The organism is Streptomyces sp. S6, assembly GCF_054880855.1.
Window position 1 is genome coordinate 1 of record NZ_JBTYMC010000016.1, and the last position, 48,972, is coordinate 48,972.

A 48,972-nucleotide genomic window follows, 5' to 3' on the forward strand; every position below is an offset into this window, starting at 1 on the left:
GCGTGGGCCGACAAGGACCCCGCGGCGGCGGCACGGCTGAGCGCCGCCCGCGCGCGGATCGCCGCGGTGGCCGAGCGGCTGAACATGCCTCAGGAGAACCTGATCACTCCGGACACCGTGCGGAGGGTGTGCTGGGAGCCGCCGGCTGCCGCCGATGCGGAGGGGGTCGCGGAGGTGCTGGTCGCGCTCGGGGCTCGGGCCTGGCAGGTGGAGCTGGTGACGCCGGTGCTGGTGGAGGCGCTGGGGGTTGAACCCGCCTAACTGTCACCTCGTCGCGCCTCTCGTGAAGCCGTTGTAGATGAACCTCTGCAACGCCAGAAAGACGATCAAGGTCGGGAGGATCACCAGGATCGCCCCGGCCGAGATCGTCTCCCAGTGCGCGCCGAACGGCCCCTTGAAGCGGAACAGTGACGTCGAGACGGTGCCCAGGTCCTGGGACGGCATGTACAGGAACGGGATGTAGAAGTCGTTGTAGACGGTGATGCCTTTCACGATGACGACCGTCGCTGTCGCCGGTTTCAGCAGCGGGAAGATGATCCGGCGATAGATCGTGAAGGCGTTCGCGCCGTCCAGGCGGGCCGATTCGTCCAGGGAGACCGGGATCGAGCGGACGAATTGCAGAAAGATGTAGATGGAGACGATGTCGGTGCCCATGTAGAGGGCGACGGGGGCCCAGAGGGTGTCGAAGAGGCCGAAGCCGTTGACGATCTGGAAGGTCGCGACCTGGGTGGTGACGCCGGGGACCAGGGCGGCCAGCAGGAACAGGGCGACGACCAGTTTCCGTAAGGGGAACGTGAAGCGGTCGATCGCGTAGGCCGTCATCGAACCGATCAGGACGGTCCCGGTGATGGAGAGCAGCAGGATGATCGCGGTGTTGCCGAGGGCGGACAGCATGTGGCCGTCCTGGAACGCCGTGACGTAGTTGTGGAAGTCGAGGAAGTCGTCGGGCAGGGCCAGCGCCTCGTCGCCGCGCGCGAGTTCGTCGTCCGTCTTGAGGGACGTCAGGAGGACGACGGCGAGCGGCAGGAGGACGACGAGGGTGGCGAGGATCAGGGTGGCGTAGATGAGGGCGCGGGCCAGTGCGCGACGCGTCATGTCAGGTCCACCCTGTCGTCCGGGACGAGCCTGCGCTGGAGCCAGGTGACGGCGAGGACGATCAGCAGGAGGACCACCGCGCAGGCCGAGGCGAGGCCGGTCTTGTTGAACTGGAAGGCGAGTTTCACGGTCTGGATGACGAACGTCTCCGTGCCGGTCGCGCCGCCGGTCATGATGTACGGGATCTCGAACGCCGCGAGGGACCCGGAGACGGACAGGACGACCGTCAGCGTCAGGACCGGTTTGATGCCGGGGGCGATGATGTGGCGGAACTGGTGCCAGCGGTTGGCGCCGTCCAGTTCGGCCGCCTCGTACAGCTCGCCCGGCACGGACTGGATCGCCCCGAGGAACAGCACGAAGTTCAGCCCGAGGTAGCGCCAGACGGAGACGCCCGCGAGGGACACGTTCGCGGAGACCGGCGTGCCGAGCCAGGCGTGGTCGGTGTGGACGCCGAACAGGGCGAGGACGGAGTCGAGGGTGCCGCCGTCCTGGAAGAAGTACAGGAAGACGAACCCGATGGCGACCCCGTTGATCAGGTACGGGAAGAAGAGCACCCCCTTGAAGAAGTTCCGGAACCGCACGTCGAAGCTCAGGATCGTCGCGAAGTAGAGCGCGGCGACGATCTGGACGGCGGACGCGGCGAGGTAGTAGCCGCTGACGAAGAACACCTCGAACAGGTCGGGCCGGGTGGCGAGTTCGCGGTAGTTGTCGGCGCCCGTGTAGTGCAGTTCGGGGCTCACGCCGTCCCAGTCGGTGAAGCTGTAGCCGACCATGTTGACGATCGGCACGTACGTGAAGGTGATCAGCAGGGCGAGGGGCGCGAGGAGGAACAGCCAGGGGGTGAGCCCGCGCAGGAGGCGGGCGCGGCGCGGGGGCGGCGCCACGGTGTCCGCCGTCAAGGCTTCACGTTCTTCTGTGCCGCCGCCCACTTCTCGCTCAGGCCGTCGAAGAACCCGTCCAGCGTGCCCTTGCGGGCGCCGCGTGCGAGGTCGACGAGGTCGAGGCGGTAGTCGGGGGCGTAGATGCCGACCTCGGACTCGCTGTCGACGAGTTTGACCCGGGCACCCTGGGTGTCGTCGAGTTCGATGAGCTTGACGCCGGCGTCCTCGTAGGGCTTGAGGACGGCGGGCAGGGGGGCGCTGCGGAGCGGGGAGATCGCGAGGTTGTCCTTGTCGTAGCCGGACTTCTCGGTGAACCAGTCGATCCAGGCGCGCGCGGCCTCCTTGTGCTTGGAGTGGACGTTGACGGCCTGGTTGTAGTCGGGGCTGACGGTGGAGCAGAACCTGCCGCCGGTCTGGGAGGGGAACGGCATGAAGCCGATGTCGTCGGGGTTGACGCCGGCCTGTTCGGCGGCGTCCCGGAACTGGACGATCGCCCAGGTGCCGAGCCACTGGGTGGCGATCTGTCCCTTGGCCAACTGGGGTTTGGACAGTTCCCAGTTGGTGGTGGTCGGATCCTTCTCCGCGAGGCCCTGCTTCACGATGTCGTGGAGGAGGGTGTCGCCGACGCGCAGGTCGGCGTCAGGCGCCCACGGGTCGCCCACGGCGAGTTTGCCGGTGGCCTCGGGGTCGCAGTGGACGGCGCCGTCGACGTACGTCCAGGAGGTGAGCGTCCACTGGGCGGCGAAGTTCGTGTAGTACGGCGTCGCGTCGGTCTTGTCCTTGATCGCCTTGAGGGCGGCGAGGAACGCCTCGGGGGTGGTGGGCCAGTCGGCGTGGCCGGCCTCGCGCCAGATCCGCTTGTTGTAGACGAAGCCGGGCATCACGCCGATCGGGGTCTGTCCGTAGACCTTGCCGTCGACGGCGGTGAAACCGGTGAAGCGGAATCTCTTGGCGCGCTCCTGGACGGTGCCGAGGGAGGCGAAGAACTTCGGATAGTCGGACTTCTTGATGACGCCGGGGATCATCAGGACGTCGCCGTAGTTCTCCGTGTTCATGCGGATCTTGACTTCGGACTCGTAGTTGGTGAGCGCCTGGAACTCGACCTTCACCTTCGGGTACGTCTTGTTGAAGGCTGCGGCGTACTGCTTCATCCTCCCGTTCTGCACCAGGTCGGTGCGCTGGGTGAGGACGGTGATGGTGCCGGAGACCTTCGCGGGGTCGTCGGGGGCCTTCGCGTCGGCGCCTTTCGAGGTGCCCGCGGTGGAGGTGCAGCCGGCGGCGAGGACGGCGGCTGACACGGCGACGGCCAGGGCGGTACGGCGGTTCATGTGCATCGACTCCGTTCGGTGGGACGGAAGAGCACGTGCGGGTTGGCTGATTCGGCACTCTGACAGCGCTTTCTCAACCGGTAAAGTCCCATTCCCGCCAAGGATGTGAAACTCGTCGTCCTCCTCTGAGGTGGACCGGTTTAGGGAGAGCACATGCTTCAGGTCGCACCGCTGCACGACGGCTGGACCCTGCGGCACGACGGCGAGGCGCTCCCGGCGGTCGTGCCGGGCTGCGTGCACACCGACCTGCTGGCCGCCGGGGTGATCCCGGACCCGTTCCTCGGCCGGAACGAGACCGAGGTGGCGTGGGTGGGGAAGCGGGAGTGGGTCTACGAGCGGGACCTCGCGGCGGAGCCCGACGGGCACGAGCAGACCGACCTGGTCTTCGAGGGCCTCGACACGGCCGCCGAGATCCTGATCGACGGTCAACTCCTGGGCCGGGTGCGGAACATGCACCGCTCGTACCGGTTCGACGTGACCGGCATGAGCGGGCGGCTGACCGTGCGGTTCGCGTCCGCCTACGCGGAGGCGGCGGCGGTGCGCGGGAAGGTGGGCGAGCGGCCCGGCGCGTACGCGGAGCCGTATCAGTACATCCGCAAGATGGCCTGCTCGTTCGGCTGGGACTGGGGTCCGACGCTGGTAACCGCCGGGATCTGGCGCCCGGTGCGGCTGGAGCGCTGGGGGACGGCCCGGATCTCCCGGGTCCGGCCCCTCGTGACCGTCGAACAGGGCGCCGGCGTCGTCGAGTTGCACGTCGAGGTGGAGCGCTCCCGCGTCGAGGCGGCCCTCCACGTCGAGGCGGAGGTGGCCGGCCGCCGGGTGCGCGCCGCGCTCGACGGCACCAGCGGCACCGTCCGCCTCCACGTCCCGGACGCCGCGCTGTGGTGGCCTCGCGGGTACGGTGAACAGCCGCTGTACGACGTGGAGTTGACGTTGCTGCACGGTACGGATCCGCTGGACGTGTGGCGGCGCCGGGTCGGTTTCCGCACCGTCACGCTGGACACCTCGCCGGACGAGCACGGCACCGGGTTCACGCTGGCCGTGAACGGTGAGCGGCTCTTCGCGCGCGGCGTCAACTGGATCCCGGACGACGTGTTCCCGTCCCGGGTCACCCGGGAGCGGTACCGCCGGCGCCTCGCGCAGGCCGCCGACGCGGGGGTGGACCTCGTCAGGGTCTGGGGTGGCGGGATCTACGAGAGCGCCGAATTCTATGACGCGTGCGACGAGTTGGGGCTGCTGGTGTGGCAGGACTTTCCGTTCGCGTGCGCCGCGTATCCGGAGGAGCAGCCGCTGCGGGGGGAGGTGGAGGCGGAGGCGCGGGAGAACGTCGTCCGGCTGATGCCGCACCCCTCGCTGGTGCTGTGGAACGGCAACAACGAAAACCTGTGGGGGTTTCGGGACTGGGGCTGGGAGGAGCGGCTCGCCGGGGACTCGTGGGGTGAGGGGTACTACCTGGGCGTACTGCCGCGCGTCGTCGCGGAGTTGGACCCGACACGGCCGTACACGGCGGGCAGCCCCTGGTCCGGTTCGTGGGAGCGGCATCCGAACGACCCGGCGCACGGCACGCACCACTCGTGGGAGGTGTGGAACCGGCTGGACTTCTCCGCGTACCTCGCCGAAGTCCCGCGTTTCGTGGCCGAGTTCGGCTGGCAGGCGCCCCCGGCGTACGCGACGCTGCGGCGGGCGCTGCCGGGTGAGGAGCTGGCGCCGGACTCCCCCGGTGTCCTGCACCACCAGAAGGCACAGGACGGGAACGGCAAGCTGGAGCGGGGTCTTGCGCACCGGTTCGCGCTGCCCGGCGGGGACTTCGACCGGTGGCACTACCTGACGCAGGTCAACCAGGCGCGGGCGGTCGCGACCGGCGTCGAGCACTGGCGGTCGCACTGGCCGGTGTGTGCGGGGGCGGTGGTGTGGCAGCTCAACGACTGCTGGCCGGTGACGAGTTGGGCGGCGATCGACGGGGACGGGCGGGCGAAGCCGCTCTATCACGAGCTGCGGCGGCTGTACGCGGACCGGTTGCCGACGTTCCAGCTCCGGGGGGAGCGGCTGGTGTTGGCGTGTGTGAACCAGGGGGCCGGGGAGTGGGGCGGGGTGGTGGAGCTGCGGCGGATGACGGTGGACGGGGTGGTGGTCGCGCGGGCGGAGGTGCCGTTCACCGTCGGGCGCAGGGCCGTTGAGGAGGTGGCGGTGGAGCGGGAGTTGGTGCCGGACGGGGCCAAGGAGTTCCTGGTCGCCGATCTGGACGGGCTGCGGGCCTGGTGGTTCCCGGCCGCCGACCGCGAAATCCCTTACCCCCGGCCCGAGTTCGAGGTGGCGGTGGCGCCGGGTCAGGTGACCGTGACGGCTCGGACGCTCGTCCGGGATCTGCTGCTCCAGGCGGACCGGCTCGGGCCTCAAGTGCGTGCGGACCGGGGGCTGGTGACGTTGCTTCCCGGGGAACGGGTGACCATGGGGGTGAGCGGCTGGGAGAGTCCCGACGCCGCCGCCGCGCGCGCCGCGTTGTACTGCCAGGAGCCTCCTCGATGACGAGTACCAGTCCCCGCGTCACCATCAAGGACGTCGCCGCGCGCGCCGGCGTGTCGAAGGGGGCGGTGTCACTCGCGTTCAACCACAAGCCGGGGCTGTCCGAGGCGACACGGGACCGGATATTCGCCGCGGCACGGGAGCTCGGGTGGGCGCCGAACCTGACCGCGCGTTCGCTGGCGGGGGCGCGGGTGGACGTCGTCGGGCTCGCGATCTGCCGTCCCGCGCGGATGCTGGGACTTGAGCCGTTCTACATGGAGTTCGTGTCCGGGGTGGAGAGCGTGATCGTCGAGCACTCCTGTTCGTTGCTGCTGCGGCTCGTGAAGTCGCCGCAGGAGGAGGCGGGGCTGCTGGAGGAGTGGTGGCGGGGGCGGCAGATCGGGGGGTCGATCCTCGTGGACTTCCGGGCGGACGATCCGCGGGTCGCCGTCGCCGAACGCCTCGGGATGCCGGTGGTGGCCGTCGGGGATCCCTCGCTGACCGGGGCGCTGACGGCCGTGTGGACCGATGACGCGGCGGCGATGCGGGAGGCGGTGCGGTATCTCGCGGCGCTCGGGCACCGGCGGATCGCCCGGGTGGGGGGTGCGGCGGAGCTGGGGCACACGGCGGTGCGGGCCGCCGCCTTCGACGCCGCCGCCCGTGAGCTGGGGCTCGCGGGGGCCCGGCAGGTGGCGACGGACTACTCCGGGGAGGCGGGGGCGCGGGCGACGCGGTCCATGCTGACGGCCGCCGACCGGCCAACGGCCATCGTCTACGACAACGACATCATGGCCGTCGCCGGGCTGTCGGTGGCCCAGGAGATGGGGGTGCGGGTGCCGGCCGACGTGTCGTTGCTGGCCTGGGACGACTCCCAGCTGTGCCGGCTGACGCATCCGACGCTGTCGGCGATGAGCCATGACGTGCACGGGTTCGGGGCGGAGGTGGCCCGGACGTTGTTCGGGGTGATCCTGGGGGCGGGCGGGCAGTCGCATCCGGTGGCCACGCCGGTGCTGACGCCTCGGGGGTCGACGGCGCCGCCACGACCGTAGGGTGTGACCTTCGCCGCTCCCGCCCACAGGACTGGGCAGTCACGTTACCGATAAGTAGCATGGGGCTGAGCGCCCGCTCAGCGACTGTGTGGGGCGGCGCGTCGCAGCTGTGCCATCCCGCACCCTGGAGGAGCCATCGTGCCTCGTACCGTCAGGGATGTCGTCTTCGTCGACGGCGTCCGTACCCCGTTCGGCAAGGCGGGCCCGAAGGGCATCTACCACGAGACCCGGGCCGACGACCTCGTCGTCAAGGCGATCCGGGAGCTGCTGCGCCGCAACCCCAATCTGGACCCCGCGAAGATCGACGAGGTCGCGATCGCGGCGACCACGCAGATCGGCGACCAGGGCCTGACGATCGGCCGCACGGCCGGCATCCTCGCGGGCCTCCCCCAGTCCGTGCCGGGCTACTCCATCGACCGCATGTGCGCGGGCGCCCTGACGGCCGTCACCACGGTCGCCGGCTCCGTCGCGTTCGGCGCCTACGACATCGCCGTCGCCGGTGGTGTCGAGCACATGGGCCGCCACCCGATGGGCGAGGGCGTCGACCCGAACCCGCGGTTCGTCAGCGAGAAGCTGGTGGACGAGTCGGCGCTGTTCATGGGCATGACCGCCGAGAACCTGCACGACCGCTACCCGCAGATCACCAAGGTGCGCGCGGACGAATACGCGGTGCGCTCCCAGGAGAAGGCCGCCAAGGCGTACGCGGACGGCAAGATCCAGGCCGACCTCGTCCCGATCTCGGTCCGCCGCACGAACGAAGAGGCCGGTGAGACGGGCTGGGGCCTGGTCACCGCCGACGAGCCGATGCGCCCGGGGACGACGCTGGAGAACCTCTCCGGCCTCAAGACCCCCTTCCGCGTGCACGGCCGGGTCACCGCGGGCAACGCGGCCGGTCTGAACGACGGCGCGACCGCCTCCCTCATCGCGTCCGAGGACTTCGCCCGCGAGAACAACCTCCCGGTGAAGATGCGCCTCGTCTCCTACTCCTTCGTGGGTGTGGAGCCGGAGGTCATGGGCTACGGCCCGATCCCGGCCACGGAGAAGGCCCTCGCGCAGACGGGCCTGTCCATCGAGGACATCGGCCTCTTCGAGATCAACGAGGCGTTCGCCGTCCAGGTGCTCGCCTTCCTCGACCACTACGGCATCGCGGACGACGACGAGCGCGTCAACCAGTACGGCGGCGCGATCGCCTTCGGTCACCCGCTGGCCTCCTCCGGCGTCCGGCTGATGACCCAGCTGGCCCGGCAGTTCGAGGACCAGCCGCACGTCCGCTACGGCCTGACCACCATGTGCGTCGGCTTCGGCATGGGCGCGACGGTCATCTGGGAGAACCCGCACTTCGAGGGGGACAAGTGAGCACCACCACCGAGCTGTTGAAGGGCGCGGCCGAGCTGTTCCCCGACGAGGTCGTCACGTCGGCGCACGTCCGCCACCTCGACCTCCCCTCCGGCGCGGGCCGCTTCGCGCTGATCACCCTGGACAACGGCCTGGACCACACCAAGCCGACCACCTTCGGCCCGGCGTCCCTCGCGAAGCTGGACGCGGCGCTCGACCAGGTCGAGGCGGAGGCCGCGGCCGGCGAGATCGTCGGCGTCGGCGTCACCGGCAAGCCGTTCATCTTCGCCGTCGGCGCCGACCTCAAGGGCGTCGAGCGGGTCAAGCAGTGGGACCACGCCTACGCGAGCGCCAAGGGCGGCCACGACGTCTTCAAGCGCCTGGCGACCCTCGCCGTCCCCACCTTCGCGTACTACAACGGCGCGGCCATGGGCGGTGGCGTCGAGATCGGTCTGCACTGCGAGTACCGGACCGTCTCGAAGGTGATCCCGGCGTTCTCGCTGTCCGAGGTCTTCCTCGGCCTCGTCCCCGGCTGGGGCGGCTGCACGCTGCTGCCGAACCTGATCGGCGCCGAGAAGGCCATCTCGGTCATCGTCGAGAACACCCTCAACCAGAACAAGCAGCTCAAGGGCCAGCAGGTCTTCGACCTCGGGATCGCCGACGCGCTCTTCGAGGGCGCGGACTTCCTGGAGCAGTCGCTGATCTGGACGGCGTCCGTCCTGAAGGGCGACATCAAGGTCGAGCGGCCCGCCGTCGACCGCGGTGAGGCGTGGGACCAGGCCGTCGCCAAGGGCCGCGCGTTCGCCGACTCCAAGGTGCACGGCGCCGCCCCCGCCGCCTACCGGGCGCTGGACATCGTCGCCGCCGCGAAGGACGGCGACCTCCAGGCCGGGTTCGACGCCGAGAACCAGGCGCTCGCCGACCTGATCATGGGCGGGGAACTGCGCGCCGGGATCTACTCGTTCAACCTCGTGCAGAAGCGCGGCAAGCGGCCCGCCGGGGCGCCGGACAAGTCCCTCGCGCGTCCGGTCACCAAGGTCGGTGTCGTCGGCGCCGGTCTGATGGCCTCGCAGCTCGCGCTGCTGTTCCTGCGCCGCCTGGAGGTGCCGGTCGTGCTGACCGACATCGACCAGGAGCGCATCGACAAGGGTGTGGGCTACGTCCACGCCGAGATCGACAAGCTGCTCGGCAAGGGCCGCATCAACCAGGACAAGGCCAACCGCCTCAAGGCCCTGGTCACGGGCGTCCTCGACAAGGCCGAGGGCTTCTCCGACGCCGACTTCGTCATCGAGGCCGTCTTCGAGGAGATCGGCGTCAAGCAGCAGGTGTTCGCCGAGGTGGAGGCGGTCGCCCCGGCGCACGCGATCCTCGCGACCAACACCTCCTCGCTGTCGGTCACCGAGATGGCGTCGAAGCTGAAGCACCCCGAGCGGGTCGTCGGCTTCCACTTCTTCAACCCCGTCGCCGTGCTGCCGCTCCTGGAGATCGTGCGCGGGGAGCAGACGGACGACGCCTCGCTGGCCACGGCGTTCGGCGTCGCCAAGAAGCTGAAGAAGACGGCCGTCCTGGTGAAGGACGCGCCCGCGTTCGTCGTCAACCGCGTCCTGACCCGCTTCATGGGCGAGGTGCAGAACGTGATCGACGAGGGGACGTCCGTCGAGGTCGCCGAGAAGGCCGTCGAGCCGCTCGGGCTGCCGATGTCGCCGCTGGTCCTGCTGGAACTGGTCGGCCCCGCGATCGGTCTGCACGTCTCCGAGACGCTCCACCACGCGTTCCCGGACCGCTTCACCGTCTCCCCGAACCTCAAGGCGGTCGTCGAGGCGGGCAAGCGCGGCTTCTACGTGTACCGCGCGGAGAACGGCTTCAAGCCGGAGCTGGACCCCGAGGTCGCCGCCCTCCTCAAGCAGGGCACCGAGGCCCTCACCGAGGAGCAGGTGCGGGCGCGGGTCCTGGAGGCCGTCGCGCAGGAGATCGGGCTCATGCTGGAGGAGGGTGTCGTCGCCGAGGCGCAGGACATCGACCTCTGCCTGATCACCGGCGCCGGCTGGCCCTTCCACCTGGGCGGCATCACGCCGTACCTGGACCGTGAGGGCGTCTCCGAGAAGGTGAACGGCAAGAAGTTCCTGGCGGACGGCGTGGCCTCGGTCCCGGCGTAACCGCTCGCGGTACCGAACGGAAAGAGGGCCTCGGCGGAGGCCCTCTTTTTCGTACCCGGCTACCGGCCGACCTGCCCCAGCCTGCTGTTCTTCCTCCCGTACAGGAAGTACACCGCGAACCCGATCGCCATCCAGATCCCGAACCTCAGCCACGTCTCGGCCGGCAGGTTCAGCATCAGCCACAGGGACGCGGCGACCGACAGGACCGGGATCAGCGGGACCCACGGGGTGCGGAACGCGCGCGGGAGGTCGGGGCGGCTGCCGCGCAGGAGGACGACGCCGATCGCGACGACCACGAACGCGAACAGGGTGCCGATGTTGACCAGTTCGGCCAGTTCGCTGAGCGGGGTGAAACCGGCGACGATCGCGATGATCACGCCGAGGAGGATCGTCGGCCGGTGCGGGGTGCGGTAGCGGGGGTGGACGTGGGAGAAGAACGTCGGGAGCAGGCCGTCGCGGCTCATCGCGAAGAAGACCCGGGTCTGGCCGAGCAGCAGGATCATGCAGACCGTCGTCAGGCCGACCGCCGCGCCGAAGCTGATGAACCCCGCGAACCAGGGGTGCCCGGTGGCCTTGAAGGCGTCCGCGAGGGGCGCGGTGACCGAGAGGTCCGTGTAGTGCTGCATGCCGGTGACGACGACGGAGACGGCCACGTAGAGCGTCGTGCAGATCAGGAGTGAGCCGAGGATGCCCCGGGGCATGTCGCGCTGCGGGTTGCGCGTCTCCTCGGCGGCCGTCGCGACCACGTCGAAGCCGATGAACGCGAAGAACACGACGGACGCCGCCGTGAAGATCCCCATGACACCGAAGTTGGCGGGGGCCCAGCCGAACATCAGCTGCACCAGCGGGGACTTGAGGTCACCGCCCGCCTCCACGGTCTGGGACTTCGGGATGAACGGGTGGTAGTTGTCGCCCTTGATGAAGAAGGCGCCCGCGACGATGACGACGAGGACGACGGTCACCTTGATCGCGACGACCACCGACGTCACGCGCGCGGAGAGCTTCGTCCCGAGGACGAGGATCCCGGTGAGGACGAGGACGAGGGCGGCGGCGAGGATGTCGAACCCGAAGCCGTCCGCGCCGTCCCGCCCGCTCAGCGCCGCCGGCAGATGCCAGCCCGCGTTGTCCAGCAGCGAGGCGATGTACCCCGACCAGCCGACGGCCACCACCGCCGTGCCCAGCGCGAACTCCAGGACCAGGTCCCAGCCGATGATCCAGGCGGGCAACTCCCCCAGCGACGCGTAACTGAACGTGTACGCGGACCCCGCCACCGGGACCGTCGACGCGAACTCGGCGTAGCAGAGCGCGGCGAGCGCGCACACGACACCCGCGACGACGAAGGCGAGGGCGGTGGCCGGGCCCGCGTTGTTCTTCGCGACCGTACCCGTCAGGACGAAGATGCCGGTCCCGATGATGACCCCGACGCCGAAGACCGTCAGGTCCAGGGCCGACAGAGACTTCTTGAGGGCGTGCTCGGGCTCCTCGGTGTCCTGGATCGACTGCTCGACCTGTTTCGTGCGGAAGACGCTGCTGCTCATGGGGATGACCTCCCACGCCTGGTCGAGAAGGGGTACAGGTCGTATGCCCGTACGACACCCCGTTGACGCGAACGGGCCGCACCCGTCACTCCAAGCAGTGAAGAATCCGGCCCGTCCAGGCGTGTCGTGTGGTCAGTCGCGGGCGGGTTCCACCGACTCCACGGCGCTGCCGTACTTCCCGTCGATCTTCGCGACCAGGCCGGTGACCTGGCGCGCGATGTCCGGCGCGGTCAGCCCGATCTCCGCCATGACCTCCGCGCGGGAGGCGTGGTCGAGGAAGCGCGGCGGGATGCCGAAGTCACGCAGAGGCACATCCACACCCGCGTCCCGCAGCGCCTGCGCGACCGCCGAGCCGACGCCGCCGACCCGCGAGTTGTCCTCGACGGTGACGACCACGCGGTGCCGCTCCGCGAGCGGGGCCATCGACTCGTCGACCGGCTTGACCCAGCGCGGGTCGACGACGGTGGTGGTGATGCCCTGCTTGTCCAGCAGCGAGGCGATCTCCAGGCACATCGGCGCCAGCGCGCCCACAGAGACCAGCAGGACGTCCGGAGAGTCCGTCCCCGGCTCCCGCAGCACGTCCATGCCGCCCACGCGCCCCACGGCCGGTACAGCGGGCCCCACGGCCCCCTTGGAGAAGCGCACGACCGTCGGCGCGTCGTCCACCGCGACGGCCTCGCGCAGTTGCGCGCGGACCTGCTCCGCGTCACGCGGGGCGGCGAGGCGCAGACCCGGGACGACCTGGAGGATCGACATGTCCCACATGCCGTTGTGGGAGGCGCCGTCCGTGCCGGTGACTCCCGCGCGGTCCAGGACGAACGTCACGCCGCACTTGTGCAGGGCGACGTCCATCAGGACCTGGTCGAAGGCACGGTTCAGGAACGTCGCGTACACGGCGAACACGGGGTGCACACCCGCGTGCGCGAGGCCCGCGGCGGAGACGGCGCCGTGCTGCTCGGCGATGCCGACGTCGTACACGCGCTCCGGGAACGCCTTCGCGAACTTGTCCAGGCCGACGGGCTGGAGCATCGCGGCGGTGATGGCGACGATGTCCGCGCGCTCGTTGCCGAGCTTGACCATCTCCTCGCCGAAGACGGACGTCCAGTCGGCACCGGACGAGCTGATCGGCAGGCCCGTGTCCGGGTGGATCTTGCCGACGGCGTGGAAGCGGTCCGCCTCGTCCTGGAGGGCGGGCTGGTAGCCGCGGCCCTTCTCGGTGATGACGTGGACGATGACCGGGCCGCCGAACCGCTTGGCGCGCGACAGAGCCGACTCCAGGGCCTCGATGTCGTGGCCGTCGATCGGGCCGAGGTACTTCAGGCCGAGGTCCTCGAACATGCCCTGCGGGGCGATGAAGTCCTTGAGGCCCTTCTTCGCGCCGTGCAGCGTGTCGAAGAGGGGCTTGCCGACGACCGGGGTGCGCTCCAGGAGGTCCTTGCCGCGCGCCAGGAAGCGCTCGTAGCCGTCCGTGGTGCGCAGGGTCGCCAGGTGGTTGGCGAGGCCGCCGATGGTCGGCGCGTAGGAGCGCTCGTTGTCGTTGACGACGATGACGAGCGGGCGGTCCTTGGCGTCGGCGATGTTGTTGAGCGCCTCCCAGGCCATGCCGCCGGTGAGGGCGCCGTCCCCGATGACCGCGGCGACGTGCGCGTCCCGGCCGAGGATCTCGTTGCCCTTGGCGATGCCGTCGGCCCAGCCGAGGACCGTGGAGGCGTGGCTGTTCTCGATGACGTCGTGCTCGGACTCGCCCTGCGAGGGGTAGCCGGAGAGGCCGCCCTTCTGTTTGAGCTTCGAGAAGTCCTGGCGGCCCGTGAGGAGTTTGTGGACGTAGGACTGGTGGCCGGTGTCCCACAGCACCTTGTCCCGGGGGGACTCGAACACGCGGTGCAGGGCGATGGTCAGCTCGACCACGCCGAGGTTCGGTCCGAGGTGGCCGCCGGTCTTGGAGACGGCCTCCACGAGGAAGGTCCTGATCTCCCCGGCCAGCTGGTCCAGCTCCTCCAGGCTGAGCCGGTCCAGATCGCGCGGTCCCGTGATGCGGGTCAGCAGCGGCACCCGTGCCTCCTTGCAGTAGAGCTGTTCGAGCTGTTGCCGGGCTTGTCGAGTCTAATGTTCCGTCCCGGTGGCCGGACTCCGGCCCATGCGTCGTACGTCACGCGTTCGGCCGTACCCACGATCCGCTGACCCTATGACATGACTGTGCCCGGCACTCGTGTGCGAGCGCCGGGCGCGGTCATCTCATGGGGCCGGCCGTCAGCCGCGTCCGGACGCCTTCTGGCTCCGGCGGGACACCGAGTCGATGACGACGGCGCCCAGGAGCACGCCGCCGGTGATCATGTACTGGATCGACGTGTTCATGTTGAGCAGGTCGAGACCGGTCTGGATGGACTGGATGACCAGCATGCCGAGGAGCGCGGACCACACTGTGCCACGGCCGCCGAAGAGCGACGTACCGCCGATGACCGCGGCGGCGATCGCCAGCATCAGGGTGTTGCCGCCGCCCGCGTTCAGCGTCGCGGACGCCGTCTGGCCGGCGAAGAACATGCCGCCGACCGCCGCGAAGCCGCCGGAGATGGCGAAGACGGTGATGCGGATCATGGACACGTTGATACCGGCGCGGCGGGCCGCCTCGATGCCGCCGCCGACCGCGAAGACCTTGCGGCCGTACGTCGTGCGGCGCAGCACGAAGTCCACGATCACCAGGGACACGAGGAAGATCACCAACGCGTTGGAGACGCCGTTGGCGCTGTTCAGGACGGCCGCCGCGACGAACGAGGCGACGGCCAGCAGGCCGACGCGGATCAGGATCTCGGCGGTGGGCCGGAACGGGACGCCGGCTGCCTTGCGGCGGCTCTGCTCACCGAAGTTGCCGATCAGCGAGAGGACGACGGCGAGACCGGCGAGCAGGTAGGCGCCGATGATCTGCTGGTCCAGGAAGAAGGAGCTCTGGCCCAGGATGTGCACGGGCCCGGAGTCCGAGGGGATGTTGATCGTGCCGGAGGAGCCCAGCAGCCACAGCATCAGACCGTTCCAGCCGAGGAAGCCGGCCAGGGTGACGACGAACGCGGGTACGCCGATCTTCGCGAAGAACCAGCCGTGCAGCGCGCCGATCGCGGCGCCCGTGAGGATCGTCAGGAACAGCGACAGCCACGGGTTCATGGTGTGGTCCACCACGAACACCGCGAACAGGGTCGAGGCGAGGCCGCTGACCGAGCCGACGGACAGGTCGATCTCGCCGAGCAGCAGCACGAACACCAGGCCGATGGCGAGCATGCCGGTGGCCGAGAGGAAGTAGCTGATGTTGGAGAGGTTGTCGGCGCTCAGGAAGCGGTCGTTCTTCACCTGGAAGATCGTCCAGATGATGATCAGGCCGAGGACGACCGGGATCGAGCCCAGCTCACCGCCCTTGACCTTGCGGACGAACTCCGTCCAGTAGCCCTTGAAGCCCTCTTCGCGCACGAGGAGGCGCGGGTCGACGACGGTGACCGGCGCGGCGGTCGGGTCGTCGGCGGGGGCGACGGTGTCCTGGCCGGCGGCGGCCTTGGTGACGTCCGTCTTCGCCGCCTCCTCGGCGGTGGCCTGCTCGGCCTTCGCTTCGTTGGTGGTCTTGTCGCTCACTTCGCCGCCTCCGTGGTGCGACGCCCGGCACGGCGGGTCACGGCGTTGTCCGTGGCACCCGTGATCGCGGCGATGATCTCTTCGTGGCTGGTGTCCTTCACCGGGAAGGAGCCGTTGTTCTTGCCCAGGCGCAGCACGTGGACGGTGTCGGCGACCGCCTTGACGTCCGCCATGTTGTGGCTGATGAGGATGACGCCGAGGCCGCGCTCGCGCAGCCGCTCGACGAGGTCGAGGACCTGCGCGGTCTGCTCGACACCGAGGGCCGCGGTGGGCTCGTCGAGGATGACGACCTTGGGGTCGCCGATGAGGGCGCGGGCGATCGCGACGACCTGGCGCTGGCCGCCGGAGAGGCTCGCGATCGGGATGCGGACGCTCGGGATGCGGATGGAGAGCGTCGAGAGCAGCTCGCGCGCGTTCTTCTCCATCGTGACCTCGTCGATCGTGCCGCGGCGCAGCAGCTCACGGCCGAGGTAGAGGTTGCCGACGACGTCGAGGTTGTCGCACAGCGCGAGGTCCTGGTAGACGGTCGCGACACCGAGGCCCTGGGCGTCGTGCGGCTTGTTGATGCTGACCGGCTGCCCTTCCCACTCGATGACGCCCTCGTCGATCGGGTGGACCCCCGCGATCGTCTTGACCAGCGTGGACTTTCCTGCGCCGTTGTCGCCGACCAGGGCGACCACTTCTCCGGCGTGGACCTCCAGATCGACGTCGGTGAGGGCCTGGACCGCACCGAATCGCTTGGAGACTCCGCGCAACGCCAGCACGGGCGTAGCGGACACGTGAACCATCTCCTTCGCCGCCTGACCGGCGGGGTACCGCGCTGGGGTTATCAGGCGCGGAGGGGTTTTACAGAATGAACATGCGCGCGTCCGTCGCCGTTGGCAACAACTGCGCGTCCCCGGTACGTCCGGCGTCCGTCCCGGTAGCGGGACGTAGAGGTGGGGCGGACACCGGACGAGCTCTCGGGGAGGGCGGGGGTGTACGGGGTGCGGGAGGCCGGGGAGGCCGGGCAGGCCGTGGAGGAGCGAGGGGTGCGGGGCCGGTGTGCCGGTCCGTGTGTTCCGCTCGCTCCTCCGGGGCCCGTTCGTCCTCGGAGCCCGTGGGCCCGGGTGCCGGGCCCCGTCACCTTCGCCTTACTGGAGGCCGGCGGCCTTGCAGGGGGCCGCGAACTCGCCCGTGCAGATCTGGGCGGCGGTGTAGAGGCCGTCCTTGATGACCGTGTCCTTGATGTTGGCCTTGGTCACGGAGACCGGGGTCAGCAGCTGGGACGGGACCTTGTCGCCGGAACCGCTGGTCAGGGTGGTGGTGGCGAGGGAGGCGATGTCCTTGCCCTGGAGGAGGTCGACCGCCATGGTCGCGGCGGCGTCGGCCTCGGGACGGAACGCCTTGTAGACGGTGGAGGACTGGGTGCCGGCGACGATGCGCTGGATACCCGCGAGCTCCGCGTCCTGGCCGGTCAGCGGGATGCCGCTGATGCCGGCGCCCTTGAGGGTGTTGGCGATGCCGCCGGCCATGCCGTCGTTGGCGGAGTAGACACCGGCGATGTTCTTCGCGCCGAGCTGCGTGATCGCGGCGGACATCTTCTGCGCGGCGACCGTGTCCTTCCACAGGCCCGACTGCTCGTAGGCGATGGTGACCTTGCCGTCGAGGGCCTGGTGGGCGCCCTTCTTGAACTCCGCGGCGTTCGGGTCGCCGTCGTCGCCGTTGATCATGACGATCTTGGAGTCCTTGGTGGCCTTCGCGCCGAGCGCGGAGAGCAGGGCCTGGCCCTGGAGCTCGCCGACCTTGACGTTGTCGAAGGAGACGTAGCCGGAGACCGGACCCTGGGCGAGGCGGTCGTACGCGACGACCTTGACGCCCTTGGAGACCGCGGCCTGGATCGAGGACTTGATCGCGGCGGAGTCCTGGGCGGAGATCACGATGACCTTGACGCCCTTGGTGATCATGGTGCTGACCTGCTGCGCCTGGGTGGTGGCGTTGGCCGCGGCGTTCGCGTACTCGACCGTGCAGTCGGAGCAGAGGGCCTTGACCTTCTCCTCGAAGTACGGCTTGTCGAACTTCTCGTACCGCGCGGTCACGGTGTCGGGAAGGAGCAGACCGATGGACTTGCCGCCACCGCCGGAGCTGGTGCCCGGCGAGGAGGAGTCGCTGCCGCTGCCCTTGTCGTCGCCGGCCTTGCCACACGCGGCCAGTGCGATCGCCATGGTGACGGCGGTGGCGCCGATGGCGGCTCTACGCATCGTTGCGTTCATTGGGGGTGCCTCCCTGACAGGGCCGCAACGCTGCGGCCGAGGTGGCTGGAAGTCAACTCGGCCGTACGTTCGGCGTCAAGAAGTAAATACTTAACGAGATGGCAACGGCGCTATGCGTTCTCTAAGTGAACGCGGGTGCCGAAGCGGTCAGCGTGCCGTCCAAAAGTGTCGAATCGCCCATCTCGCTCAGGGCCAGCGCGAGGGCCCCGAGCACCTCGGCACGACCCCCCAACGCCCCGGGGAGCACGGTGAGTTGACGCGCCGCGCTGGGGATGGCGTACCGCCCGACGGACTCCCGGATCGGCCCCAGTACCAGTTCTCCGGCCTCCGCGAGATCCCCGCCGAGCACCACCCGGGTGGGATTGAGCAGGTTGCAGAGGTTGGCGACACCACTGCCGATGTGCCGCCCGACATCCGCGATCACCCTGCGGCAGCCGGGATCCCCGTCCCTCGCGAGCCGCACGACGCCCTCCATCGTGAGATCCGGGCCGTGACTGGGCTGAAGGAGTGGCAGGACGTACCGCGCGGCGGTGAAGGTCTCCAGGCAGCCCCGGTTCCCGCACCGGCAGACGGGCCCCGACTCGTCCAGCGTGATGTGCCCGATCTCGCCCGCGGTACCGCCCGGACCCCGGTAGATCCGTCCGCTGATGACGAGACCCGCGCCGACCCCGCTGGCGACCTTGATGTAAGCAAGATCACGAACACCCCGGCCGCTGCCCCAGACCATCTCGCCGAGCGCGCCGAGGTTGGCGTCGTTGTCGACGTGGACCGGGACGCCGAGTCTGCCGCGCAGCTCCTCGGCGGGCCGGGTGCCGATCCAGCCGGGCAGGATCGCGGAGGAACCGAGGGTGCCGGACTCCAGGTCGATCGGGCCGGGGACGCCGAGGCCGACGCCGGCGATCTTCGAGCGGTCCACGCCGGTCGCCTCGATCAGCCGGCTGACCAGCTGTTCCGCCCGGTCGAACCCTTGCGCGGAGGAGGCGTCGACGTCGAGCGGCTCGGCCTCCTCGGCGAGGACCTGGTGCGCGAGGTTGCCGACGGCGACCCGCAGATGCGTATGGCCGAAGTCGACGCCTATGACGATGCCCGCGTCGCCGCTGAGGCTCACGCTGCGCGCCCGGCGTCCCCCCGCCGAGGTGGGCGTGACCTCGACGGTCCCGCCTTCCTTCAGCTCCCGGACGATGTTGGAGACGGTCGCGGCGGACAGGCCGGTCGTGCGGGCGATCTCCGCCTGGGTGAGCGATCCGGCCATCCGCACGGCTCGTACGACCCGCTCCAGGTTGGCTCGGTGCAGTGACGACTGCGACCCCGGAGTCTCCACGACGACCTCCCGCGTGCGAGGCCGCATCGACGAGGCCCCGACTATGTCCAACTAGTGAACTCTAAGCTGAGCCGTTCCGGTCGCCTCCCGTCAAGAGGTTGAACAGTTTCCGGGGATATGGACGGCGAGGGGCCGGCCCCTCGCCGCGCGGCGCCTTGTGCAAGCGTTTTCCGCCGCTTTCACCAGGTGTACGGGGGATCGCTTCGAGACATGGCCGGACTCATTTCAGGGCACCGGCCGTGAGTCCGGCGACCACCTGCCGCTGGAAGACGACGTACGCCGCGAGCACCGGCAGCATCGCCATGACCAGGCCCGCGAACAGGCCGGACCAGTCGCCCTTGTACCCCTGGCTGACGGCGAGCTGGACGAGGCCCTGGGTGAGGACGCGTTTGTCGGGGTCCGTGTTGAGCACCGTGGGCAGCAGGTACTGGTTCCACTGGCCGAGGAAGTTGAAGATACCGACGCTGACCAGAGCGGGCCGGGCCATCGGCAGCATGATCTGGAAGAACGTCCGCGCGTGCGAGGCGCCGTCGACGAACGCGGCCTCCGCGACCGAGGTGGGCAGGGTGCGGAAGAACGCCGTCAGGAAGAAGACGGTGAACGGCAGCGAGTAGGCGATGTAGACGAGGATCAGGCCGTGGATGGTGTTGAGCAGGCCCATGTTGTTCACGACGTAGAACAGCGGGACCAGGGCGAGGATCACCGGGAAGCTCATGCCGCCGACGAACAAGTAGTAGATGAAACGGTTTCCCGGGAACTCGAAGCGGGCCAGGACATAGGCCGCCATGGAGCCGAGGACCAGCGTCCCGACGAGTGAACCGCCCACCACCACCAGGGTGTTGAAGAAGTACTCACCCATGTGGGCCTCGGTCCAGGCCCGCCCCCAGTTGCCGAAGTGCAGCCGGTCGGGCAGCGACCAGGGCGAGTTGAAGATCGCCGAGTCGGTCTTGAAGGACGTCATCACCGCCCAGACCAACGGCAGTACGACCATCACCGCCCAGAGGACCAGCACCCCGTGGGAGAAGACGTTCAGCACGCCTTTCGTACGGGGTGCCGCGTGCTGCTCCTCAGAGGTCTTCGCCACCGGCGTCTCGGTCGTCGTCATTCAGTACTCCAGCCGCTCCCGCCGCCCGAGCCGCATCACGACCGCGGCGAACGCGAGCGTGACGACGAGCAGGGCGACCCCGATGGTGGTGGCGTAGGCGGCCTGGCCGTCCCGGAACGCCGTCTGGTACACGTACAGCGTCATGACCGTCGTCGAGTAGTCCGGCCCGCCGGGGCCGACGGTCATGATCTGGACGACGGCGAAGGACTCGGCGCCGAGGGCGAGGATGCCCATGTAGACCCAGCCGGACTGCACGGTGTCCCACAGCAGCGGCAGGGTGATGCGGAAGAACGTCGTACCCCGGCCGGCGCCGTCGAGCAGCGCCGCCTCGTACAGGTCGGCCGGGATCGACGCCATGCCGGCGGAGAACAGGACGACGAAGAACCCGACGGTCGACCAGACCAGCACCGCCATCACGCACCACAGCGCGAGATCCGGGTCACCGAGCCACAGCGGCTGCACGTCGCCGAGGCCCACGCCCCGCAGGATCGAGTTGATCGCGCCGCTGTCCGGGTTGTAGGCGAAGGCGAACAGGAGGGCGACGATCGCGATCGACAGGACCTGCGGGAAGAAATAAACAATCTTGTAGAAAGCCGATCCCCGCACGCCCCTGATCACCGGGCCGCCCTTTTTCCCCTTCCCCCCTCCACCGCCCACATTGATCATGAAGGAGAGGAAGAGGGCGAGCCCGATCGTCACCAGCGGCAGCACGACCGCGAAGAGCAGGCTGTGCTGCAACGATTTCCAGAACACGTCGTCCTGGAACATCCGCCGGTAATTGGCGAATCCGACCATCTTGAATTCGGGGCTCAGGCCGGTCCAGTCGGTGAACGAGTAGTAGATCGACTGGACGAACGGCCACAGGACGAACAGGGCGTACAGCCCGAGGGGCAGCGCGAGAAACCCGGCGGCGAACCGGTACTGGCCGTGCCTCATCGCTCCACCGCTTCCTTCATTGGTGCTTGTAGTGCTTGATGGACGTGTCCTTCGCGGCGGCGTCGGCGAAGCCCTGGATCTTGTTGATCGCCTCGACCGGGGTGAGCCGGCCCGCCATCATCTCGCCGAGGGCGGAGACGCCGATCTGCTCCTTCTGGAGCTTGACGTACCAGTCCTGGAGCCGCGGGTTCAGAACGTTGGAGCCGGCCTTCGCCAGGGCCGCAACGCCCGACTTGAGGCCGGGGGTAAGGGTGATGCCGTCGGTGCCACCGTTGAACGCGGTCAGTGACTTGACCTTCGAGGTGAAGTTCCGCGACGACGCCTCGCTCAGCATGATCCGCAACTGCTCCATGCCGCCGAGGGCGTTGGCCGCCTTCGCGGGGACGATGAACGGCTCACCGCCGGACGCCCAGATCGTGCCGAACGGCATCTTGTCGGCGGAGTCGATGCCGGTCGGCGCCGAGACCGCGAGGTTGAAGTCGGCCGGGATGACGCTCGCCGACTCGTTCTCCACCCAGGAGCCGTTGGGGATGAACAGCGCCTTGCCCTGCGCCCACGCCGTCTGCGACTGGATGTGGTCCAGACCGGGGGTGCCCTTGAGGACGTACCCCTTCTTGTACAGCTCGTAGTACGCCTCGAAACAGGCCTTGACGGCCGGGTGTTTCCAGGCGTTCGGCTCCAGGTTGTCGATCGCGTCGAGGACCTCCCGGCCGCCGACCTTGCCGATCATCGGGTAGAGCGAGAACGGCAGGTAGTACGGGTACTTGCCCGCGTACGTCCAGCCCGCCATGCCCTTCTTCTTGGCCTTCTCGCAGACCGCGAGCATCTGGTCCCAGGTCTCGGGGTACGCCGAGTCGAGGGCGTCCAGCGCCTTCTGGGAGTACCAGACGCCGTACACCGTGTAGGCGTAGTACATGATCCACACCGGCGCCCCGTCGAGCTGCCCCATCTCGACGATGCCGGGGCGCAGGGTGTCGCGGACCTTCTTCTTCGGGTCGTCGAGGGACGGCGCGTCCAGCAGCGGGGTGAGGTCCGTGAGCTGGTTCTTGCCGGCCAGGACGCCCATGTCCATCTGTTCGGCGCCGGAGTTGTCGATGAGGTCCGGCGGGGTGCCCTGGTTGAAGCGGGGCTGGAGAACGCTCTGGATCTTCTGGGTGGACGAGAACTTCACCTCGGCCTTGGGGAACGCCTTCTTGTACTGGGCGACGGCGTCCTTCGCGTACTGGGTGCCGAAACCGCCGTCGAACAGGACGAACTCCATGGTCGCCGTGTCGTTCACGCCGAGCGGGTTCGCGGCCGACTTCGTTCCGGTCTTCGGCTTCTCACCGCTGTCGCCGCCGCTGCTGGCGCAGGAGGTGAGGAACGACAGGGCGGGCACGGAGAGTCCGAGCGCCGCGGTCGTCCTGATCATCGTCCGGCGGCCGACACCTGCCGGTCCCCGGCTTTCTGCGGATGTGGATCCCATGCTCAAGTCCTCGCCTTCTCCAGGACTCAGGGCGGTACCGGACCAGCGCCGGCACCGCGTCGGGTCAAGCAGAGTCGTGCAGGAAACGCCGACAGGTATAGTCCATTTCCCGGCGGCGGAGCAAGATCGAATGCAAGGTTGGCCGTGGCTGTTACCCAAGTTGAGACCTCGCGGAAATCCGGACAGCCCCTTTCCGTCCCAGGCGCCGAATTCGCGACACCACAAGCGCTTTCCCCAGTGAACGTCCTTGACATCACAGGTCACTTGACCACCTACTGATTCCCGCACCGGCAGTGGGAAAACGTTGTCCGATCCGGTTCGTGCGAGCGGTGCGGGAGGGTGCGGCACGCATACGGCAGCGGCGGGAACGGCTTCGGTGGTGCAAGCGGTTTCACCCGATCGTGGCACTGTGTGCGATGGCCTCGGCGGTCGGTTCGCCGGGGGCGGTGGCAGCTGTGCCACGTGCGGAAACGGCTTCCTTCACGTCAGGCTTCGAGTCCGGCGATCCCGCACCCGACCGGACGAACACCGTCGACGAGGCGCGGGGGTCCTTCGGCGTGGACGGCGAACCGGGCTCCAAGTGGCTGACGTTCGCGGCGACGGGGTGGGGGGAGTTCGCGTTCCCCCGGCCGGTGGGGCTCGCGTCGTACGCGGTCTCGGGGGCGGCTTTCAGTCGATTCCGGCTGGAGGTCACCGCGAATCGGGGTGCCGGGCTGCTTCAGATCGCCGATGTGCGGTTCGGGGTGGGTGGGGGTGCGGGGCCGGTGCCGGTGCCGGTGCCGGTGCCGCCCAGCATGCTGACCGGGGTCGATCGGGGGCAGGGGCGAGTGCGGGGGCGGGAGCGAGGGCGGGGGCGACGACCTCCCCGTTCCTCGGCTACACGTCCACCGACACCCACGAGGGCTGTCCTGGGCGCTGGAGGGCTACGTCAACGGCTACGGCATCGCGCGGATGGGCCAGGAGCTGTACCGGCGCACGGGTGAGGAGCGGTACCGCGAGGAGTCCGCCTACTTCCTCAACAGGGCCCAGGGATATGTGCACTTGTTCGACGCCGAGGCCGGTTTCTTCCGAGGCCGTGATCGTGACGGTCACTGGCGGGTTACCGGGGAGTCGTTCGCGTGGGGCGGGCAGACGCGGGCGTTCTCCGTGGGGTCTGCGGGTACGTACGGGAAGTACCGTCTGCCGCTCGACGGCGATGCGGTGCCGTCCGAGGTCGAACTGCTCGCCTGAGCCGCCGAGTTGGGGGATCCATGCCGTCCACAGAAGTCCTCGACCCCGCCTGGCTGCCCACGGAGGCGTTCCGGGCGCTGGGATCCCGGCGGGTGCTGGTGCGGGGTGTCGGGGCCCTGGTGGAGACCGTGCGGGAGGAAGTGCGGGACGCCTGCGGGCGGTTCGGCGGGGAGGTGGCCTCCGACACGGCGTACGACTTGCTGTTGGAGGTGTCCGAGGGGGAACTCGGCGCCGAGGGCTTCGAGTTCGCCTTCGACGGTTCCCGCGCCTCGGTCACCGCCTCGGTCGGGGCGGGCCTGCTCCATGGGCTCTTCCACGTCGTCCGGCTCGGCGAGGACGCGTTCCGGGGGCCGGTGCGGACCGAGGTCCACTCCCCCGCACTGGCGTCGAGGATGGTGGACCACTGGGACAACGTGGCCGTGCACCCGGTGATGGGTCAGGTCGAGCGGGGCTATGCGGGCGGGTCGTTGTTCTGGGCGGACGGTCAGGCGCGGCGGGATCTCGGGCGGGTGCGGGCGTACGCCCGGCTGCTCGCGGCGTGCGGGGTGAACGCGGTCTGCGTCAACAACGTCAACGTGCACGCGGCGGAGGCACGCCTGCTGACCGACCGGCTCGGTGAAGTCGCCGAGATCGCCGAGGTGTTGAGGGTGTACGGAATCCGTACGCATCTGTCGGTGACGTTCGCGGCGCCGATGGTGCTGGGCGGGCTCGGGACGTCGGACCCGTTGGACGCGGGGGTGCGGGAGTGGTGGGCAGCCGTGGTGCGGGGGGTGTACGCGGCGGTCCCGGACTTCGGGGGGTTCGTGGTGAAGGCCGACTCCGAGGGGCAGCCGGGGCCGTTCGCCTACGGGCGCTCGCACGCGGACGGGGCGAACATGCTGGCCGCCGCGCTCGCGCCGTTCGGCGGGACGGTCCACTGGCGGGCGTTCGTCTACGACCACCGGCAGGACTGGCGGGACCGCTCGACGGACCGGGCGCGGGCCGCGTACGACCATTTCACCCCGCTGGACGGGGAGTTCGCGGCGAACGCGGTGCTCCAGGTGAAGCACGGACCAATGGACTTCCAGGTGCGGGAGCCGGTGTCGCCGGTGCTGGGAGCGCTGCCCCGGACCCGGTTCGCGGTGGAGGTGCAGGCCACGCAGGAGTACACCGGGCAGCAGCGGCACGCCTGTTGGCTGGGTCCGATGTGGAGTCAGGTGCTGCGGTTCCGGCCCGGTGGTGAACAGGGGCCGTCCGTCGGGGAGTTGGCGTCGGAGCTGGTCGCGGTGTCGAACGTCGGGGACGATCCGTTCTGGACCGGGCATCCGCTGGCGCAGGCGAATCTGTACACGTTCGGGCGGCTGGCGTGGGAGCCGGGTGCGGAACCCCTCGACGTGCTCGACGAATGGCTCCGACTCACCTTCGGGGAACGGGAGTTGGATGGGCTGCGGGCCCTTCTCGCCGGGTCCTGGGCGATGTACGAGAAGTACACGGCGCCGCTCGGGGTGGGGTTCATGGTGCAGCCGGGGCATCACTACGGGCCGAGTGTGGACGGGTACGAGTACAGCCCTTGGGGGACTTACCACTTCGCCGACCGGGACGGGGTGGGTGTCGACCGGAGCGTGGCGACCGGGACGGGGTACGCGGGGCAGTACGGGGAGCCGTGGGCGTCGGTGTACGGGGCGGTGGAGAGCTGCCCGGACGAGCTCCTGCTGTTCTTCCACCATGTGCCGTACGGGCATGTGCTGAAGAGCGGGAAGACGGTGATCCAGCACATCTACGACACGCACTTCGAGGGGGTCGAGGAGGCGGAGGAGGCCCGCCGGGTGTGGGCGGGCCTCAAGGGGGTGGTGGAGCCGGAGCGGTTCGCGCGGGGGGCGGAGCGGTTCGAGGAGCAGGTGCGTAGTGCGCGGGAGTGGCGGGATCAGGTGAACAGCTACTTCTTCCGCAAGTCGGGGGTGCCGGACGAGCGGGGCCGGGTCATTCACTGAAAGCGGCTGCTGCGGGGCTTCTCCTGGGGGTTGTCCGCTTTGAGCACCACGACGCCGAGCGGGTCGAGCACGAGCGGGGTACCTGTCTGGACCCGTTTGCCGGTGAGGAGGTCGGTCGTCGTGGTGTGGGCGGTCAGCCGGACCGGCTCGCGGGCGTGGTTGAGGAGGAAGAGCAGGGGTGTGCCGTCCTCGGTGACCCGGGTCGCGGTCTCGACGGTGGGGTGGTCGGCGTAGGGCCCGATCAGGTGGTGGCGGGCCAGGACGAGGCGGACGACGTGGTCGACGCCGGGCTGGTCGAGGGCGGTGGCGACGTACCAGCCCTCGCCGTCGCGGTCGCCGAAGCGGTTGCGGGTGACGGCGGGGGTGCCGGCGTAGAAGTCCGTCCCGTAGGGGGCTACGGGCCGCGCGCCGCGCAACTGCACGATCTCGAAGACCAGCCGGGCCTGCGCCTCGGGGCCGTCCGGGAGTACTACGGGTTGTACGACCTCCGGGGGACGGGAGTCCCACTCGTCGATCCGGATGCCGAGGAGCGGGGCGAGGGGGCCGGGGAGGTCGGTGAGGAAGGCGCGGTCGTGTTCGTCGGAGCGGGCCGACAGAAACGTGGTGAGAACGGTTCCGCCGGCTTTCGCGACGCCTTCGAGGCGCTGCGCCAGGTCGCCCTTGATGAGGTGGAGGGCGGGGGCGATGACGACGTCGTAGGGGGTGAGGTCGGCGGTGACGGGGACGACGTCGACGTCGGCGCCCGCCTCGCGGGCCGCGCGGTAGTAGGTGTGGACGACGTCCAGGTAGCGGACGAGGCGGGAGGGGCCGTCGGAGATCTCCAGGGCCCACCAGCTGTCCCAGTCGAAGAGGAGCGCGGTGCGGGCGGGGGTGCGGGCGCCCAGGGTGAGGTCGCCGAGGTCGGCCAACTCGCGGCCCAGGGCGGCGACTTCGCGGAACGTGCGGGTGTCGTCGCGGCCGGCGTGGCCGATGACCGCGCCGTGGTACTTCTCGCTGGCGCCGCGTGCGGCGCGCATCTGGAAGTACAGGGCCGCGTCGGCGCCGTGCGCGACGGCCTGCCAGGTGGCGAGGCGGAGTTCGCCGGGGCGGTGCAGCGGGTTGACGTCGCGGCACGCCGTCGTCGACGGGGTCTGTTCCATCAGCCAGAAGGGGGCGCCGTCCTTGAGGCCGCGCATCAGGTCGTGGGCGAGGGCCGGGCGGGTCGGCGGGGCGTCCAGGGGCGGGTAGTTGTCCCACGACGCGAAGTCCAGGTGCGGGGCCCAGCGGTGGTAGTCCAGGGGCTGGTAGGCGCCCATCATGTTCGTCGTCACCGGGGTCTCCGGGTCGTGCTCGCGGATCGCCGCCTTCTCCGCCGTGAAGCAGCCGAGGAGGGCGTCCGTCATGAACCGCCGGTAGTCCAGGGTGATGCCCTGGAACGCGGTGTGGTCGGGGCCCTTCCAGTGTTCGGTGAGCGCGTTCGGCGGTTCTATCTCCGCCCAGTCCGTGTACCGGTGTGACCAGAACGTCGTCCACCAGGCGTCGTTGAGGGCGTCGAGCGTGCCGTGCCGGGTCCGCAGCCACTGCCGGAACGCCTCCGCGCACAGGTCGCAGTAACAGGCGCCGCCGTACTCGTTGTTGACGTGCCAGGCCAGCAACGCCGGGTGGGTGCCGTAGCGTTCGGCGAGGCGGGCCGCCATCGCCGTCGACAGGCGCCGGTACGCCGGGGAGTTGGGGCAGAAGTTGTGCCGCCGGCCGTAGCGGTGGCGGCGGCCTTCGAAGTCCGTGCGGTTCACCTCCGGGTACCGCTTGGCCAGCCACGGCGGCAGCGCGGCCGTCCCGGTCGCCAGACAGATGCTTCTGCCCTCGGCCGCCGCCCGGTCCAGGATGTCGTCCAGGACCGTGAAGTCGTAGGTGTCCTCCGCCGGTTGGGTCAGCGACCAGATGAACACGCCCACCGTGAGCGTGTCGACGCCCGCCTCGCCGAACAGCCGGTGGTCCTCCGTCCACACCTCCCTCGGCCATTGCTCGGGGTTGTAGTCGCCGCCGTACCGGATCTTGTCGGTCATACGGTGAAGTTCTCCTTCGTCTCGGCGATCACCGGGCGGGCGGTGTGCAGCAGGGAGAGGAGCAGGGGGGCCGACAGGAGGGCGGGGAGGGCCTCGGTGAGGAGGGCTGTCGCCGTGGCGGTGAGGACGAGGAGGGAGAGGGCGCCGAGGGTGGCTCTGCCGTGGCGGAGCAGGAAGTAGGCGGCGAGGCGGGCGGTGTCCCTCGCGCGGAACGTGAACAGGGAGGTGAGGATCAGGGCGTGGGCGCCCCACAGCAACGCGATGAGAGCGGTTGCCGCGAGGATCGCCGCCCACCAGGCGGGGAGGCCGGTGGCGGAGAAGTGGGTGAGGGTGAAGGCGATCACCGTCAGCCAGGTGAGGAGCGGGGTCCAGAGTCTGAGCGCGGGGAGGGTGTTGATGCGCAGGCCGTGGCGGTAGGTGCGGGCCGGGTGGAGGTCGGTGAGGTCGGTGCCGCGGTGGTGGAGGGCGTAGAGGGCGGCGGAGGCGGCGGGGCCGAGGGGGAGGAGGAAGAGGGCGGTGAGGGGGGTGGGGCCGATGAGGAGGAGGGGGATGAGGCCGGGGGACGCGGTGAGCAGGAGGAGCGCGGTTGTGGTGAGGAGGGTGTGGACGAGGACGGCGGCGCGGGAGAGGGGGCCCGTGCCGAACGACGTGACGGCGCTGTCGGCGCTCATCGCGGCTCCCTGCCGAGCAGCCGTCCCTCGTCCCACCACTCCGACGCCTCGTCCACCACCGGCGTCAGCTCCACCAGCGTGATCTCGTTGCGGGCCAGCGTCAGCCGGACGTCCGCCCTGCCGTCCGCCAGCGGGAGGCGGCAGTGGCTGCGGGCCGGCTCCGACGCCTCGTGCAGCACGTCCAGTTGGGCCTGTTTCGGGGAACGGGGGCTGCCCATCTCGCGCCAGGCGGTGTACGCGTTGCCGTGGTCCTCGTCGACGGTGGAGCGGCGGACGAACGCCTCGCCGGCTGCGGTGAGCGGTACGGAGAGGCGGAGTTCGTGGTGGGTGGGGCCCGGCGTCTCGCCCGAAGGGTCGACCGGGGCCCAGGCGAGGAGAGTTACCCGGCCGTCCCGGTGCCTCGTCACCAAGTGGTTCTCGCCCCTCGACAGCAGCTCCTCACCCATCCGGGACATGAACGCGTACAGGTGGAACGTGGGCTTCCTGACCTGACGGTGCGTCAACAGCCCGAAGCCGCCGTGGAAGAGGGACGTGGGGACGCCCGCCTCCTCGAACGTGTCGCTGAACGTCCAGTAGGAGAAGGAGTCGGCCAGCTCACCGCCCTCCGCGAGGACCGGCGCCAGGTAGGCGGCGTTGAAGGCGGTGTCGTGGATCGGGTTGTCCGGGCAGTAGGAGGAGTTGAACTCCGTGATGTGGACGGGGAGTCCGGCGAACCGCGTGCCCTTGAGCCGGCGGCGGGGAAGCGCGAACTGGTCGAGGAGGTCCCTTGCCGGAGCGAGGGTCTGGTAGCTGGCGAAGGGGACGCGCTGGGCGGGGCCCGAGCTGTAGGCATGCCGGGAGACGAAGTCGAGGGGGACGTCGTTCCGTTCGGTGAACTCCGTGAAACGGGGCAGCCATTCGTCGGCGCCGGGGGAGATCGAGGGGCCGCCGACCTGGAGAGAGCCGTCCACCTCCTTCACGGCGTGCGCGGTCACCTCGTACAGCTGGTGGTACGCCTTCTCGTCGGCGCCCTGCCAGAAGTCCGCGAGGTTGGGTTCGTTCCACACCTCGATCGGCCAGGTGCGGACCTCGTCGAGGCCGTGCCGGTCGATGAGGTGGACGAGGGTGGCGCGGACGAGGTCGGCCCACTCCTGGTGCGAGCGGGGCGGGGTGACATTGCCCTTCCACCAGAACACCGTCTGCGTCCCGGACGCCAACTCCTCGGGCATGAAACCGAGTTCGAGGAACGGGCGGATCCCGATTTCGAGGTAGGCGTCGATGACCTGGTCGACGTACGTGAAGCTGCGGCGCAGCCCCCGGGTGCCGTCGTGCTCATAGGGGCGGACGACTCCCATGCCGTCGCTGAACAGTCCGTGGCCCCGGATGTGCCGGAAGCCGATCTCCTGCTGGACGAGGCGCAGGGAGTCCTGGTGGTCGCGGCGCAGAGCGAGGTCGGCCCGCCCGGTGCCGACGCACTGGCGCCAGGCGCCGGAGAAGGGGCCCAGGGGTTCGGCGGGGACGCGGATCATCGGGGTTCCTTCATGGATGCTCCCGGCTTCAGCCGGGAGAGGAAACGAAGCTCCTGCGGAGCAGGGCAGGGAGAGCCGGTTCGCGGTCAGGGCGGACCGGCGTACGCCCGACTGCCGCGCCTGCTCACAAACTGATGCATTAACATGTGAACTGTGAGGACCACCTACGTGAAGCGGGCTTTCAAGTACCGCTTCCATCCGACCGATGCGCAGGCAGCCGAACTGTCGCGCACATTCGGGTGTGTACGGAAGGTCTACAACTTGGCGCTCGCGGCGCGCACGGAAGCGTGGACTCGGCAGGAGCGGGTGAACTACAACCAGACGTCGGCGATGCTGACCGTCTGGAAGAAGACCGAGGAGCTCGCGTACCTCAACGAGGTCTCCTCCGTCCCTCTGCAACAGGCCCTGCGGCACCTCCAGGTGGCGTTCACCAACTTCTTCGGCAAACGCGCGAAGTACCCGCGCTTCAAGTCGCGGAAGAAGTCGCGGAAGTCGGCGGAGTACACCACCAGCGCGTTCCGGTTCCGGGACGGGAAGCTGACCCTGGCGAAGATGGCGGAGTCGCTCGACATCGTGTGGTCCCGTGCCCTCCCTGAAGGTGCGACGCCGTCCACGGTGACCGTGTCGCAGGACGCGGCCGGACGCTGGTACGTGTCCATGCTGGTCGAGGACCCGACGGTTCAACCGCTTCCGGTCACCGGTACGGCCGTCGGCGTGGACGTCGGACTCGACCACCTCCTGACACTCTCGACCGGCGAAAAGATCTCCAACCCCCGGCACGAGCGCCGCGACCGTGCCCGTCTCGCCAAGGCCCAGCGGCAGCTTGCCCGCAAAGCAGAGGGTGATGGCGCCAACCGCCGCAAGGCCCGCCGGAAGACCGCCAGGATCTACGCCCGGATTGCCGACCGGCGCCGGGACAACCTGCACAAGCTGACCACTCGGCTCGTTCGTGAGAACCAAACGATCGTGATCGAGGACCTCACCGTTCGGAACATGGTGAAGAACGGCAGACTGGCCCGCGCCATCTCTGACGCGGCGTGGGCCGACTTCCGGAACATGCTGGAGTACAAGGCCCACTGGTACGGGCGCGAAGTGATCGCGGTCGACCGCTGGTTCCCCTCGTCCAAGCTGTGCTCCACCTGCGGCACCTTGCAGGACAAGATGCCGCTGAGCGTCCGCACCTGGACGTGCGGCTGCGGGACGACCCACGACCGGGACGTGAACGCAGCGAAGAACCTTTTGGCCGCCGGACTGGCGGTGTCTGTCTGTGGAGCCGGTGTAAGACCTCAACGGAGTTCTCCGGGCGGGCAGTCGGCGACGAAGCAGAAAACCCCACGGCGCGAGCCGTAGGAATCCCCTCCCGCCAGGGAGGGGAGGATGTCAACCGTGGTCCTTCCGGTACCGCTCGTACGCCTTGTTGTGCAGGGCGACGAGCTGGTCCATGTTCTTGGCCTTCAACTCCGAGACGTAGGAGCCCCATTCGGACAGGGGGCGCTTGCCGAGGGCGAACTGGAGGGCGTTCTGGCCGACATGGTCCTTGAGGGGGGTGTCCCAGAGGGTGGCCTGCTCCTGCTCGAAGGATTCGAGGGGGTGGGCCGGGTCCACGGGGAGTTCCTTGCGCTGGGCCATCGCGTCCTGGAACTTCTTCTCGTCGGGGCTGAAGTTGGAGGAGACCAGCGCCCAGCTGCCGCCGTAGGTGAACACGCCGTCGAAGAAGCCGAAGTCCTTCTGGAGGTCCTTCGGGGCGTCCGGGACCGACCCCATCAGGGAGATGCCGGGCTCCAGTTTGTACTGGCCGCCGCTGTAGGTGTAAGTGGTGCCCTGGACACCCCACTTGCAGAACCGCTGGCCTTCGTCGGAGTACCAGAGCCAGTCCACGAACTGCATCATCGCGACGAAGTCGGCGCTCTTGAGGGCCTTGCTCGCGATCATGACGCCGTTCTCCAGCCGGTTTCCGCCGAGCACGACGGGGCCTGCCGGGCCGAGTGGCACCGGGACCATTTCGATGGTGGCGCCCTTGACCTGCTTGGCCAGGTTGTAGCGGTACTCCTGCACCAGGACCTGCGGGTTGGCGCTGATCGCGAAGGACTTCTCGGCGAGGAGCTTCTGCTGCGCGTCGTCGTCGGTCTGGGTGAAGCTCTCGGGGTCCATGAGCTTCTCGGAGACCAACTTGGCGACGAACTCGATCATTTGGCGGAACTCGTCACGGGCGCCGGTGAAGACGAACTTCTTCTTGGTGCCGTCCCAGCTGATGTTGTCGTAGGACCAGCCGGCCTTGATGCCGTACGCCTGGCCGAGGTAGCCGAAGAACGCCCCTGGCGGGAAAGGGGTGTTGACGTTCCAGCGGTCGGAGAACGGGTAGCGGTCCGGGTACTGCGTCTTCAGCGCCTTGAGGACGTTGTAGACCTCGTCCCAGGTGGTGGGCAGGGCGAGGCCGTGCTTCTTGAGGACGTCGGTGCGGAAGGCCATGGAGTAGCCGGACTTGAGCTTCTCGTGCAGGCCGGGCAGCAGGTAGTAGTTGCCGTCGGACTGGCGGATCGAGTCGATCTCCGGCTCCAGCTTCCATCTCTTCACCTTGTCCTGGAAGTTGGGCATGAGATGGACGTACTCGCTGACCGGGAGGATCGCCCCGGAGGAGACGAACGCGACCTCCGAGGGGTGGTACGTCTTCGGGATGAGGAAGGGTGCGTCACCCGCGCCGATGAGCAGGCTGCGCTTCTTCTCGTAGTCGCTGAGCGGCACGGAGATCGGCTTGAGGGTGACCCCCGTCAGGCGGGTGACCTCCTTCCAGAACAGCCAGCCGCTCTTCATCGGGTAGGCCGGGTTGTCGTTGTGCAGGACGTCGAAGGAGAGCGGTTTCGCCGCCTTGAACTGCCGGCCGACGCGGTAGTCGTCCATCGCGCCGTTCCGCTTCTTCGTGAGGTCCTTCGAGTCGCCGCCGTCGTCACCGCCGCCGCAGCCGGTGAGGGTGGCGAGGCCGGCGAACCCGGCGGCGGCCAGGATCTGACGGCGCGACAACTGGCCTGCGTTGTGGCGGGAGTTCTGGCGGGAGTTCTTCTTCACCGGTGCTCCTCCTTGAGGTTGCGCACGTTGCAGCGGTCAGCCCTTGACCGCGCCGAGCATCACGCCCGAGACGAAGTAGCGCTGGACGAACGGGTACACGCACAGGATCGGCAGCGAGGTGAGCACGATTGTCACGGCCTGGATGCTCGCCGCGACCTGCGTGCCCTGCTCCGTGCTCGCGCCGGCGTTGTTGGCCCCGGTGGCGCCCGCGATGATGTTGCGCAGGTAGACCGTGACCGGCATCAGATCCGTCCGGTCCAGGTAGAGGAACGCCTGGAACCAGGAGTTCCAGAACGACACCGAGTAGAACAGGATCATCGTCGCGACGACGGCCTTGGACAGCGGCAGCACGATCCGCAGCAGGATGCCGTACGTACTGAGCCCGTCGATCTCGGCGGCCTCCTCCAGTTCGCTCGGCAGGGATTCGAAGAACGCCTTCATCACCAGCAGGTTGAACACGCTGATCGCGTTCGGCAGGGCGATCGCCCACACCGAGTTCTTCAGGCCGAGGCTGGTGATCAGGACGTAGTTCGGGATCAGGCCGCCGGAGAAGAACATCGTGAACACGGCGACACCGACGAGGAATCCGCGCCCCTTGAGGTTCTTCTTCGACAGGACGTAGGCGTAACAGGTCGTCAGAACCATGGCCACGGCGGTCGCGACGACCGTGTAGAGCACGGTGTTGCCGTAACTCCGCCAGAACGTGCCGTCGTTGACGACGATCCGGTACGTCGTGAGGTCGAACCCCTTGGGCCACAGGGTGACTTCACCCGCGCGGATCTCCCGCTCGCCGCTGAAGGAGCGGGCGACGATGTTGAGGAACGGGTACAGCGTCAGCACGACCACACCCGTGAGGATCACGCCGTTGACGCCCTGGAAGACGCGGTAGCCGCGCGTCGGCCGGCTCACTGAGGTACGTACGGTCTTCACCACAGGCTGGTCCCCACTGCGCGGCGCGAGATCTGGTTCGCGGAGGTGATGAGGACGAGCCCGATGACCGCCTCGAACAGGCCGATCGCCGCCGCGTAGCTGAAGCTGTTGGACTCGACACCGGCCCGGTAGAGGTACGTCGAGACGACGTCGGCGGTCGGGTACGTCAACGGGTTGTACAGCAGCAGGATCTTCTCGAAGCCGACCGCCATGAACGTGCCGATGTTCAGGATCAGCAGCGTGATCATCGTGGGCCGGATACCGGGCAGCGTGACGTGCCAGATCTGCTGCCAGCGGTTCGCGCCGTCGATGCGGGCGGCCTCGTACAGGTCGTCGTCGATCGTCGTCAGCGCGGCGAGGTAGAGGATCGTGCCCCAGCCGGCCGTCTGCCAGATCTCCGAGCCGACGTACACCGTCCTGAACCACTCCGCTTCCTGGATGAAGCGGACCGGGTCGTGGCCGAACCAGCCGAGGACGTGGTTGACGGGGCCGTCCGTCGCGAGCATCTGCATCGTGATGCCGGCGACGATCACGATCGACAGGAAGTGCGGCAGGTAGGAAACCGATTGCACGAACCGTTTCACGGCCGTGCGGCGCACCTCGTTGAGGAGCAGGGCCAGCACGATCGGGATCGGGAAGCAGAAGACGAGGGTCAGCAGGCCGAGCCACAGCGTGTTGCGGAAGACCTGCCAGAAGGTGGGGTCGGTGAGGAACATGCGCACATAGCGCAGGCCCACCCAGTGCTCGCCCAGGATCGAGCCGCCCGGTTCGAACCGGCGGAACGCGATGACGTTCCCGATCATCGGCAGATAGCGGAAGACCAGGAAGAACAGCAGCGGCAGGATCACCAGCGAGTACAACTGCCAGTCCCTGCGCAGGGCTCGGCGCCAACTGCGGCGCGCGGACGGGTACTTGGGGTTGCCCGGGGTGGTGGGGGGCGGTGGGTCCTGGGTGCCCGGCGGGGGCGCCGAGGTGGTGGGGGTGCTCATGCTCGGGCCTCCCGGAGCGGGGACGCGGAACCGAAACTTTCGAGCTCTTACCGGTAACTTCGCGGCAACTTATGGGTACCCAGAAAGCGCTGTCAATGGGTCATGCGGGAGATTCCTCAGGAACCGGTGGTGCGTTGGAAGCGTCGGCAGGGGGGTAGAACAGGGGGGTCCGACCCTTCCCAGCTCCGCAAGTTTCCCTTTCGTTACCGAATCCTGCGAGGTGTCGCCGTGGGCGCGTTCGATCTGCCGCTGATTGAGCTGGAGTCCTTCCGGCCGCCGCTCGACGAGCCGGACGACTTCGACGCGTTCTGGCACGAGACGCTGAAGGCGGCTGCCGAGAGTCCGCTGCGCGTGCGGAGTGAGCCGGTGCGCAGCGGGCTGAAGCTGACGGAGACCTGGGACGTGACGTTCCCCGGGTTCGGGGGGCATCCCGTGCGGGCCTGGTACAGCCGGCCGGCCGGGGTGCGGGAGGCGCTGCCGACGGTCGTCGAGTACGCCGGGTACGGGCGGGGGCGCGGGCTGCCCCACGAGCGGCTCACCTGGGTCAACGCCGGGTACGCGCACCTGCTCATGGACAACCGGGCGCAGGGGGACAGTTACGGGAGCGGTGGGGGTGGCACGCTCGATCTCGGGCCCGCGGTGGCCGGGGGGCCGGGGGTGGCCGTCCGGGGGCTGCTGGATCCGTACCAGTACCACTACCGGCGGCTGATCGTGGACGCGGTGCGGGCGGTGGAGGCGGTGCGGAGCCTTCCAGGGGTGGACGGGGCCCGGGTCGCCGTCGTCGGGAACAGTCAGGGCGGGGGGCTGGCGCTGGCCGTTGCCGGGCTGGTGCCCGATGTCGTCGCCGCGTTGGTGACGGCGCCGTTGCTGTGCGGGATCCGGCGGGCCCTGGATCTCACGGACGCGGGGCCCTATGGGGAGATCGCCGCGTATCTCTCTGTGCATCGGGGAGTTGAGGAGGCCGCCTGTCGGACGTTGTCCTATGTGGAGGGGGTGTCGTTCGCCCGGCGGGCTCGGGCTCATGCGCACTTCGGGACGGGGCTGCGGGATCGGGTGTGTCCGCCGAGTGGGGCGTTCGCGGCGTTCAATCGGTACGGGGAGGTGGGTGGGGGGTCGCCTCGGCGGGAAATTCACACGTACCCGTTCAACGGGCATGAGGGTGGGGATGCGGTTCATGTGGCGTTGCAGTTGGAGTGGCTGGCGGGGGTGTTCGAGGGGGTGAATTGAGTGGTTGGGTGAGGGGATGCGTATCCGTCTGGAGCATGATGGGCGGATCACTGAGGGGGTGCGGTGCAGGGTTGGTGGGCGGGTGCGGCTTGGGTGTGGCTGGTCGCGCCCCGCGGCGGAGCCGCAAATCGATACAGCCCCGCGCCCCTGAAGGGCGCTGACGCGCCCATACCTGTGGTCCGGGCCGTCGTGTTTGCTGCGGTGGGGACTACCCTTGGTGCCACCGCTCATCATCTTGTCGCCGAAGAGCCACCGCACTTGCAGCGAATCTCCACCGGCGCCATCACACTGTTCCTGCTCGGGCTCCTCGGGGTGCGGCGACCCCGGTCACTCCCCGTGGTCGCCTTCACCTGCGTCCTCGCCCAAAGCGCCTTGCATCAGTGGCTCTCGGTCGGCCACATGCACCACACCCACCACTCCCCCACCATGCTCCTCGCCCACGCCCTCGCCGCCCTCCTCGTCGCCGTGCTGCTCCAGCGTGCCGACTCGGTGTTCTGGCGTCTCGCACAGGAGCTGCGGGAACGGACCAGTGCTGTCGGGGCGTTGGTGGGATTCACCCCGAACTCACCCTCGACACCCACCTGTTCACTTCGCACCACCGAACTCCCCCGCCGCGCCGGTGGAGTTGTGCTCGCCCACACCCTCAGCCGTCGGGGGCCTCCAGGAAACCGGTCGGTGTACGCCAACTGATCGTGTGCAACTCTGCCTGGAGAAAGTCATGTTGAAGAAGTCACTCACCGTGCTCGCGGCCGGTGCGCTCGTCGTGCTGGGGGCCCAGTCCGCCGCCGCGCACGTGGAGGTCAAGGCCGACAAGGCGCAGGCTCTCGCGCAGAACGTCGAGGTGACGGTGTTCGCGGAGTCGGAGTCGGCGTCGGCGGGGATCAAGGAGGTGCGGGTGGTGCTGCCGGCCGGGATCGCGCCGGGGGACGTCAGCCTGGCCGGTGGGCCCAAGGGGTGGAAGCTGGCGGCGACTTCGGACGGGTTCGCGGTGCAGGGGGCGCCGCTGCCGGTCGGGGAGGACGCCGAAGTGAGCGTTCTCGTCAAGCAGTTGCCGGACGCGAAGGAGCTGGTGTTCAAGACGCTCCAGACGTACGGCGACGGGAAGGTCGACCGCTGGATCGAGCTGGAGGAGCCGGGCAAGTCCGAGGAGGAGGACCACAGTCACAGCGGGAACCCGGCGCCGGTACTGAAGTTGAAGCCGGCGGCGCTCACCCCACCCCCCGCCCCCACGCCGAGCGCTCCCGCGAGCAGCGTTCCCGTGAGTCCGGCCGCTTCGACGCCGTCCGCCTCGCCGGTGTCGTCCGCGGCGGAGAAGGACGACGACGGCGGTGTGTCCGGCGGGACTTGGGCCGCGATCGGCGCCGGGGTGGTCGTTCTGGCGGGCGCCGGCTACTTCGCCGTCCGGCGTCGGGGGCAGGCGGCGGGCTGAGCTGAAACGGTGCTCATCGGGGCCGGGCGGCGTATGTGCCGTCCGGCCCTCGCCGTTCCCTCACGGTGCGTCAACTCATTTGACTTCAGCGGCTGTTGACGCTGTACAGTACACATACAGAATCAACGACAACGTTATCCGCACGATGGCGAAGTCACCCCGAACTCCCCCTCGTCCGTGTAGTCGTCCGGGCAACGGGGGACCTCCCCGGACGGCCCCCTCCCCCCCTGGGGCCGTCCGGCTCGCGGACCCGGTGGCACACGGCTCGATGTCACCGGGTCCGCCCGGAGCAGCCCGTTTCCCTTACGGTTCCCAGCAGTTGATCAGCCGACGCGACAGGGCAGAGTCGTCGTACTGTCGCTGGTCGCCCCGGTGACCACGTACCCGAAGGTCGAACTCTGGCCCGGACTCAGTGAGCCGTTCCAGCCGGCGTTGTGGACCATCACGTCCTGGCCGGTGTAGGTGGCGGCGCCGTTCCAGAGGCTGTCCACCTTCTGTCCCGAGGGCAGTGTCCAGTTGACCATCCAGCCGAGCATCGGGACGTTGCCGGAGTTGGTGACGGTCACCTCGGACTGGTAGCCGTTCGCCCAACTGCCGGTCGTGCGGCGGGTGGCGGTGCAGGTGCCGGGGACGGGCTCGTTCGGGTTGCCCGGCTCGTGGATGCCGGTCACCTCGCCGTTGCCGCCGTCGAAGACGACGTCCGAGCAGGAGTAGAAGGTCTCCGAGCTGTCCGAGCGCTGCCAGACCATGTAGATGATGTGGCGGCCGGACTTGTTCGCCGGAAGCCGCGCGGTCCAGGAGTAGTTGGCCTCGACCGTGCCCGGGGAACCGTGCAGCGCCGGGTGGTCGGCGCTCGCGAACGGCGTGGACTCGATGTCGTCCCAGGTGAGGGTCTTGGTGGGGTCGAAGCCGTCCTTCGTGACGTACACGTAGAACCAACCCGGGTGCGCGGCCCAGGCGTTGTAGGAGAAGTCCATCGTCGCGCCGGACGTCAGGTGGGTGAGCGGCCAGTCGTTACGGGCCGCGTTGAAGCCGGTGAAGTTCGGGTTGCCGCCGCTGCACAGTTGACCGTCCGGGACGAAGCCGCGGGTGCGGCCGGCGCCGTCCGAGCGCAGGACCGAGAACCAGTTGTAGAACGGCGTGGTGCCGCTGACCTGTTGGGCGTTCTTGCAGGCCGGGTTGACCGGCTTGATCTCACCCGTGGTGGTGAGGGCGTCCTGCCAGCACAGGAAGGTGCGGCTGCCCGGCTTCATGGGGGTGCCGTGTGCTTCCGCCTTGCCGCCGGTCGTGACGATCAGGCCGATCGCCGGGATGACGGCGAGCACGGAGACGAGGACGAGGAAGAGGGCCCGGGTCCGGAGGAATCCCGATAATCTTGTCGTGATCATGCCAGATCTGAGAGTGGGCGACATGGGTATGGAGCCGTCCTTTCCAGTACAGGCGCGCGGGTATGGGGCGGGGCGGTCCCGTCCGCGGGTTCCGGTCCACGGATGGGAGCGCTCCCACCCCACCTGTGCGGGAAGGTAGCGCCGTATGACGCGGTTGTAAACGGGCGCGGACGCTGTTGGCGGAAACAGCGAAGGGCCGCACCCCCTGAATCCGGGGATACGGCCCTCAACCGCCTTGCGGTGACCCTTAGTTGCGGATCAGGTTGCGCAGCACGTACTGCATGATGCCGCCGTTGCGGTAGTAGTCCGCCTCGCCGGGGGTGTCGATGCGGACGACCGCGTCGAACTCGACACCGGTGTCGGTGGTGACCTTGACGGTGCTCGGCGTGGTGCCGTCGTTCAACTCGGTCACGCCGGCGATGGAGAAGGTCTCCTCACCGGTGAGGCCGAGGGAGTCGGCGTTCTGGCCGGCCGGGAACTGGAGCGGGAGGACGCCCATGCCGATGAGGTTCGAGCGGTGGATGCGCTCGTACGACTCGGTGATGACGGCCTTGACGCCGAGGAGCGCGGTGCCCTTGGCGGCCCAGTCGCGGGACGAGCCGGAGCCGTACTCCTTGCCGCCCAGGATGACCAGCGGGGTGCCGGCGGCCTGGTAGTTCTGCGAGGCGTCGTAGATGAACGACACCGGGCCGTCCGCCTGCGTGAAGTCGCGGGTGTAGCCGCCCTCGGTGCCCGGCGCGATCTGGTTGCGCAGGCGGATGTTGGCGAACGTGCCGCGGATCATGACCTCGTGGTTGCCTCGGCGGGAGCCGTAGGAGTTGAAGTCGCGGCGCTCGACGCCGTGCTCCGTGAGGTACTTGCCGGCCGGGGTGTCGGCCTTGATGGCGCCGGCCGGGGAGATGTGGTCGGTGGTGACCGAGTCGCCCAGCTTGGCGAGGACGCGGGCGCCCGTGATGTCGGAGACCGGGGTGGTCTCCATCGTCATGCCCTCGAAGTACGGGGGCTTCCTGACGTAGGTGGACTGCGGGTCCCACTCGAAGGTGTTGCCCTCGGGGATCGACAGCGCCTGCCACTGGGCGTCGCCCGCGAAGACGTCCTGGTAGGACTTGGCGAACATGTCCTCGCCGATCGCGTTCGCGACGACGTCGTTGACCTCGGTCTCGGAGGGCCAGATGTCCGCCAGGTAGACCGGCTTGCCCTCGGTGTCGGTGCCGAGGACGTCCTTCGTGATGTCCACCTTCATCGAACCGGCGATGGCGTACGCGACGACCAGCGGCGGGGAGGCGAGGTAGTTCATCTTGACGTCGGGGTTGATGCGGCCCTCGAAGTTCCGGTTGCCGGAGAGGACCGAAGTCACGGCCAGGTCATGGTCGTTGACGGCCTTGGAGACCTCCTCCGGCAGCGGGCCGGAGTTGCCGATGCAGGTGGTGCAGCCGTAACCGACCAGGTTGAAGCCGACCTTGTCGAGGTACGGCGTGAGGCCGGCCTTGTCGAAGTAGTCGGTGACGACCTTGGAGCCCGGCGCGAGGGTGGTCTTGACCCACGGCTTGCGGGTCAGGCCCTTCTCCACGGCCTTCTTCGCGACGAGCGCGGCGGCGACCATGACGTACGGGTTGGAGGTGTTGGTGCAGGAGGTGATGGCCGCGACCGTCACCGCGCCGTGGTCGATCTCGTACGTCGAGCCGTCGGCGGCGGTCACCGTGACCGGGTTGGACGGGACACCGTTCGCGGCGGCCGGGGAGTCGGAGGCCGGGAAGGACTCCTTGCCCGCCTCGTCCGCGGTGTCGACGTAGTTGAGGACGTCGGAGGCGAACTGCTGGGCGGCGTTCGCGAGGACGATGCGGTCCTGCGGGCGCTTCGGACCGGCGATCGACGGGACGACCGTCGAGAGGTCCAGCTCCAGCTTCTCGGAGAAGTCGGGCTCGGCCTTCGGGTCCAGCCAGAGGCCCTGCTCCTTGGCGTACGCCTCGACGAGCGCCAGCTGCTGGGCCGAACGGCCGGTCAGGCGCAGGTAGTTGATCGTCTCGTCGTCGATCGGGAAGATCGCGGCCGTCGAGCCGAACTCCGGCGACATGTTGCCGATGGTGGCGCGGTTGGCGAGGCTCGTGGCGGCGACGCCCTCGCCGTAGAACTCGACGAACTTGCCGACGACGCCGTGCTTGCGGAGCATCTCGGTGATCGTGAGCACGAGGTCGGTGGCGGTGGTGCCGGTGGGCAGCTCGCCGGTGAGCTTGAAGCCGACGACGCGCGGGATGAGCATCGAGACCGGCTGGCCCAGCATCGCAGCCTCGGCCTCGATGCCGCCGACGCCCCAGCCCAGCACACCGAGGCCGTTGACCATCGTGGTGTGCGAGTCGGTGCCGACGAGGGTGTCGGGGTACGCCTGGCCGCCTCGGACCATCACCGTGCGGGCGAGGTGCTCGATGTTGACCTGGTGGACGATGCCGGTGCCCGGGGGGACGACCTTGAAGTCGTCGAACGCGGTCTGACCCCAGCGCAGGAACTGGTAGCGCTCCTTGTTGCGGCCGTACTCCAGGTCGACGTTCTGCTTGAACGCGTCGTGGGTGCCGAACTTGTCGGCGATGACGGAGTGGTCGATGACCATCTCGGCCGGGGAGAGCGGGTTGACCTTCGACGGGTCGCCGCCGAGCGCCTCGACGGCCTCACGCATGGTGGCGAGGTCGACGACACAGGGAACGCCGGTGAAGTCCTGCATGATCACGCGGGCCGGCGTGAACTGGATCTCCTGGCTGGGCTGCGCCTGCGAGTCCCACTCGCCGAGGGCGCGGATGTGGTCGGCGGTGATGTTCGCGCCGTCCTCCGTGCGGAGCAGGTTCTCCAGCAGGACCTTCAGGCTGTACGGAAGGCGAGCCGAGCCTTCCACCTTGTCCAGCCGGAAGATCTCGTACGACTCGTCGCCCACGCTGAGCGTGGCGCGGGCGTCGAAGCTGTTCGCCGACACGACAGTCTCCTTCATTGATGTGCGCGTACCACCGCATCCTGCCGCCATGCCTACTCGGCCGATCCGCTAAGGTAGGGCTAAGTTAGGTAACCCTTACCAAGGGGGCGGCTCCGGTACGCCTTCGGCAGATATCTCGATGTCGAGATAACCCTAATGCATGGGGGCTGGTTGGTCATGCCCGGGGGCGGTCGACCCCTGTCTCAGTGAACCTGGTCGTACGGGTCCTCGCCGCCGCGCCTGATCGCGCCGACGTGGAGCGGGTGGTGCCACCCGGCCCGCCGGAAGCGGTGCGAGTTCGGCCGCACGTGCGGTCGCCTCGGCCGGCGGGAGGTCCAGCCGCCGTGCGGTCCGTCGACGCCGTGCCGCACGATCCGCTCACCACCGAACCGCGCGTGTGCGTCGTCCGCGTGCAGGCCCCAGCAGTGGAATCGTCCGGCGGGGACGACTGGATCAACGACACTCTGTGCACACCGCGCTCCGCCTGCTGGACGAGGCGGTCGAACTGGCGCGGGCGCATCCCGAGAGCGGCACCCGGTACGCGGCCGAAGGCATCTCCGGCCTGCCGGCGGACGCCGGCCGCGTGGCGGAGGCCGTCGCCGTCCTCGAACCCCACCTGCCCGCCACCAGCTCACTCCTCGCCCGGCACCTCATCGACCTCGGCCGCGTCGGGGACGTGATAGAGGTCCTTCAGGCGCCGAGGGCCACTCCCTCCGCCACCGACCCCCCGTTCTAATAGCTCACCGAAACGCGTCCGCGTTCTCCCCCGCCCACTCCCGGAACGTCCGCCCCGCCGCCCCCCGCACCCTGAGCAGCCCCTCGTTCACGTCACCCCCCGTCAGATCGAGGATCGCGTCCGCCGTCCCTGCGTCCATGAAGGACGTCATCTCGGCGTGGGCCTGCGACCGGGTGAGTTCCGTGAGGGTGAGGTCGCGGCCCAACGCCTCGGAGAGCGCGGCGACTTGTTCGCGGACGGTGATGCGGGCGGGGCCGGTGAGGGGGTGGGTGCGGCCGTGGTGGGCTGCGGGGGAGGTCAGGGCGCGGTGGGCGACGGCGGCGACGTCCGCCGGGTGGATCGTGGGGAGCCCGGTGTCGACGTACGGCGCCCGGACCTCGCCGCGTTCCCGGATCCCCTGGGCCCACCAGAGGGTGTTGGACGCGAACTGTGTCGGCCGCAGGATCGTCCAGCTCATCCCGCTGTCCCGCAGAGCACGCTCGACGGCGAGGTTGCGCTGCGCGGCGGGCAGGTGCGGGTGCGTCTCGACGGTGATGGAGGAGACGAGGACGACGCCGTCGACGCCGGCCCGGCGTGCGCGCGAGAGGATCTCCTCCTCGGCGCCGGTTCCTTGCAGGAGGAACAATGAACGCACCCCGTCCAGCGCGGAGTTGAGGGTCTCGGGGCGGGTGAGGTCGCCCTCCACCGCTTCGGCCGCTTCGGGGAACCCCGCTCGGGAGGCGTCCCGGGTGAGGGCCCGCACGGGAGTGCCGCGCAGCTCCTCCAGCAGTGCGCGTCCGATGTTTCCGGTGGCGCCGGTCACGAGGATCATCGTCCAACTCTCCTTGGGTCGTGGATGATCCGCAGGCTAGGAAGTCAACCGAGCTTGAGGTCAAGGGCCGTTGACGTGGGCCGATAATGCGAGGCGCGGTCGCACGCCGGCCGCCTACCATCACCCCCCATGCCTGTGAACATCACCGAATTCCCGGTCCCCGCCCCCGAGTCCGGCCCCTACGGCATCACCCTCGGACCGGACGGAGCCCTGTGGTTCACGATGGTCCGCAGCGGGCGCATCGGCCGGATCACCCCGGACGGCGAGATCACCGAGTACCCCCTCGACACCCCCGGCACCGGCCCGACGGTCATCACGCCGGGCCCGGACGGCGCCCTGTGGTTCACCGAGTTCCAGGGCCACCGCGTCGGCCGCGTCACCACGGAGGGCAAGGTCACCGCCATCCCCCTGCCCACTCCGAACGCGGGCCCCTTCGGCATCGTCACCGGCGAGGACGGCGCCCTGTGGTGCACGGAGGCCGCCGCCGGCCGCATCGCCCGCATCACCCCGGAGGGCCACGTCACCGAGTACCCCCTCCCCGACCCCGGCGCCTTCCCCTCGGCCGTCACCACCGGCCCCGACGGCCGTCTCTGGTTCACCATGAACCAGGCGAACGCGATCGGCGCCGTCACGTACGACGGCGACGTCACCGTCCATCCTCTGCCGACCCCCGGCGCGGCCCCGGTCGGCATCACGGCGGGCGGGGACGGCGCCCTGTGGTTCGTCGAGATCGGCGCGGGCCAGATCGGCCGCATCACCCCTGAGGGGGACCTGACGGAGTACCCCCTCCCCGACCGCGCCTCCCGCCCCCACGCCATCGCCCTCGGCCCCGACGGCGCCTGCTGGTTCACGGAGTGGGCGGCCAACCGTGTCGGCCGCATCACCCCTGAGGGGGACCTGACGGAGTACCCCCTCCCCACCCCTTCCTCCGAACCCCATGCCATCACCCCGGGTCCCGACGGCACCCTCTGGACGGCCCTGGAGATCGGTTCCCTGGCCCGCATCACCCTGTAGTCACCCGGAACACCTGCCCCGTGGCCGTCCCTTCGACCGCGTCGGCGTACACCCGGGCCACGTCCGAGACGGGGGTGCCGGGTGTCACGGTGTCGCCCATCGCGTGGAGGGTCTCCCGGACCCAGCCGGGGCTGACGGCGTTGAGGCGCAGGCCCCGGGGGAGTTCGTGGGCGGCGTGGGCGACGAAGCCTTCGAGGGCGGAGTTGACGAGGGCGCCGAGGGAGCCGCCGGGGAGGGGGTGGGGGAAGGTGCCGGCCGTGAGGGTGAGGGAGCCGGCGTCGCTGAGGTGGGTGGCGGCGCGGCGGGTGAGGGCGGTCTGGCCGAGGAGTTTGGCGTTCAGGCCGGCCGCGAACCGGGCGTCGTCCACGGCTTGGAGGTCGGTGAGGGGGATCAACGGCCCGCTCGCGGCGCAGCAGACGATCGCGTCCAGGGGACCCGCCTCGGTGAGGAGGGTGTCCAGGGTGGCGGGGTCGGTGAGGTCTGCCCGGAGGGGGCCGGTTCTGGAGGCGCGGAGGACCTCGTGGGCCTCGTCCAGGGCCGCCGCGACCGCCCGGCCGATCGTTCCCGTCGCTCCGATCACGAGTACACGCATGTGTCCGAGGATGACAAGGGATCAGTGGACGGGGTACTCGGTTTCCGTGGCGTACCCGTTCACCCGAACGGCCCTCCCGGCAGGCGCCATCTCATATCTGAGATAACCTCAGCCTCATGGCAGACGATTACCTCGTACGCATCGGCAAGCTCATCCGTGACGCCCGTCAGCACCGCGGCTGGACACAGAGCCAACTGGCGGAGGCGCTCGGCACAAGTCAGAGCGCTGTCAACCGCATCGAGCGGGGCAACCAGAACATCAGCCTTGAGATGATCGCCCGAATCGGTGAGGCGCTCGACAGTGAGATCGTGTCGCTCGGATACGCGGGCCCGATGCACCTGAGGGTCGTCGGCGGACGCCGGCTCTCGGGCGCGATCGACGTCAAGACGAGCAAGAACGCGTGCGTGGCGCTGCTGTGCGCCTCGCTGCTGAACCGGGGGCGTACGGTCCTGCGGCGGGTCGCGCGGATCGAGGAGGTGTACCGGCTCCTGGAGGTGCTCCAGTCGATCGGCGTCCGCGCCCGCTGGATCAACGACGGCGTGGACCTGGAGATCGTCCCGCCCGCCGAGCTGGACCTCGCGGCGATCGACGCGGAGGCCGCCGTCCGCACCCGGTCGATCATCATGTTCCTCGGCCCGCTGCTGCACGAGGTGCACCGCTTCAAGCTGCCGTACGCCGGCGGCTGCGACCTCGGTACGCGGACGATCGAGCCGCACATGATCGCGCTGCGCCGGTTCGGTCTGGACATCGCGGCGACGGAGGGGCAGTACCACGCGGTCGTCGACCCGTCGGTCCGCCCGGACCGGCCGATCGTGCTGACCGAGCGCGGGGACACGGTCACCGAGAACGCGCTGCTGGCCGCCGCCCGGCACGAGGGCGTCACCGTCATCCGCAACGCCTCCTCCAACTACATGGTCCAGGACCTGTGTTTCTTCCTGGAGGCGCTCGGCGTCGAGGTCGAGGGGATCGGGACGACGACGCTGACGGTGCACGGCGTGCGGGACATCGATGTCGACGTCGACTACTCGCCGTCCGAGGACCCGGTCGAGGCGATGAGCCTGCTGGCCGCCGCCGTCGTCACCGAGTCCGAACTGACCGTGCGCCGGGTGCCGATCGAGTTCCTGGAGATCGAGCTGGCGGTCCTGGAGGAGATGGGGCTCGACCACGACCGTACGCCCGAGTACGTCGCGGACAACGGCCGTACCCGGCTGGTCGACCTGACGGTCCGTCCCTCCAAGCTGGAGGCGCCGATCGACAAGATCCATCCCATGCCGTTCCCCGGCCTCAACATCGACAACGTCCCCTTCTTCGCGGCGATCGCGGCCGTCGCGCAGGGCAAGACCCTCATCCACGACTGGGTCTACGACAACCGCGCGATCTACCTCACCGACCTCAACCGCCTCGGCGGACGCCTCCAACTCCTCGACCCCCACCGGGTGTTGGTCGAGGGCCCCACCCGCTGGCGTGCCGCCGAAATGATGTGCCCGCCCGCCCTGCGCCCCGCCGTCGTCGTCCTCCTCGCGATGATGGCCGCCGACGGGACGTCCGTCCTGCGGAACGTGTACGTCATCAATCGGGGGTACGAGGATCTCGCGGAGCGGCTGAACTCGATCGGGGCGCAGATCGAGATCTTCCGGGACATCTAGGGACAGAAGGGGCTGCCGGACGTCTTTCCGCGAGGCAGCCCCCTCGGGTGTGGGGTCAGTCGGCCGCGAGGGTGATCTGCTCGTTCTCGCGGGCATGGAACCGCGGCAGGGGCAGGCCGCCCTCCGGGGCGAGTTCCATCAGGGTCGCCTCGACTCTCGTCTCGCCGGGGGTGAGGGAGGACGGGGACGGTCTGCCGGTGTTGGTCCAGGTGTGGTCGGTGCCGTCGCAGATGGCGGTGGTGCCGCCGATGCCGTGGCGGAGGTCGCCGGTGCCTTGGGCGACGGAGGTGCTGACGAAGACGGGGCCGTCGGCGGCGAGGCAGCGGTAGGTGCCGGTGAGGGTGACCGTGCCGTCGGCGGCGAGATGGGCCACGGGGTCGACGGTGACCGTCTCGGACGGGTCGGACTGGGCGGCCAGGGCTGTGGGGGCGGCGAGCAGGAGCAGCGCGGCGCCGGTGGCCAGGCCGAGGGCGGAGCGGAAGGACATGGGGGTGCCTCCTGGTTCGGGGGGTGTTCCGGTGTGCCCCTCCAGCGATACCGGGGTGACCGACCCGGTTCGGGGCGTGCGGGAGCGGTCCGGGGCCGAGTCCATGCCATCGGTCGACGCGGATACGACCGTACGGCGGCACCCGGCACGCGCCGTGACCGCACCCCCTCAGATCCGTCGCGAGCGTCGGTGAACCGTCGCGGAGTTGTCCTGGTGTTGTCACGCTCGCGGTGAAGGCGTTCCGATGAGTTCGTGACGGGAGCATGGTCTGTGTATGCGGGACGGTCCGCTCGGGCCGCTTCCCCCGTCATGGAGGTGCGCCATGTGTTCCCACTCCGTTCCCGGGACCGCCGAGGGTTCCACGCACGTCGTCGCCGCCCACCCGGAGCAGGGCTGGGAGCTGCTGTGCGACGGCACGATCGTCTTCGACGACTCCGGCGAGCTGCTCCCCGACGGCAGGGTGATCGCGCCGACGAGGCGGCTGGTCGCGGCCTGAGCACGCGCCCGGTTCAGTCGAGCACCGCGAACCCGTCCAGTTCCACCAGCGCCGACTCGTCCCACAGCCGGACGATGCCGACGACCGCCATCGCCGGGTAGTCGCGGCCCGCCAGCTTCCGCCAGATCCTGCCGAGTTCCGGCGCCGCGGCCCGGTACGCGGGGACGTCGGTGACGTACGCCGTGACCCGCGCGAGGTCGGCCGGTCGGCCGCCGGCCGCCGCCAGCGCGGCCAGCAGATTGCCGAGCGCCCGCTCGAACTGCTCGGCCAGCGACTCCCCGACGACCTTCCCGTCCACGTCGAGAGCGGTCTGCCCGGCGAGGAGGACGAGGCGGGTGCCGGTGGCGACGACGGCGTGGGAGAAGCCGGAGGGGGGTGAGAGGCCGGCGGGGTTCAGGCGTTCGACACTCATCCGCGACGCCCCTCTCGTTCAGCTTCCATCCCCGCCGCCCCTCCCCCACTCCGCGTACAACTCCCGCGCGATGATCCCCCGTTGCACCTCGCTGGCCCCCTCGTAGATCCTCGGCGCCCGCACCTCCCGGTACAGGTGCTCCAGCAGATGCCCCCGCTGGAGGGCCCGCGCTCCGTGGAGTTGGACGGCCTTGTCGACGACGTACTGCGCGGCCTCCGTCGCGAACAGCTTGGCCATCGCCGCGCGCCGGGGGACGTCGGGGTCGCCGGCGTCGTACGCGGTGGCCGCCGCGTGGACCATGAGGCGGGCCGCCTCGGTGCGCAGGGACATCTCGGCGACCTGATGGGAGACGGCCTGGAGGTCTCGCAGCTTGCCGCCGAACGCGTCGCGTCGGGAGGTCCAGTCGAGGGTGGCGTCCAGCGCGGCCTGGGCCATGCCGACGGCGAAGGCGCCGACGCTGGGGCGGAACCGGTCGAGGGTGCCCATCGCGACGCGGAAGCCCCGGCCGACCTCGCCGAGGACGTCGTCCGGGCCGACGGGGACGCCGTCGAAAGTGAGCGTGCCGATGGGGTGAGGGGAGAGCATGTCGAGGGGCGTGCCGGACAGTCCGGGGCGGTCGGCGGGGACGAGGAACGCGGTGACGCCCCGGGCGCCGGGGCCGCCGGTGCGGGCGAAGACGGTGTAGAGGTCGGCCTCGGGGGCGTTGGAGATCCAGCACTTCTCCCCGACGAGCCGCCAGCCGCTCGGGCCGGCGCGGACGACGGCCACGGCACCCCCGGCACCCCCGGCAC

The 48,972-nt window shown here is 69.4% G+C and carries 39 protein-coding genes and 2 pseudogenes; 15 read left to right on the forward strand and 26 right to left on the reverse strand.

Features of this window, described 5'->3' with window-relative positions; translation table 11 throughout:
• Window positions 1–261: pseudogene (locus tag ACVNF4_RS04005) on the forward strand (ribonuclease D); the annotation flags it as partial.
• Between the two features lie 3 nt (window positions 262–264).
• On the opposite strand, the gene ACVNF4_RS04010 reads toward ACVNF4_RS04005, so the two are convergent.
• The 3 genes from ACVNF4_RS04010 to ACVNF4_RS04020 are packed head-to-tail and all read right to left on the reverse strand — an operon-like array spanning window position 265 to window position 3,304.
• Window positions 265–1,095 (reverse strand): carbohydrate ABC transporter permease, encoded by an 831-nt coding sequence (locus tag ACVNF4_RS04010; RefSeq protein ID WP_461801245.1) that lies wholly within the window; start codon window positions 1,093–1,095, stop codon window positions 265–267.
• Window positions 1,092–1,994 (reverse strand): carbohydrate ABC transporter permease, encoded by a 903-nt coding sequence (locus ACVNF4_RS04015; protein WP_461801246.1) that lies wholly within the window; start codon window positions 1,992–1,994, stop codon window positions 1,092–1,094. Before ACVNF4_RS04015 ends, ACVNF4_RS04010 begins: the two co-directional genes overlap by 4 nt.
• Complete coding sequence (locus ACVNF4_RS04020) at window positions 1,991–3,304, reverse strand: ABC transporter substrate-binding protein (RefSeq protein ID WP_461801247.1); 1,314 nt, start codon at window positions 3,302–3,304, stop codon at window positions 1,991–1,993. Before ACVNF4_RS04020 ends, ACVNF4_RS04015 begins: the two co-directional genes overlap by 4 nt.
• 153 nt (window positions 3,305–3,457) lie before the next feature.
• Here ACVNF4_RS04020 and ACVNF4_RS04025 point away from each other — a divergent pair, with 153 nt between their 5' ends.
• The 4 genes from ACVNF4_RS04025 (at window position 3,458) to ACVNF4_RS04040 (ending at window position 10,346) form a co-directional block, all read left to right on the forward strand.
• Window positions 3,458–5,830 (forward strand): glycoside hydrolase family 2 protein, encoded by a 2,373-nt coding sequence (locus tag ACVNF4_RS04025; protein WP_461801248.1) that lies wholly within the window; start codon window positions 3,458–3,460, stop codon window positions 5,828–5,830.
• On the forward strand, window positions 5,827–6,855 hold the full coding sequence (locus ACVNF4_RS04030) for a LacI family DNA-binding transcriptional regulator (RefSeq protein ID WP_461801249.1): 1,029 nt from the start codon (window positions 5,827–5,829) through the stop codon (window positions 6,853–6,855). Before ACVNF4_RS04025 ends, ACVNF4_RS04030 begins: the two co-directional genes overlap by 4 nt.
• Before the next feature lie 138 nt (window positions 6,856–6,993).
• Complete coding sequence (locus ACVNF4_RS04035; protein ID WP_461801250.1) at window positions 6,994–8,211, forward strand: thiolase family protein; 1,218 nt, start codon at window positions 6,994–6,996, stop codon at window positions 8,209–8,211.
• A complete protein-coding gene (locus ACVNF4_RS04040) occupies window positions 8,208–10,346 on the forward strand; it encodes a 3-hydroxyacyl-CoA dehydrogenase NAD-binding domain-containing protein (RefSeq protein WP_461801251.1) in 2,139 nt (712 codons plus the stop codon). The genes ACVNF4_RS04035 and ACVNF4_RS04040 overlap by 4 nt, the downstream gene beginning before the upstream one ends.
• Before the next feature lie 59 nt (window positions 10,347–10,405).
• Here ACVNF4_RS04040 and ACVNF4_RS04045 read toward each other — a convergent pair whose 3' ends face one another.
• The 10 genes from ACVNF4_RS04045 to ACVNF4_RS04090 form a co-directional block, all read right to left on the reverse strand.
• Window positions 10,406–11,884: an amino acid permease gene (locus tag ACVNF4_RS04045; RefSeq protein WP_461801252.1), complete on the reverse strand. Its 1,479-nt coding sequence runs from the start codon at window positions 11,882–11,884 to the stop codon at window positions 10,406–10,408.
• 132 nt (window positions 11,885–12,016) lie between these two features.
• On the reverse strand, window positions 12,017–13,936 hold the full coding sequence (gene dxs / locus ACVNF4_RS04050; RefSeq protein WP_461801253.1) for a 1-deoxy-D-xylulose-5-phosphate synthase: 1,920 nt from the start codon (window positions 13,934–13,936) through the stop codon (window positions 12,017–12,019).
• A 198-nt stretch (window positions 13,937–14,134) separates the two neighbouring features.
• On the reverse strand, window positions 14,135–15,499 hold the full coding sequence (locus ACVNF4_RS04055; protein WP_461801254.1) for a sugar ABC transporter permease: 1,365 nt from the start codon (window positions 15,497–15,499) through the stop codon (window positions 14,135–14,137).
• A complete protein-coding gene (locus ACVNF4_RS04060; protein WP_461801255.1) occupies window positions 15,496–16,287 on the reverse strand; it encodes an ATP-binding cassette domain-containing protein in 792 nt (263 codons plus the stop codon). The genes ACVNF4_RS04055 and ACVNF4_RS04060 overlap by 4 nt, the downstream gene beginning before the upstream one ends.
• 345 nt (window positions 16,288–16,632) lie before the next feature.
• Complete coding sequence (locus ACVNF4_RS04065; protein WP_461801256.1) at window positions 16,633–17,751, reverse strand: sugar ABC transporter substrate-binding protein; 1,119 nt, start codon at window positions 17,749–17,751, stop codon at window positions 16,633–16,635.
• A 121-nt stretch (window positions 17,752–17,872) separates the two neighbouring features.
• The gene (locus ACVNF4_RS04070; protein WP_461801281.1) at window positions 17,873–19,072 is read right to left on the reverse strand and encodes an ROK family transcriptional regulator; all 1,200 of its coding nucleotides are present in this window, start codon (window positions 19,070–19,072) and stop codon (window positions 17,873–17,875) included.
• A 220-nt stretch (window positions 19,073–19,292) separates the two neighbouring features.
• Window positions 19,293–20,177, reverse strand: a complete 885-nt coding sequence (locus ACVNF4_RS04075) for a carbohydrate ABC transporter permease (protein WP_461801257.1) — start codon at window positions 20,175–20,177, stop codon at window positions 19,293–19,295.
• Entirely contained in the window at window positions 20,178–21,113 is a 936-nt protein-coding gene (locus ACVNF4_RS04080) for a carbohydrate ABC transporter permease (protein WP_461801258.1), read from the reverse strand.
• 16 nt (window positions 21,114–21,129) lie between these two features.
• The gene (gene ngcE / locus ACVNF4_RS04085) at window positions 21,130–22,578 is read right to left on the reverse strand and encodes an N-acetylglucosamine/diacetylchitobiose ABC transporter substrate-binding protein (protein WP_461801259.1); all 1,449 of its coding nucleotides are present in this window, start codon (window positions 22,576–22,578) and stop codon (window positions 21,130–21,132) included.
• A gap of 391 nt (window positions 22,579–22,969) precedes the next feature.
• Window positions 22,970–23,272: a hypothetical protein gene (locus tag ACVNF4_RS04090; RefSeq protein WP_461801283.1), complete on the reverse strand. Its 303-nt coding sequence runs from the start codon at window positions 23,270–23,272 to the stop codon at window positions 22,970–22,972.
• A 132-nt stretch (window positions 23,273–23,404) separates the two neighbouring features.
• Between ACVNF4_RS04090 and ACVNF4_RS04095 the strand changes: the two are divergent.
• Both ACVNF4_RS04095 and ACVNF4_RS04100 read left to right on the forward strand, forming a co-directional pair.
• A pseudogene (locus tag ACVNF4_RS04095) lies at window positions 23,405–23,703 on the forward strand (glycoside hydrolase domain-containing protein); the annotation flags it as partial.
• A gap of 125 nt (window positions 23,704–23,828) precedes the next feature.
• Window positions 23,829–25,778, forward strand: coding sequence for an alpha-glucuronidase (locus ACVNF4_RS04100; protein ID WP_461801260.1), 1,950 nt, complete (start codon window positions 23,829–23,831; stop codon window positions 25,776–25,778).
• On the opposite strand, the gene ACVNF4_RS04105 is transcribed toward ACVNF4_RS04100, so the two are convergent.
• The 3 genes from ACVNF4_RS04105 to ACVNF4_RS04115 are packed head-to-tail and all read right to left on the reverse strand — an operon-like array spanning window position 25,772 to window position 30,002.
• Window positions 25,772–27,823: a beta-galactosidase gene (locus ACVNF4_RS04105; RefSeq protein ID WP_461801261.1), complete on the reverse strand. Its 2,052-nt coding sequence runs from the start codon at window positions 27,821–27,823 to the stop codon at window positions 25,772–25,774. The two genes, ACVNF4_RS04100 and ACVNF4_RS04105, sit on opposite strands and share 7 nt — an antisense overlap.
• A complete protein-coding gene (locus ACVNF4_RS04110; protein WP_461801262.1) occupies window positions 27,820–28,494 on the reverse strand; it encodes a hypothetical protein in 675 nt (224 codons plus the stop codon). Before ACVNF4_RS04110 ends, ACVNF4_RS04105 begins: the two co-directional genes overlap by 4 nt.
• A complete protein-coding gene (locus ACVNF4_RS04115; RefSeq protein ID WP_461801263.1) occupies window positions 28,491–30,002 on the reverse strand; it encodes a GH39 family glycosyl hydrolase in 1,512 nt (503 codons plus the stop codon). The genes ACVNF4_RS04110 and ACVNF4_RS04115 overlap by 4 nt, the downstream gene beginning before the upstream one ends.
• Window positions 30,003–30,155: 153 nt before the next feature.
• On the opposite strand from ACVNF4_RS04115, the gene ACVNF4_RS04120 reads away from it, so the two are divergent.
• Window positions 30,156–31,352: an RNA-guided endonuclease InsQ/TnpB family protein gene (locus ACVNF4_RS04120; protein WP_461801264.1), complete on the forward strand. Its 1,197-nt coding sequence runs from the start codon at window positions 30,156–30,158 to the stop codon at window positions 31,350–31,352.
• 30 nt (window positions 31,353–31,382) lie between these two features.
• On the opposite strand, the gene ACVNF4_RS04125 is transcribed toward ACVNF4_RS04120, so the two are convergent.
• From ACVNF4_RS04125 to ACVNF4_RS04135, 3 genes are read right to left on the reverse strand one after another with little or no spacing between them, the layout of a single operon-like run.
• Complete coding sequence (locus ACVNF4_RS04125) at window positions 31,383–33,065, reverse strand: ABC transporter substrate-binding protein (RefSeq protein ID WP_461801265.1); 1,683 nt, start codon at window positions 33,063–33,065, stop codon at window positions 31,383–31,385.
• Between the two features lie 36 nt (window positions 33,066–33,101).
• Window positions 33,102–33,974 carry a carbohydrate ABC transporter permease gene (locus ACVNF4_RS04130; RefSeq protein WP_461801282.1) on the reverse strand — a complete coding sequence of 291 codons (873 nt, stop codon included), beginning with the start codon at window positions 33,972–33,974 and terminating at the stop codon, window positions 33,102–33,104.
• 17 nt (window positions 33,975–33,991) lie between these two features.
• The gene (locus tag ACVNF4_RS04135) at window positions 33,992–34,984 is read right to left on the reverse strand and encodes an ABC transporter permease (protein ID WP_461801266.1); all 993 of its coding nucleotides are present in this window, start codon (window positions 34,982–34,984) and stop codon (window positions 33,992–33,994) included.
• A 228-nt stretch (window positions 34,985–35,212) separates the two neighbouring features.
• Here ACVNF4_RS04135 and ACVNF4_RS04140 point away from each other — a divergent pair, with 228 nt between their 5' ends.
• From ACVNF4_RS04140 to ACVNF4_RS04150, 3 genes are all read left to right on the forward strand, one after another.
• Window positions 35,213–36,211, forward strand: a complete 999-nt coding sequence (locus ACVNF4_RS04140) for an acetylxylan esterase (RefSeq protein ID WP_461801267.1) — start codon at window positions 35,213–35,215, stop codon at window positions 36,209–36,211.
• Window positions 36,212–36,469: 258 nt separating this feature from the next.
• Window positions 36,470–36,901: a hypothetical protein gene (locus ACVNF4_RS04145; RefSeq protein WP_461801268.1), complete on the forward strand. Its 432-nt coding sequence runs from the start codon at window positions 36,470–36,472 to the stop codon at window positions 36,899–36,901.
• A 28-nt stretch (window positions 36,902–36,929) separates the two neighbouring features.
• Window positions 36,930–37,640 carry a DUF1775 domain-containing protein gene (locus ACVNF4_RS04150; RefSeq protein WP_461801269.1) on the forward strand — a complete coding sequence of 237 codons (711 nt, stop codon included), beginning with the start codon at window positions 36,930–36,932 and terminating at the stop codon, window positions 37,638–37,640.
• Window positions 37,641–37,963: 323 nt separating this feature from the next.
• Here the strand turns inward: ACVNF4_RS04150 and ACVNF4_RS04155 are convergent, their stop codons facing one another.
• Together ACVNF4_RS04155 and acnA are read right to left on the reverse strand one after the other, a co-directional pair.
• Window positions 37,964–39,028 carry a lytic polysaccharide monooxygenase auxiliary activity family 9 protein gene (locus tag ACVNF4_RS04155; RefSeq protein ID WP_461801270.1) on the reverse strand — a complete coding sequence of 355 codons (1,065 nt, stop codon included), beginning with the start codon at window positions 39,026–39,028 and terminating at the stop codon, window positions 37,964–37,966.
• Window positions 39,029–39,275: 247 nt separating this feature from the next.
• The gene (acnA, locus tag ACVNF4_RS04160; protein WP_461801271.1) at window positions 39,276–41,990 is read right to left on the reverse strand and encodes an aconitate hydratase AcnA; all 2,715 of its coding nucleotides are present in this window, start codon (window positions 41,988–41,990) and stop codon (window positions 39,276–39,278) included.
• Between the two features lie 463 nt (window positions 41,991–42,453).
• On the opposite strand from acnA, the gene ACVNF4_RS04165 reads away from it, so the two are divergent.
• Window positions 42,454–42,723 carry a hypothetical protein gene (locus tag ACVNF4_RS04165; protein WP_461801272.1) on the forward strand — a complete coding sequence of 90 codons (270 nt, stop codon included), beginning with the start codon at window positions 42,454–42,456 and terminating at the stop codon, window positions 42,721–42,723.
• Window positions 42,724–42,727: 4 nt separating this feature from the next.
• Here the strand turns inward: ACVNF4_RS04165 and ACVNF4_RS04170 are convergent, their stop codons facing one another.
• A complete protein-coding gene (locus ACVNF4_RS04170; protein ID WP_461801273.1) occupies window positions 42,728–43,534 on the reverse strand; it encodes an SDR family oxidoreductase in 807 nt (268 codons plus the stop codon).
• 129 nt (window positions 43,535–43,663) lie between these two features.
• Here ACVNF4_RS04170 and ACVNF4_RS04175 point away from each other — a divergent pair, with 129 nt between their 5' ends.
• Entirely contained in the window at window positions 43,664–44,548 is an 885-nt protein-coding gene (locus tag ACVNF4_RS04175) for a Vgb family protein (RefSeq protein WP_461801274.1), read from the forward strand.
• Here ACVNF4_RS04175 and ACVNF4_RS04180 read toward each other — a convergent pair.
• The gene (locus tag ACVNF4_RS04180) at window positions 44,538–45,140 is read right to left on the reverse strand and encodes a short chain dehydrogenase (RefSeq protein ID WP_461801275.1); all 603 of its coding nucleotides are present in this window, start codon (window positions 45,138–45,140) and stop codon (window positions 44,538–44,540) included. The two genes, ACVNF4_RS04175 and ACVNF4_RS04180, sit on opposite strands and share 11 nt — an antisense overlap.
• A gap of 116 nt (window positions 45,141–45,256) precedes the next feature.
• On the opposite strand from ACVNF4_RS04180, the gene ACVNF4_RS04185 reads away from it, so the two are divergent.
• On the forward strand, window positions 45,257–46,786 hold the full coding sequence (locus ACVNF4_RS04185) for a helix-turn-helix domain-containing protein (protein WP_461801276.1): 1,530 nt from the start codon (window positions 45,257–45,259) through the stop codon (window positions 46,784–46,786).
• A 55-nt stretch (window positions 46,787–46,841) separates the two neighbouring features.
• On the opposite strand, the gene ACVNF4_RS04190 is transcribed toward ACVNF4_RS04185, so the two are convergent.
• Complete coding sequence (locus ACVNF4_RS04190) at window positions 46,842–47,273, reverse strand: DUF6299 family protein (RefSeq protein WP_461801277.1); 432 nt, start codon at window positions 47,271–47,273, stop codon at window positions 46,842–46,844.
• Window positions 47,274–47,595: 322 nt separating this feature from the next.
• On the opposite strand from ACVNF4_RS04190, the gene ACVNF4_RS04195 reads away from it, so the two are divergent.
• The gene (locus ACVNF4_RS04195; RefSeq protein WP_461801278.1) at window positions 47,596–47,769 is read left to right on the forward strand and encodes a DUF5999 family protein; all 174 of its coding nucleotides are present in this window, start codon (window positions 47,596–47,598) and stop codon (window positions 47,767–47,769) included.
• A 13-nt stretch (window positions 47,770–47,782) separates the two neighbouring features.
• Here the strand turns inward: ACVNF4_RS04195 and ACVNF4_RS04200 are convergent, their stop codons facing one another.
• The gene (locus ACVNF4_RS04200) at window positions 47,783–48,181 is read right to left on the reverse strand and encodes a RidA family protein (protein WP_461801279.1); all 399 of its coding nucleotides are present in this window, start codon (window positions 48,179–48,181) and stop codon (window positions 47,783–47,785) included.
• Between the two features lie 18 nt (window positions 48,182–48,199).
• A partial coding sequence (locus ACVNF4_RS04205) for an acyl-CoA dehydrogenase family protein (RefSeq protein ID WP_461801280.1) occupies window positions 48,200–48,972 on the reverse strand: 773 nt, incomplete at its 5' end.

What these genes read in the sequence shown, in the direction of transcription:
- ACVNF4_RS04110 (WP_461801262.1), bottom strand. Translation starts at nt 28,494, where the DNA reads ATGAGCGCCGACAGCGCCGTCACGTCGTTCGGCACGGGCCCCCTCTCC.
- ACVNF4_RS04175 (WP_461801274.1), top strand. Translation starts at nt 43,664, where the DNA reads ATGCCTGTGAACATCACCGAATTCCCGGTCCCCGCCCCCGAGTCCGGC.
- ACVNF4_RS04065 (WP_461801256.1), bottom strand. Translation starts at nt 17,751, where the DNA reads ATGAACGCAACGATGCGTAGAGCCGCCATCGGCGCCACCGCCGTCACC.
- ngcE (WP_461801259.1), bottom strand. Translation starts at nt 22,578, where the DNA reads ATGGGATCCACATCCGCAGAAAGCCGGGGACCGGCAGGTGTCGGCCGC.
- ACVNF4_RS04030 (WP_461801249.1), top strand. Translation starts at nt 5,827, where the DNA reads ATGACGAGTACCAGTCCCCGCGTCACCATCAAGGACGTCGCCGCGCGC.
- ACVNF4_RS04180 (WP_461801275.1), bottom strand. Translation starts at nt 45,140, where the DNA reads ATGCGTGTACTCGTGATCGGAGCGACGGGAACGATCGGCCGGGCGGTC.
- ACVNF4_RS04020 (WP_461801247.1), bottom strand. Translation starts at nt 3,304, where the DNA reads ATGAACCGCCGTACCGCCCTGGCCGTCGCCGTGTCAGCCGCCGTCCTC.
- ACVNF4_RS04075 (WP_461801257.1), bottom strand. Translation starts at nt 20,177, where the DNA reads ATGACGACGACCGAGACGCCGGTGGCGAAGACCTCTGAGGAGCAGCAC.
- ACVNF4_RS04200 (WP_461801279.1), bottom strand. Translation starts at nt 48,181, where the DNA reads ATGAGTGTCGAACGCCTGAACCCCGCCGGCCTCTCACCCCCCTCCGGC.
- ACVNF4_RS04185 (WP_461801276.1), top strand. Translation starts at nt 45,257, where the DNA reads ATGGCAGACGATTACCTCGTACGCATCGGCAAGCTCATCCGTGACGCC.
- ACVNF4_RS04025 (WP_461801248.1), top strand. Translation starts at nt 3,458, where the DNA reads ATGCTTCAGGTCGCACCGCTGCACGACGGCTGGACCCTGCGGCACGAC.
- ACVNF4_RS04115 (WP_461801263.1), bottom strand. Translation starts at nt 30,002, where the DNA reads ATGATCCGCGTCCCCGCCGAACCCCTGGGCCCCTTCTCCGGCGCCTGG.
- ACVNF4_RS04080 (WP_461801258.1), bottom strand. Translation starts at nt 21,113, where the DNA reads ATGAGGCACGGCCAGTACCGGTTCGCCGCCGGGTTTCTCGCGCTGCCC.
- ACVNF4_RS04190 (WP_461801277.1), bottom strand. Translation starts at nt 47,273, where the DNA reads ATGTCCTTCCGCTCCGCCCTCGGCCTGGCCACCGGCGCCGCGCTGCTC.
- ACVNF4_RS04010 (WP_461801245.1), bottom strand. Translation starts at nt 1,095, where the DNA reads ATGACGCGTCGCGCACTGGCCCGCGCCCTCATCTACGCCACCCTGATC.
- ACVNF4_RS04195 (WP_461801278.1), top strand. Translation starts at nt 47,596, where the DNA reads ATGTGTTCCCACTCCGTTCCCGGGACCGCCGAGGGTTCCACGCACGTC.
- ACVNF4_RS04100 (WP_461801260.1), top strand. Translation starts at nt 23,829, where the DNA reads ATGCCGTCCACAGAAGTCCTCGACCCCGCCTGGCTGCCCACGGAGGCG.
- ACVNF4_RS04060 (WP_461801255.1), bottom strand. Translation starts at nt 16,287, where the DNA reads ATGGTTCACGTGTCCGCTACGCCCGTGCTGGCGTTGCGCGGAGTCTCC.
- ACVNF4_RS04170 (WP_461801273.1), bottom strand. Translation starts at nt 43,534, where the DNA reads ATGATCCTCGTGACCGGCGCCACCGGAAACATCGGACGCGCACTGCTG.
- ACVNF4_RS04135 (WP_461801266.1), bottom strand. Translation starts at nt 34,984, where the DNA reads ATGAGCACCCCCACCACCTCGGCGCCCCCGCCGGGCACCCAGGACCCA.
- ACVNF4_RS04045 (WP_461801252.1), bottom strand. Translation starts at nt 11,884, where the DNA reads ATGAGCAGCAGCGTCTTCCGCACGAAACAGGTCGAGCAGTCGATCCAG.
- ACVNF4_RS04150 (WP_461801269.1), top strand. Translation starts at nt 36,930, where the DNA reads ATGTTGAAGAAGTCACTCACCGTGCTCGCGGCCGGTGCGCTCGTCGTG.
- ACVNF4_RS04105 (WP_461801261.1), bottom strand. Translation starts at nt 27,823, where the DNA reads ATGACCGACAAGATCCGGTACGGCGGCGACTACAACCCCGAGCAATGG.
- ACVNF4_RS04155 (WP_461801270.1), bottom strand. Translation starts at nt 39,028, where the DNA reads ATGATCACGACAAGATTATCGGGATTCCTCCGGACCCGGGCCCTCTTC.